Here is a 56,776-nt window from a genome sequence, read left to right as displayed (position 1 = left end):
ACGCCGATGGCGAGGATCAGTGCCGCAGCACCGGCAAAAAGAAGGGAATTGCGGAAGGCGCGAACGGTCGAAGCCTGGCGGACAAGAACCTCGGCATAGTTGGACGCGGTCAACGTTTGCCAGCCAAGCGGGACACCGAAGGACGGCACGAGCGACGTCGCCAGCAGAGCGCAAGCCGGAAGCACGAGGATGAAGCCGATCGCCAGCCAACCGAGACCGGCCAGCAGCAGGCGGTAGCGCCCGAGCTCGAAACGCGCCGGCGTGCCTGAAGTAAAGCGGTGAGCGGCGCCGCGCAGAGCCAGCGACTGGCAAGTGACACCGGCCAGCGCCAGCACGCCGACCAGCACCGACAGCGCGGTGATCTGCGGCAAGACGCCAGGTCCAAAACTCGACAGGTCCTGATAGATCAGCGTCGGCAACGTCAGATAGTTGACCGGCATTCCAAGCAGGGCCGGGATACCGAAATTGCCGACGCCGGAAACGAAGGCGAGTGCCGCCGCAGCCACGATATAAGGACGCACGATTGGCAGGACGATGGTTCGCAGCACGAAGAGCGGCCTGGCGCCGGAGGCCCTGGCTGCTTCGACGAGATCGCGAGGAATCCGCGAAAGCCCCGCCCGCAACGTGATGAAGGCGATCGGCGCGTGCTGGACTGCGTAAAGCAGGATGATGCCATTGCGGCCGAGCATCGGATTGGGTGTGCCCGGTGGCGGCGCCATGCCGACCATGCCGAGAAGCGTGCTGGACGGGCCAAACAGATGCAGCCACGACAAAGCGGTCACCTGCGGCGCGATCATCAGCGGCAGCAAAAGCAGGAAACCCAGGGGCTTTCGCCCGGGCAGGTCGGTCATGGTGACGGCGATGGCGACGGGGCCACCGAGGCAGACCGCCAGCACGGCGCCGAAAAAGGCAGTATCCAGCGTATGCCACGTCGCCCGTAAGGCGGCGGGCTTGGCCAGGCGTTCGGCGAATGCGCCGAAATCGAGCTCACCGCCCGGCGCAACGGCCGCGACGAGGAGCCTGACCATCGGCAGCAGACTGAGCAGGGCGATGACCAGCAGAACGGCGAGCGCCGACGCGCGAAACCCCGATGTGGTCCGCACCCCGGGCCCGCGCCGTGCCGGCACGGACTGCCCGGGGAGGATATACTGCGCGGACGATACCACTGGCGGCTGGACTCGCTACTGGCTCATCACGGCGCCGAACTTTTCCTTGTTGGCGGCGTCGTTGGCGAGCGCGGCGGCCGCATCGTAGCGCAGCACCTTGATCGACGAGCGATCGGGATAGCCGGCCGGCAAGGCAATATCGGCGCGCGCCGGAATGTAGCCCATCTTCGCGGCGGCTTGCTGTCCGTCCTTGGACAGCAGGAAATCGACGAAGGCCTTGGCCGCCTCGGTGTTCTTGGCCGTGGACAGTATGGCGACAGGCTCGGTGACGGCCGAGACGCCTTCCCTCGGGAATACGAACTCGACGGGCGCGCCCTTGGCCCTTTCGCGGATGGGCATGTAGTCGACAATCATGCCGAACAGCTTGTCGCCGCCGCTGACGGCCTTCAGCACGTCGCCATTGCCGCCGCTTGCCTGGGCGCCGTTCTTGGCGAGCGCGTTGTAATAGTCCCAGCCTTCCGGCAGGTTTCCGGTCAGCGTCACGGTGTGGATCATCGCCGCACCCGAGGTCAGCGGGCTGGGCATCGCGACAAGGCCCTTCGCCTCCGGCCTGGTGAGGTCTTCCCAGCTCGCCGGCACGAAGGGCGCCTTGGTGTTGTAGACAATGCCGGTGGTGATCAGCTTGGTCGAGAAATAGGTCTTGTCCTTGTCGTAGAGGGTGGCGTCGATGCCGGAGACATCGGCCTCGGGATAGGCGAGCAGCCTTCCTTCCTTCTTCAGCCCTTCCATGGTCACAACGTCGGCGATCAGAAGCACGTCCGCCTGCGGCTGGCCGGCTTCGATCTCAGCACGCAGCTTGGCCAGGATCTTCGGTGTTCCATCGCGCACCCATTCGACCTTGACTGCGGGGTATTTCGCCATGAAGGCATCGACGGTCTGCTGAGCGTCGGTGTTGGGCTGGCTGGTATAGAGGACCAGCGTGCCGTCGGCAGCTGAAGCGCCTGCGATGGCGGATGCCAAAAACATGGCGGCGAGAATGATCTTGCGCATGGAAAACCCCACTTCGTGTGAAGAGACGGATCCGGCTGAGCGCCGGATGCGAGAACGCTCTCCCTAGCGCCGCAGGATAAACCTATTGTGACAGGCGGGGATCGGCAAGGATGGCAGGTTTTTCGTCGCCTCGGACGATCCGGGGAACTTTTGCTCGGCTGGCGATTTTGGATGTATGGTGAGACGCTGAACGGCCAGAAGGTGATTGCCGATGACGACAAGACGCTTTGCGATCCGCGTGCTCGCTCTCGCGATAGGCTGTAGCCTATCCGCTTCCGCCTTCGCGGGCGACAAGCACCGCGACCACCGGGTTCAATCCGAACGCTACGTTCCCGCCGAAGACGATATCATCGACATCCTGTTTGGCGGCCCGCGCTACTATGACCAGCAGTTGGTCACCACGGCCGCAGGAGCCTGCTCCTACCACCGGATCGGACCCGACGCGAATGCGCTAAACAAGATCAACGATCACCATTGCGGGAAGTAGGCGCGGGCACTCAGCGCCCGCCAGCCTCCTTCATCCGCGCGATGATCTCGGCCATCAGCGCCAGGTCGCGGCGCGAATCCGCCAGGTCCGTCAATGGCCTGGTGCCATCTGAGATGTGGCGGTGGAAAGTCTCCAGCTCGTTGGAGAAGGCGTCGCCATAGAGCGGCCCGAAGGTCCGCGTGACCGGGCCGAGCGGTCCGGCTTCCGTCACTTCGAGCCGTGTCGGCAGGCTGCGGATATAGGGCGTGTCGTAGACGATGCGGATGCGTTTGGTGTTCGAGCGCACCTCGATCATGGCATCGAACAGGCCGAGATCGTCGACCACCGCGTCATACTGGCAGGCGAAATGGCCGTAGTCGAAGGTCACTGAGGTGTTGGCGCCGCCATTGGTCCGGTGCGCGGCGAGCACGCGAACCGGTTCGCCGATGAGCCCGCGCATCGCTGAGATGTGGTGCGACGACAGCGCGGTCAGGCCGCGATAGGCGCGCACGAGATCGGCCGGCGCATCGGCACCTACGACTTCGCGGATCAGCGTGTCGCGCTCCCTGGCGCCGCGTGCCAGTAGCGCCGAGTCGATATCGCTCGGATAGAGGATGTTCTGGCTCTTCTTCAGGAAATGCCGGCCTTCGGAGATCAGGTCGAAGATGCGCACATGAGTGATGTCGGCGAAGGCGGGTAGTTCGTCCCTGGCAGCCAGATAGGCAGGTGCATAGCGGCGCATGTAGCCGACGAAGATCGTCTTGGCGTAATTCGTCGTCAGCACCAGCAGTTCGTCGATCTCGCGCACCGTCAGACAAGCGGGTTTTTCCAGAAGGACGTGCTTGTCGGCTGCTACGGCAGCTCGGACGAAACGGCTGTGGGTGTCATCTGATGACAGAACAAAAACTGCGTCGATGTCGGGCGAATTGATCAGCGCTTCTGCCGTTTCGAAGGCCTTGGCGGTTGGGTATTCGGATGTGCACAGCGCCACCAGGCTCGGCGAGACGTCATAGACGCCCGCTATCACCCAGCGATCGCGCTGGTCGGCCAGCACCGGCAGATGGATCGACTGCGCGACCTCGCCAAGACCCACAAGTCCGACACGGATTATCGCCACTCGCAAACTCCCTTTGTATCATTCAATTCGTAACGAGATGGCCGGATGGGTTGCCTCTACGCCGCGCCGGTGACAAGTGCGACGAGTTCGTTGCCGGTGGTCTCGGACGATCGGACCGTTGCCACCATCCGTCCCGCCCGCATCACCCAGATCTGGTCGGACAGGCGCCGCACCTGATCAAAATTATGGCTGACCAGAATGACGCTGACGGCCTGTTCGCGCAGCCGCCGGATCAGGGCTTCGACATTGGCCGTCTCCTGCACGCCGAGCGCTGCCGTCGGTTCGTCCATCACCACCACCTTGGCGCCTGAACCCGCGGCGCGGCAGATTGAGATCGCCTGTCGCTGTCCGCCCGACAGGCGCCGCACGCGCTGGCTGACCGAAGGCATGTTGATCGACAGGCGTGACAGCATGGCGCGCGCCTGTTGTTTCATGGCTTTGCGGTCGAGCAGGGCAAAGGGGCCGATCCGGCGCACGATCTCGCGGTTGAGGAACAGGTTCTGCGCCACGGTCAATTCGTCGATCAGCGCCAGGTTCTGGTGCACCGTCTCGATGCCGGCCTTGCGCGCCTCGTCGGGGTTGGCGAAGGGACGCGGCTGGCCGTCGAAGAAGATTTCGCCGCCATCCGATACATGCACGCCGACCAGACAGCGTATTAGCGTCGACTTGCCGGCGCCATTGTCGCCGATGACAGCGGTGACCTCGCCGCGGCGGGCCTGGAACGCGACGTCGGTGAAGGCGCGAATGCTGCCGAAATGCTTGCTCAGCCCTTGGCAGGCGAGGATCGCCTCGGATGGCGGGATATGATGGACCGCGCTCATTTCTGGTACCGCATGATCAGAGCGGCCAGCACCACGATGGCGCCCACGGCGAGCGGCTGGTAGAACGCCGAAACGCTGAGCAGGGTCAGTCCGTTGACCAACGCGGTGAGCATCAGCGCGCCGATCGCCGGCCCAAGAATGCTGGCGCGGCCGCCGAACAGGCTGACTCCGCCGAGCACCACCGCCGCCACCGAATTCAGGAGAAGGCTGGTGTTGATCTGCGGTTCGGCCGAGCCGATGCGCGCCACCAGGAGCAGTGCGGCGATGCCGGCGCAGAAGCCTGAAATCGTATAGGCGGCGATCTTGACCCGGTTGGTGCGGATGCCGAGCGCGCCGGCGCTTTCGACCTGGCCGCCGGTCGCCAGCAGATGCACGCCGAAGCGGGTGTGGTAGAGCGCTATATGCGCCACGATGACGGCTGCGATCGCCACCCAGACGGGATAGCCGAACGGCCCTAAGGAACCCGAAGCCAGCCGCAGCAGGAAGGTCGAGCCGACCATTATCGGCTCGCCGCCTGACAGGATTAGGCCGAGGCCGGTGACGCCCGAAAGCGTGCCGAGCGTCACCACGAAGTCGGGTATTTTCCCGGCTGTGATGAGCACGCCGTTCAGGAAACCGACCGCGCTGGTGGCGGCGACAGCCAGCGCGCAGGCGAGGAAGATGCCATAACCCGCGGCGTCGACGAGGCCGAGGATGATGGCGCCCAGCATAACCGCGGCAGCCAGCGAGAGATCGATGCCGGCGGTCGCCACGACGAAGGTCTGGCCGATCGACAGCACGACCAGGATCGCCGCCGCTAGCAGCAGGGCCTGCAGATTGGCGATGCTGAGAAAGACCGGCTGGGCGATGCCGAAGACGATGACGAGGCCGACAAGGCCGACGACCGATGCCCAGTCGGCCCAGAAGGAAGGATCCAGGAGGAGAGCCGACAGGGAGGGGCGGCTCTCCTCCGCCGCGCCCGCGGTATGCACGGGCGCGTTTTGTTCAGGAGTGCTCACTTCAACATCTCGCGGAAGGGATCGGGATAGTCGCCGCCCGGGCGCGGGAAGTTCTTCAGCGAGGCTTCGGCATTGTCTTTGTTGATCAGCAAGACCGGCGCCGGCACGTTGGCGGGCAGTTCCTTGCCCAAGGCCGCCGCCTTACAGGCCTCCACGCCCATGGCGCCGACGACATAGGGATACTGGGCGACGGTGGCGGAGAGTTCGCCGGCCGCGACCGATTTCAGCGCATCGACGATGCCGTCAAGGCCGATCACCTTGACGTCCTTGCCCGAGGTCTGGACGGCTCGCTGGACGCCGAGCGCCATGATGTCGTTGGCGGCGAAGAAGCCGGCGAGATCGGGATGCGCGGCCAGGATATCGGTGGCCGCGGTCAGCGCCTTCTCGCGGTCCCAGTCGGCGCTGACCATCACCACGACTTCGAGCTTGCCTTCGACGGCCTGCTTGAAGCCCTTGATGCGGGCGTTGCTGCCGACATCGCCGACGATGCCGGCCACCAGCGCGACCTTGGAGCCCGCAGGAACCAGCTTCAGCATCTCCTCGCCTGCCAATACGCCGGCGGCAACGTTGTCGGTGCCGATATAGGTTGAGATGGTGAAGCCGGCGGCCTTGGCCTGCTCGGCGTCGATGGTGCTGTCGATGTTGATGATCGGCTTGTTCTTCTGGGCGACAGGGACCAGTGCCTGGACGAGGTTGCTGACACTGATCGGATTGACCAGATAGCAATCGAAATCCTGCATGGCCATGGCGGTCAGCCGATCGGCCTGCCCGGTGGCGTCGCCCATATTGGCGGCTGCCTGGATAGTGACGGCCACGTTGTCGGCCTTGGCCTGCTCTTCGATGCCCCGGTGCATGTACTGGAAGAACGGATTGTCGAGACCCTTGACGATAGCCGCGACCTTCGCCGCGTCTTCGGCGTGGGCCGGCATGGAAATAACGGTTGCAAACAGACCTGCGCCAAGCGTCAGGCAATTGAACATACGCATGCTCTTCCTCCTCCTAATTGTTGGTTGTGTCGCAATCGAACCGTTGTACGGCTAACGGAGTGCCTGTGCCGGCGAAGGCCAGCCCGGCGCTTGCGATGACAAGCTGCCGACCGATCAGCGATTGCCAAACGGTTTGCGGGTTCCGCGCCCGGTCCGGGCCACTTTTCGGCAGGCATTTCTCCTCCCAGAGCGCTGACCGATGCCTGTCAGCATTTCCGCATGTTTTAGAAAAATTTGACACGCGTCAAGATTTAAAATGGTATGCAGCGGCTTTTGATGTGCTGCAGCGCAGCAGGGAAAGGGAGGAAGAACGCGGCGATGAAGGACAGGCGCTGGCGCTGTCCCGCCAAGGTCTCCCGAATGTCGGGGAATTCAACTCAAGACAGCGAGGCCAGCGCCGGGCCATCCATACGAAACAGATGGCAGACCGCGGGAGAAATATCGAGCGCGATGGGGCTGTGCAGCGGCGTGGTGTCGCCACCTTCGGCCTGCACCACCAGGGTGACATCGGGCGCGACCTCGACATGCAGTATTGTCAGGCTGCCCAGCCGCTCCGCCAGCACGGCTTGCCCCTTGAACTGTCCGTTGGCCGAGATGCGGAGATGCTCCGGCCGCATGCCGAGCAGCAACTCGTCGCCGGGTCGGGTTGCGCCCGCCGCAACTGGCACGGACAAGGCCGAGCCGTCCGGCAATGTGACGGAGACGCCTTTGGGACCAGTCGCGGCCACTTTCAGCCTCAGCAGGTTCATCTTCGGCGAGCCGATAAAGCCGGCGACGAAGATGTTTGCCGGCTTGTTATAAAGATCGAGCGGCGAACCAACTTGCTCGATGTTGCCGCCGTTCAGCACGACGATCTTGTCGGCCATGGTCATGGCCTCGGTCTGGTCGTGGGTGACATAGATCATCGTCGCGGCCAGATGTTCATGCAGGCGCATCAGCTCAAGCCGCATGCTGACCCGCAAGGCGGCGTCGAGATTGGACAGCGGCTCGTCGAACAGGAAAACTTTGGGATTGCGCACGATGGCGCGGCCGATGGCGACACGTTGGCGCTGGCCGCCCGACAGCGCCTTCGGCCGCCGGTCGAGAAGATGCGAAAGCTGCAGCACCTCGGCTGCCTCTCGCACCTTGCGTTCCTTTTCCGCGGCGGAAACACCGGCGATCTTCAGTGCAAAGCCCATATTCTCGGCCACCGTCATGTGCGGATAGAGCGCGTAGGACTGGAACACCATGGCGAGCCCCCGCTCGGATGGATCGATGTCGTTGGCCCGCACGCCATCGATCAGCAAATCGCCGGCGGTGATCTTTTCCAGGCCGGCGATCATGCGCAGCAGCGTGGATTTGCCGCAGCCGGACGGGCCAACGAAGACGACGAATTCGCGGTCCTCGACGTCCAGGTCAAGGCCCTTGATGATCTCGACGGATCCGTAGGACTTGCGCGCACCACGCAGCTTGAGCTCAGCCATGGCTTGTCTCCCTGGCATCGGCACGTTCGGTCGCGCCGTGTTCGTTGTCGTCGTCCTGCGCCATCGCCAGTGGGGCGCCCGGTTCGCCCTCCCACAGGATCAGGCTGGCCGCGCCGATCAGTCCTGCGCGGTCGCCGAGCTGTGCCGGCACGATCGGCACATCCCGGTAGGCCGGCATGACCCGCTGCTCGACGGTTGCCCTGATGGTTGGAGCCAACAGGTCGAAACCGTTGGCGAGGCCGCCGCCCATGACGATCAGGTCCGGCGAATAGAGGTGAAGCAGGTTGGTGAAGCCGATGCCGAGCCACTTCGCTTCCGCCTCGATCAATTCGAGCGCACTGATATCGCCGGCACGCGCGGCCTCGACGACGTGCCTGGCCGAAACGTCGCCGTCAGCCGAAAGGCGCCTGAGCAGGGAGCCATCGCCCGGCGCTGTCAGCGCCGTGGCGCGCCGCCCGAGCGCGGTTCCGGAGGCGACCGCCTCGAAACAGCCGACAGCGCCGCAGAAGCAGCGATCGCCCTCGCCGGTGATGGTCATGTGGCCGATCTCGGCCGCCAGACCGCGCCGGCCGTGATAGATATGGCCGTCGGCAACCACGCCGCCGCCAATGCCGGTCGACACGGTGACGAACACCAGCGAGCCGCTGCCACGGCCGGCGCCGAGGCGCCATTCGCCGAGAGCCGCCGCATTGGCGTCGTTCTCCAGCCGCACCGGCAGGCCGAATTGCCGGCCGAGAATGTCGATCAACGGCACGTCGTGCCAGCCGGCCAGGGTCGGCGGGGCGATCACGATGCCGGCCTTGGGATCAAGCGGCCCCGGCGCGCCGATGCCGATGCCGACGACATCCGCCTGTGGGCGCTGTGTCAGAAGAGCCCCGGCCAGTGCAATGATCTGGCCGATCACCGCATCGGATCCCGCGATCGCCATCGTCGGCGCCGAAACTTGCGCGACAACGCGGCCGCCGCTCTCGACCAGCGCGCCGCGCAGCTCCGTTCCGCCGAGATCGAAGGCGAGGGCTAGTCTTGTCATCAGGCGGCGACCTTCAGCCCATGCAGCCAGGCCATGCGTTGCGCGAGGTCGGGGTCGCCGAATGCCAGCGATCCGAGCACCACCGTCTCGGCCCCGGCGGCGCGCAAGCGCGGCACCGTCTCGTGGCGGATGCCGCCGTCGGCAGCCAGGATGATGTCGGTTTCACGGCCGGCTTGCCGCATCAGCGTGCGCGCCTCTAACAGGCGTGGGCAGGCCTGGTCGGAAAGGCTCTGGCCCTTGACCCCGATGGATGTGCCGAGAAGCGTCACGAACGCGACTTGCGACAGGAAAGGCGTGACCGCAGCGACCGGCGTTTCCAGCCTGAGCACCACACCGGCCTCGGCGCCGAGATCATGCGCCAGCCGCACGGCGCGCAGGCCGGCTTCGCCGTTTTCGGCATGGACACTGACCAGGTCGGCGCCGGCCTCGATGAACTGGCGCGTCTGCTCCTCGACGATCTCTGCTTCGACCATCAGGTGCACATGGATCGGCTTTGCCGTCAGCCCGGCGATCCGCGACACCAGATCAGGAAAGAACAGGAAGCCGGGGGTGAAGCGGGCGTCTGCGACGTCGATATGATGCAGGTCGACATGAGGTTCTATGCGCTTCAGGTCGCGCTCCATATTAGCAAGATCGGCCGACCACAGCGAAAACTCGCCGAGCAGCCGGTTGCGTGGCAAGGCGGCGATGGCAGCGGGGCCGGACAGGGATTTGATGGTCATGACGGAACGAGGCTCCGGAAGTTGAAGTGAGCGTGAAGGAAGGTCGTGATCTCAGCCTGCAGCTCGGCGAAATGCCGGACGCTGTCGAGCGCCTTGGGTGAGATTTCCGCAAAGGTTGCACCGGGAATCGCCGCGGCAAGCGTGCGCGCAGCCGGCAGCGGATGCACCGCATCCATGGCGTTGCCGATGACCAGCGTGGGGATGCCAAGGGCAGCGGCGTTGTTCGCCGAAACACCTGGGCCGTCGGCGGCAATGTCGGCGAGGACCTGCGCGAATGGCGCAGCATCCGGCCGGTCGAAATAGCCGAACAGCGAGGCAAGGTTGTCGGGTGCTTCGCGCTTCAGGCGCGCGGCGGTTTTCGATTGCGTGAAGATCGTCCTGGCCTTCTCGGGGCCGAGGTCGAGGATGAGGCCGGCAACCTCGGCGATCGGCCGCAGGTTCGCCGGCGCGCTGTCGAAAATCCAGGCCGGGCGCACGAGCAGCAGGCCGGCGACGCGGTCCGGATGGCGGCAGGCAAGGCGCAAGGCGATCGCGGCGCCCATGGAAATGCCGCCCGCAACGAAACGATCGAGGCCGGCCTGATCGGCGGCGGCAACAACATCGTCCGCGAACATCTCCAGGGAAAACGGACGGCTGGTGCCCAGTCCAGAGGCGCCGTGTCCGCGGCATTCCAGCGTGATGCGCCGCGACCCCGACCCGGAAGGGAAAGCTTGGGCGACCTGCGCCTCGCCACCGCCCAGCCCGTGCTGGAACACGACCGCCAGCCCGTCGCCTGTGTCGGAAACCCGCAGCGCGGCGTCGTCGCGAAGCAAGGTAGTCGGGCGGGTCATCACACCAGCCCCTTGAGGAAACGGGCGACTTCGGGCGCTTCCTCAGCCGAAAGCCCATGTGTCACCAGCGGCCCGTCAAAGCCTGATGCCTTCAGTCGGGCGACAAAATCCGGGAAATTGACGACACCTTGCCCGGCGGTGGCGAAGCGTCCGTCGGCGAAACGGTCCTTGGCATGGGCCATGGCGACATGGCCGGCCGTGGTCTCGACCGCAGCGGCCACGATGGCGCGTGCTTCGGCGGGGCTGGCCTGCTCGAACAGGTTTGCCGGATCGAGCACGATGCGCAGCCGTTTAGAGCCCATCGCTGCAATGAGGCGCATCGCGTCTCCCGCCGAGGTGACGATGTTGGCCTGTTCGGGTTCGATGCCGAGGTCGACACCGTGACGTTCGGCGAGATCAAGCGCCTTTTCCATTTCGCCCGCCATGTCGGCCCATGCCGAGGGATCGGGATTGTCGGGATGGTGCGCCCACTGGTCGTCCGGGTTGCGGGTTCCTGTGCACAGCGTGACCAAGGGAACGGAAAGATCTGCCGCGGCCTCGATGATCACGCCAAGCCGGCGCAGGCTGTCGTCGCGCACAGTCCTGTCCGGATGGGCCATGTTGTAGGTGCCCGAGAGCGCCACCAAGGCGACACCGCAAGCATTCGACGCGGCCGCGATGGCGCTGATGGCGTCGTCAGGGACCGCATCCGGCATCGAGGGCAGGCCGGCGCAGGTCAGGTTGAACTGGGTGACGGCAAATCCCGCGTCGCGCACCGCCGCCAGCACACTGGCCGGCTCACGCCCCGGGAAGGTCTTGGCGAACACCCCGATCTGCATCAGACCGCTCCCGTCACGCTGGCGATCTCGACGCGCTCGCCGCTCTCGACCGAACGGGCGATTGCCACCATGGCGCGGATCGAGGCAAGGCCGTCCTCGACGTTGGCGCCGCGCATCGGCTTGTTGTCAAGGACTGTCTCGGCGAGGCCTTCGAGCTGGCGCCTGAAGAAATGCCCGTCGGCGCCCAGCGGCTTTCGTGATGTCGCATCCTTCTCGTGAAAAATATCAACCTCGCTCGCCCGGAAATACCAGGGATTGAAGGTCTTCGCGATCACTGAGCCGTTCTCGCCATAGAGCTGAAAACCCTCGTGCCAGTCCATGCGGACGGCCACGGTGAGATCGAGATGGCCAAGCGCGCCGTTGGCGAACTCCGTTTCGACGAACCAGCAATAGGCGCCGAAACGCTCGTTGAGGCGGGCACGCACGGCGACGATCTCGCCGCACAGGAAGCTCGCCGTGTCGACGAGGTGCGAGCCGTGCGCGAGCATGAAATACTGCCTGAGATCGGCTTTCGGATTGCCGCCAGGTTTCCTTGCCAGCTTGCTGGTGACGGGAAGCGGCTGGACCGCATCAGTGTTGGTGTAGCGATGGGTGGAATCGCAATACCAGGCCTTCAGCGCCAGGATTTCGCCCATCTCGTCGCGGACGAAATCGCGCGCCGCCTCCAGCGCCGGATCGAAGCGCTTCATATGGCCGACCTGCAGCACCTTGCCGGAGCGCCTGACCGCATCGGCGAGCATCTCGCCTTCCTCGACCGAGACGCCGATCGGCTTCTCGCACAGCACGTGCTTGCCGGCCTCGAGCGCCTTGATCGACATCGGAACATGATAGGCGTCCGAGGTCGCGACGATCACCGCCTCCAGTTGCGGGTCGGCGAGCATCTCATCGTAATCGCCATACATCTTTTCGGGTTCATAGGTCGCGCCCATGCGCGCCAAGAGATCGGGGGCGGCATCGCAGATCGCATAGAGGTCGGCATTACTGGCCTTCACGCAGGATTCGAGATGGGCGAATTGCGCGATCGGCCCGCAGCCGAGCACACCGACACGAAGGCGACGGTCTTGCTTCCGGATCATGGTCTCTTCCTCACGCGCCGTAGCCGCGCATGGTCTGGCGGTTGGTCTTGACAGCGGCCGCTGGATCGGCGGCGGCAGTCTCGGATTCCTCTTCCAGCACCAGCCAACCGTTGAAGCGCGGTGCCGCACTTGCGATGTCGATCACTGCCGCGGTATCGCAGACGCCCTTGCCGAGCATCGCCCATGTGCCGCCGGCATCGACGTCCTTCAGGTGGACGTAGCGGATGCGGTCCCGGTAGGTGGTGAGCGTGTCGATCATGTCTTCATGGCCGCGCAATATGTGGCCGGTGTCGGGCACCCAGCCGACGAGCAACGGATCGACCAGCCCGAAAATCCGGTCATAATCGGCACGGTCAAAGAGCAGCGTGTTGTGATGGGAACTCGGATGGACGGCGACATTGACGCCGGCCCTGCGCCCGAGTTCGCCGGCCTTGTTGTAGAGGTCGGCCGCGATGGCGAATTTGTCGTCGCGCGGGCCGTCGGACACGACGGTGGCCGAGCCCATCGAAACCAGCGCGCCTGGAAAGGCGGCGGCGAAGTCGATCCAGCGCTTGGCGGTCTCGAGGTCGGTGCCGATCTTCTCCTTCAGCGTGAAGCCGCTTTCCGAGCCGAAGGCGAAGGAAACCAGGGTGAGGCCGGCCGACTTCAGTGCCGTGGCGAATTCCGCCGGCCTGTCGACATAGCGGCCGATCATCGTGTCGGTGATCTCGATGCCGGCATAACCGCCATCGGCGATCGCCTTCAAGAGATCGTCGGGGCCACCGGAAAACCGGTCACCGAGCATTTCCCAGGTAAAGGTCTGGCATCCGACTTTCAGGTCTTTCACGTTCATCCTTTCATTCCTTGATGCCGCTCATTCTTTGATGCCACCTTGGGTCAGCCCTTCGATGATGTGCCGCTGGAAGAACAGCACCAGCACGATCAAAGGAACGGTGACAACGGCCGAAGCTGCGGCGATGTCGCCCCAGGGCACGTAATAGAGGTTGGTGAAGTTGGCGATGCCGACGGGGATCGTCTGGCGATCGATGTTGGAGGTGAAGGCGAGGGCGAACAGGAATTCGTTCCAGGCGGTGATGAAGGCAAGCAGGCCCGTGGTCACCAGGCTCGGCAGCGACATCGGCAGGATGATGTGCCAGAGCAGGCCGGGAACGCTGACGCCGTCCATGCGCGCCGCTTCGTCGATCTCGCGCGGCAGCGTCTCGAAATAGCCGAACAGCACCCAGGTGACGAGCGGCAGCCCGAGCGCGAGGTAGGTTATGATCAGCGCAGTATAGGTATCGAGCAGGCCGAGATTGGTAGCCACCAGATAGAGCGGCCCGACCAGCGCGATCTGCGGGAACATCGACACCGAAAGGATGACCATCAGGATGCCGAAGCGGCCCTTGACGTTCAGCCGCGATAGCGCGAAGGCAGCCAGCGATCCGACGAAGAGGCACAGGAATGTCGTGGCCAGCGAGACCACCAGCGAATTCCAGACATAGCGGTGCAGCTGCTTCTCGATGAAGGCGTTGTAGTAGTGCTCAAGCGTGAAGGGCGCGGGGATCAGCGATGGCGAGCCCGAGGTCAGCGCCTTGTCGAGCTGGAACGAGGTCGAGAATTGCCAGATGAACGGGCCGCCGGACCAGACCAGGATCAGCAGAGCGCCAAGATAAATGGCGATGGTCTGCAGCGGCGAGCGTGTGTCGTTCATTGCGCCCTCCTGATCTGCCTGATGAGATAGAGGCAAAACGCCAGTGCGATGATGCCCTCGGTGACGAACATGGCCGTCGAAACGGCTGAGCCATAGCCGAATTGCAGCGTCGAGAAGAGCACCTTGTAGGACAGAGTCGACAGCGTCTCGGTCGAATCGGCCGGACCGCCGCCGGTCAGCACATAAACGAGGTCAAAGACGCGAAAGGCGTCGAGCGCGCGGAACAGGCCGGCGATCAGCAAGGTCGGCATCAAGAGCGGCAGGCGGATGTACCAGAAGGTGATCCAGCCCTTGGCACCATCCATGCGCGCTGCCTCGATCAGCGAATTGGGCACCGTCTGCAGCCCGGTCAAAAGCAGCAGCGCCATGAACGGCGTCGTCTTCCAGACGTCGGCGATGATGATGGTGGTCATCGCGGTGTCGGGAGAGCCGTACCAGTTGACCTTCTGGTCGATCAGCCCGGCATGCAGGAGAATGTAATTGATGATGCCGTTCTGGCCGTCGAACAGCCAGCCGAACATTTTCGAGGTGACGACGGTCGGCATCGCCCAGGGAACCAGCATGGCCGCGCGGACGAGCCCGCGGCCTTTAAAAGCCTCGCACAGGATGAGCGCCATGCCGAGCCCGATGACGGTCTCCAGTATCGTGGATGCCGCGGTAAACCACATCGTGTGCCACCAGGCGTTCCAGAACTGCGCGTCGCCCCAGAGCTGCACATAATTGGCGAAACCGGAGAATTCGTTCTCCTGGGTGATCAGCGAGGTGTTGGTGAGCGAGAGATAGAGCCCGTTGATGATCGGGTAGAAGGAAACCGACGCCAGGGACACGAAGGCCGGCGTCAGCAGGAGCAAGGCCCAGAGCGCGCTGGGAAGCGCCTTGCCAAGCCGCGGCCGGCCAATGCCAGAAACAGTGGCCGCAGCGGTCATGGGTTCAGCCGACGATCTGGTCGATTTGCGCCGCCAGCGCGTCCATCTCGGCCTGGACATTGCCCGACACCAGCGCCTTGGAGATGCCCGACTGCAAGGCCAGCGTCACCTTCGCATATTCGGGTGTGATCGGACGGGCCGTGGCGCCGGTGAATACTTTTTCGAGGCTCGCCATGAACGGCTGTTCGGTCTTGATCTTCTCGTCCTGGAACAGTGCCGGGCGCGTTGGCGCGAGGCCGAAGTTTAGGGCGATGCGATGCTGGGTTTCGGTCGACGACAGCCAGGTCAGCAGCTCGATCGCGGCTTCGCGCTGCTTGGAGTTGGCGTTGACGCCGAGCTGATAGCCGCCGAGACAGGCCGAGCTCTTGCCGCCGGGGAAGGCCGGTAGCGGTGCGACACCGACCTTGTCCACCACCTGGGAGGCCTTGGCGTCCTGGGCGATCGGATAGACATAGGACCAGTTGCGCATGAACATCGCCTTGCCCGAGGTGAAAGGCTGGCGTGACGGCTCCTCGTCCCAGGACAGGACGTCCTGCGGGCTGATCTTGGTCCCGTTGACGGTGTCGTGCAGGAACTGGATCGCGTCGACCGCCGCCTTCTGGTTGATCAGCGACGACTTGCCGTCGGGCGCCAGGATCGCGCCGTTGTTGGAGGTGATGATCTCGACGGCGTCGCAGACCAGAACCTCGGCCTGCTTGCCTTGCCAGAGATAGCCGAAATCGACGTCGCCGGCCTTCTGCGCGGCGGCGGCGATGGTCGCCATGTCGGCCCAGTTTTCCGGCACCTTGCCGCCATGCTTTTCCAGCACGTCCTTGCGGTAATAGAACATGCCCGAATCCATGAACCAGGGAAGGGCGGTCAGCTTGCCGTCATAGGTACAGGCGTTGAGGGTTCCGGAGAAGTAGGCGCTGCGCTTGTCCGCGGGAAAATACTCGTCGAGCGGCAGCGCCCAGCCGGCGGCGGCGAAGCCGGCGATCCAGATCACGTCCTGGCTGAAGACGTCGGGCGTGCCAGTGCGCCGGGCGAGCTGCTGGACAAGGCCCTGGTAGACTTCCGTCGATGAGCTCGGCGGCGGCAGCTCGATGTTCTTGACCAGAATGCGGTCCTGCGATTCGTTGAAGGCCTTGATCAGGTCGCCGAAAGTCTCCTTGCCGAAGAAGGCGGCACTGGCGAAACTGATTTCGGCGCGCGACTGTGCGCGAGCCCGGCGAACGCCCAGCCCGGTGCTCAGCCCAAGTGTTGCCGCGCCCAGCAGTCCGGCGCTGCCAATGAGAAACTGCCGGCGGTCGGCGATCGTCACATGCGCAACCGGCTTCGAGCCGGAGACCGGCCCTTTTTTGATGTCAGTCATTTTCTCTCCTCCTTGCGCTGGCAGCCTCCCCAGCCAGCATTTGCGCATGTTCCAGAAAAATTTTACGCGCGTCAAGATTTAAAATGCTGTAAAGCGGCTTTCGAATGTGATCCGTTGCCGGTGCAATGATTCACGGCGTTGGGAGGTGGAAAAAAATGCGAGGACAATCAGGCGCTAAGCTCGGCATCGGCGTAGTCGGGTGCGGCAACATCTCGATGACTTATTTGCGCAATGCGGCTCTGTTCGGTGAGGTGGAACTGCGCGCCTGCGCCGATATATCGCCCGATATGGTGGCCCTGCGTGCCAGCGAATATGGCATCCGGGCAGTCAGCGTCGATGCGCTTCTGGCCGATCCCGAAATCGATCTCGTCCTCAATCTGACCATCCCGGCGGCGCATTTCGACATCTCGTTTTCGGCGCTTTCGGCGGGAAAGCACGTCTTCACCGAAAAACCGCTGGCGACCTCGGCTAGAGACGGCCGCCGCCTTGTCACCGAGGCGACGGAGCGCGGGCTGCTGCTGGGCTCGGCTCCGGACACCTTCCTCGGCGCCGCCGGACGGCGGGCACGCCGCCTCATGGACGACGGCGCGATCGGCCGCGCGGTGACCGGCACTGCCTTCATGATGGGGCGTGGCATGGAGCACTGGCATCCCAATCCGCAATTCTACTACCAGCCCGGCGGCGGACCGGTCTTCGACATGGGCCCCTATTACCTGACGATGCTGGTCAATTTGCTCGGGCCGGTGGCCCGCGTGATGGCGATGGCAACGCGGGGCCAGGAAGAGCGGTTGATCACCGCCGAAGGCCCCTACAGGAACACCAACTTCAAGGTCGGCACGCCGACCAACGTCCTGTCGCTGCTGGAGTTTCGCTCGGGCGCCACCGTCACCTTCGGTGCCTCGTGGGACGTCTTCAGGCACTCCAATCATCCGATCGAGTTGCACGGGACCGAAGGCTCGCTCAGGCTGCCCGATCCGGATACGTTCGGCGGCACCGTCTCGCTGTCGGAACGTGGGGCCGACTGGGCCGATTTTCCCAGTGACAGCGAACTCTACGGCGCGCGCAATTGGCCCTTCGCCGCGCCCGACCGCGCGAATTACCGCATGCTCGGCGTTGCCGATCTTTCGCGCGCGCTGATATCAGGAAGAAGGCCGCGGGCGTCCGGCGACCTTGCGCTGCATGTGCTGGAGATCATGGAGGCGATCCTCGCTTCGGGAGAGAGCCGCGAGTCCGTCGCCGTCAACGCAACGGTCGATCAGCCACCGCTCCTCCAGGAGGACGAAGCGGCCAGCCTGCTTGCCTGATATCGGAGGGCACTTACGATGACGACCTCGCTTTCGCCCCTGCTCGATCCAGAGGCCCAGCATGTGCTCGACCTTGGGCGAGAAGCGGCAGCCCCGCCGTTCGAAAGCGGCACGCCTGAAGAGGCGCGCCGCGCCTATGAGCAGGACTTTCCGGCACTCCAGGGCGAGCGCGAGCCGGTCGGCTCACTGACCGAGCGCACCATCGCCGGCCCTTGCGGCTCGTTGACGCTCAGGATCTATCGCGGACAGGGCGCGGTCGGGGCCGCTGCCCCGGCGCTGCTCTATCTGCATGGCGGCGGCTGGGTGATCGGCAATCTCGAGTCGCATGACGAGATCTGCCGGTGGTTTGCCAATATGGCGGCGTGCGCCGTCGTCTCGCCCGACTACCGGCTGGCGCCGGAGCACAAATTCCCGGCGGCGATCGACGACTGCCGCGCTGCACTTTCTTTCATGCAGAACGGCGCGGGCGATCTCGGCATCGATGCAGGAAGGATCGCTGTCGCCGGCGACAGCGCCGGCGGCAATCTCGCCACCGTGCTTTGCCTGCTTGCGCGCGGCGACAAGAACCCGCCGACCGCGCAACTGCTGTTCTATCCGAACACGGACGCCTCGCAGGCGGCAGACAGCTATCGCCGCTTTGCCGAGGGCTACGGTCTGACATCGGCGACCATGGCCTGGTTCCGCGAACACTATATCAGGGATGCCGGCGATATCGACGACTGGCGCGTGTCGCCGCTCAAGGCCGCAAGCCTTGCCGGCATAGCGCCGGCTTTTGTCGCAATCGCCGGTCATGACATCCTCGCCGACGAAGGCGAGGCTTATGCCAAGCGTCTGGTGGATGACGGCGTGCGGGTCGTGCTGCGGCGCTGGCCCGGCCAGATACACGGCTTCGTCTCGATGGGCCGCCACGGCCCGGCGGCGAGGCAAGCGGTTGGCGCAGCGGTTGCCGCATGGCGCGGCTTCGATCCTGCCTTTGGAACGCTCAGGCCGACTGACGCATGACCAGAGTCGCGTCGAGACTGACCTTGGGGGCAACTGCCGCGTCGTCCTCGTCCAGCAAGGTCAGCAGCGTCTCGACGCTGCGTCCCGCCATGGACGCGAAATCCTGCGCCATGGTGGTGAGGGCAGGACAGGTATAGCGGCTTAGCGGATGATCATCATGGGCCGCGACCCGCAGGTCGCAATCGCCTCTGCGACCAACTTTGCGGCCTTGCGAATAGGCGGCAGCCATCACGCCGAAGGCGAGACGGTCGTTGGCGCACAGGATGGTCTTTCCCGGCAGGCCACCATTGCCGAGCATCTTTTCCATCTGCTCGTAGCCGATCCGCTCGAAATCCCAAGTATAGTCTTCGGTGTTGCCGATGATGACTGGCTCATGGCCGAGCCGCTGCATGGTGGCGACATAGCTGTTCACTCGTTCTGGCGAGTTGTGGTTGACATGCGGGATGTCGAAATAGACCGGCGCGTCGCCGGAGCGGGTGAGATACTCGACGATCGTCGAGACGCTCTGGGCATTGTTGTTGCCGACGAACGGCGTGCTGCCTTCGAGATAGGTATCGAAATAGACGATTGGGATCGCCTGTGTAAGCTTCTCCAGCGTGCGGTGGTCCGAACGCAGCCCAAGCGGCGCAATCAACGCGCCGGAAACTTTCAGCGAAAGAATGGTTCGTGTCGCTTCCACTTCGAGCTCGCGCGAGCCATGCGAGGAGATCACGATCGGCCAGTAGCCCTCATCGCGCAGCCTGAGTTCGATGCGGCTGACCATCTCGGAATAGAAGGGATCGGCGACCGTCGGCACCACGATGCCGATGCTGCGGGTCCGCTTTCGGTTCAGATTGCGCGCAAAGAGATTGGGCTGGTAGTCGGACGCGCGCAGCGCAACCTCGATCCGCTGCCGTGTCGCCGGCTTGACACTGGTCGGATCATCGAAATATTTCGACAGCGTTGGCCTGGAGACGCCGCAAGAGCGAGCAAAATCCTCCATCGTCTTGTGCGTCATCGGCATTATTCCCTCGCGCCGTTCCTCAGCGCTGCCCGGTTCCCTACATACGGTGCGCTGGCGTGCAACCGCAAGTCGAAACTTTACAGACAATTCCAGCAGTTTCCATGCGTAAATTTATTAATTGACGCGAAAAAGCACAAGCCGTATTCACTTCCAGTGGGCGAATTCGAAATTCGTATCACCCGGAAAGAGCTCGCGCGGTTCATCCGAAGCGAGGCCGGGCGAAATGCCGGGAGGGATTCCGCGAGATGAAGAAGCTGGTCAGTGCCGGCGAGATACTCGTCGAGATCATGGCCGAGCGGATCGGCCAGAGCTTTCTCGAGCCTGGTCCGCTGCTTGGGCCCTACCCGTCCGGAGCGCCCGCCATCTTCATCGGCCAGGCGGCGGCGCTCGGCCAGCCGGCCGGCCTCATCGGCGCCGTCGGCGACGACGATTTCGGCAGGCTGAACATCGAGCGGCTGCGGACGCTTGGCGCCGACGTGTCGGCGATCGCGGTTCACACGGGCCAGGCGACGGGCACGGCCTTCGTCACCTACCGGGCCGACGCCAGCCGGCATTTCGTCTTCAACATCGCCAACAGCGCCTCCGGCCTGATCGAGACCGACACGGCGGCAACGAAGCTGCTCGCCAGTGCCGATCACGTCCATGTCATGGGCTCGTCGCTGTTTTCCGACCGCGCCATCGCGGTGGCGCTATCGGCGATCGAGACTGTCAAGACCAACGGTGGAACCGTGTCCTTCGATCCGAACATCCGCCGCGAGATCATGCAGGCTTCAGGCATGCGCACGGCGCTCGACCATGTGCTGGCGCGAGCCGATATCTTCCTGCCGAGCGGTGAGGAGCTCTTCCTGTTTTCATCCGCCAAGGACGAGAAGGGCGCGGTCGACGAATTGCTGAACCGTGGCCTGTCCTGCATCGTCCTGAAGAAAGGCGCCGCGGGCGCCACCTATCATGATCGCCACGGCACGGTCGCCTCACCCGGCTTTGCCGTCGACGAGGTCGATCCGACCGGCGCGGGCGATTGCTTCGGTGCTGCTTTCGTCTCGTTCTGGTTGCGCGGGGCGGCTCCCGCAGACGCAATGCGGATTGCCAATGCCTGCGGTGCGCTCGCTGTCACCCGCAAGGGACCGATGGAGGGCATTTTCCCGCTTGAAGCGGTCGAAGCCTTCATCGCCACAGGGAAGAACATGCAGTGAGTGCCGCGACGCAGAGGTTTGCAAACATTGCGGCGAGGCGCGCTGCAGGCGAGAAAAGCGGCATCGCCTCGGTCTGCTCGGCGCATCCGCTGGTGATCGAGGCCGCCTTGCGTCATGGCGCGGCGCGGCATGCGGATGTTCTGATCGAGGCCACCTGCAACCAGGTCAACCACGAGGGTGGCTACACCGGGATGACGCCGCCCGACTTCCGCAGCTTCGTCGAGGCGCATGCGAAGAAAGCGGATTTCCCGGTCGATCGCCTGATCCTTGGCGGCGATCATCTTGGACCCAATCCGTGGAAACACATGGCTGCTGCCGCCGCCATGAAGAACGCCGCGGCGATGATCGATGCCTATGCGAGCGCCGGCTTCACCAAGATGCATCTGGATACGAGCATGGCCTGCGCCGACGATCCTGCCGTGCTTGCCGACGAGACCATCGCCGCGCGGGCGGCCGAACTTGCCGCAATCGCCGAGGCGGCGGTCGAGCGGGCAGGCGGCGAAAGACCGGTCTACGTCATCGGCACCGAAGTGCCGGTGCCGGGCGGTGCGCTGGAGGCGCTCGACCACCTGCATGTGACGGCGCCCGACGATGCTTTGCGCACCGTAGAGGTACACGCCCGAGCGTTTTCCCGCGCCGGCCTTGACGACGCTTTTGGCCGTGCGATCGGGGTCGTCGTCCAGCCTGGTGTCGAGTTCGGCAACGCCGAGATCGTGCCCTATGCGCCGGCCAAGGCGACTGAATTGGTGGCGGTGCTCGACCGCATGCCGCAATTCGTTTTTGAGGCGCATTCGACCGACTACCAGCCGGCCGAAGCGCTCAACGCTCTCGTGCGCGATGGTTTTGCCATCCTCAAGGTCGGCCCCTGGCTGACCTTCGCGCTTCGCGAGGCGCTGTACGGGCTCAGCCACATCGCCGATGTGCTCGCGCCTGACCCTTCGCGTGAAAGCCTGCCTGTCGCGATGGAGCGCATCATGCTGGCGTCGCCGGACAATTGGCAGAAATACTATCCGGCCACGCCGGAAGAGCAGCGCGTGCAGCGGCATTTTTCGTTCAGCGACCGCATCCGCTACTACTGGCCGACGCCGGACGCGCAGCGCGCCACGCAAAAGCTATTGGATGTGCTGGGCGAAAAGGACATTCCCCGGCCTCTGATCAGCCAGCATCTGGGGCAGCTCGACGCCGAGGTTGCGGCAGGCCGGATCAAACCTTTCGCGCACGACCTTCTGATCGGCAGCATCACCCGTGTCCTCGACATCTACGCAGGCGCGACGGGACAGTAGGGCGGATCGGCCCTGGGCGGTGTGCTGGTCGCACCGCCGAAAAGCGTCACGCGCGAAACCTCTCTGTTCATGTCCGACTCTCGATATCGCCAGCGTTTCGAAAAAGACACTGCTGCAATTTACAACTAACATGTTAGCGTGTTAGCAGTGCTTGCAGATCGACATCTGGAGAAAATAGCAGTGGCTTCGCGCTTTGGTCTTTCGGTTGCCCTCACCACGCCTTTTGATGCGTCCGGGCAAATCGCCATCTCTCCAATGGTCGCGCAAGCCCAGGCTTGCCTTAGCGCCGGCTGCAGCAGCGCAACGCTCTTCGGCACCACGGGGGAAGGCGCCTCGGTGGGGACTGGAGAGCGGCGGATTGTCACCGAAGCCATGCTTGCCGCCGGCATTGCGGCGCATCAGCTCGTCGCCGGCGTGCTGGTCGATGCGGCCGAAGACGCCGCCGAACAGGCGCGGCACGCCTTGCAGCTCGGCGTCCGCAACATACTGCTGGCCCCGCCAAGCTACTTCAAGAATGTCGGCGAGGACGGGCTGTTCGGATGGTTTTCCGCCGTCTTCGCCGCGCTCGGCCCGCTGGCTCGCGGTGTCCTGCTTTACAACATCCCTTCTGTCACCATGGTGCCGCTCCCGCTTAGCCTGATCGGTCGGCTGCGTGCGGCCTTCCTCGGCGTGATCGCCGGTGTAAAGGATTCGGGTGGCGACTGGAGCTATAGCGAGGCGTTGCTAAAGGCCCATGGCGACCTGGTGATTCTAATCGGCGACGAGCGGCATTTGGCGAGAAGTGTGCGCCAGGGCGGGCAAGGCGCCATTTCCGGCATGGCCAATTTCGTCACCGGTGAAATCCGCGCCATGGCCGAGGACGGGCGCGACGACGCCCGCGTCGAGAGCTTCGTGCTCGAATTGCTCAAATATCCGGTCACCCCGGCGGTGAAGGTCATGGTGGCGCGCAAGACCGGCGACGAGCGCTGGCTGGCGGTCCGTCCGCCGCTCGAGCCGATCGCTGCGCAGGGGCGGCAACAGCTTACTGCTGCCTATGACAGGCTGTTTGCGACAGAGCCGGCCTGACCGGCAAGGAAGAAACCGCTGAAATGGACGACAGCAGCGAACCGGCCACCCTCAGGGAAAAAGCCTATGCCAGCTTCACGCGGCATTTGCTGGCTCGTGATCTGCGGCCGGGACAGTTCGTGTCGCAGCGCGAACTGGTTGCCTTTACCGGGCTGCCGCTTGGCGCCATCCGCGAGATCGTGCCGCGGCTCGAAGCCGAGGGACTTCTGATGACCATCCCGCAGCGCGGCATGCAGATCGCCCATATTGATATCAGCCTGATCCGCGAGGCTTTTCAGTTCCGCCTGTTCATGGAGCGCGAAGCGGTGGCGCTATTCACCGTCAACGCCTCCGACGCCGAACTCGCCCGCCTGCGGCGCGAACATGAGGACATGCTGGCTCAAGCGTTGTCGCAGCCGCCGACGGCGGAAATGGAAGCCAAGGCCCAGAACATCGATTGGGCGATGCACGACACCTTCATCGATGCGCTAGGCAACGAGATCATCGCCAAGGCGTATCTGGTCAATTCGGTAAAGATCCGCCTGATCCACCAAGAGCGCTTCCGTATCGATGGGCGCGTCGTGCCGGTGATGCATGAGCACCTGACAGTGATCGAAGCGCTCGAGAGCCGCGACCCACAAAAGGCTGTCGAGGCGATCAGCCGGCATATCGACAATGCGCGCCGGTTGGCGCTCCAGATCTGAGGACGTATGGTTCGCGGCTGCCGCGACGCAATCCACAACGACAGCAACCCAAGGGAGGAAGAAATGTCGTCCAATCCGTTCAAGCCAACAAGAAGGCAAGTCCTTGCAGGAACCACGGCGCTCGCCGCCGCGGGCCTGGCGGGCCTTCGCCCGAGCTTTTCCGCCAGCGTCGACTGGAAGCGTTTTGCCGGCACGACGCTCGACGTCAATCTGGTCAAAAGCCCGCGCAGCGACACCATCCTGAAATATATCGCCGAATTCGAGGAGCTGACCGGCATCAAGGTCAATGCCGAGGCGACGCCGGAACAGCAGCAGCGGCAGAAGACCGTGATCGAGCTCAGCTCCGGCAAACCGAGCTTCGATGTCGTGCATCTGAGCTATCACGTGCAGAAGCGCCAGTTCGAAAAGGGTGGCTGGCTGGCCGATATCGCCGGCTATCTCGCCGACCCGACCTTGACCGATCCTGGGCTGGTCGAAGGCGATTTCGCCGAAGCCGGCATGCTTTTCGCCAAGGACAGTCAGGGCGTGCTGCGTTCGCTGCCCTTCTCGGTGGACTACTGGATCGTCTACTGGAACAAGGAGCTGTTCGAGGCCAAGGGCCTAAAATATCCTGAAACGTTCGACCAGCTGGTGGCCGCCGCCGAAGCGCTGACCGATCCATCGACCAACACGTTCGGTTTCGTTGCCCGCGGCCTCAAGAATGCAAACACGCCGGTGTGGACGTCGCTGATGCTCGGCTACGACATGACGCCGCTCGACGACAAGGGGAAGCTACGCACCGAGGCTCCCGAGGCGATCGAGGCCGCCGCCCTCTACCAGAGGCTGATGACCAAATCCGCTCCTCCGGGCGTCACCGGCTTCAATTGGGCTGAAGCGCAGTCCGCCTTCCTGCAGGGCAAGATCGGCATGTGGTTCGACGGCGTGGGTTTTGCTCCGCCGATGGAAAATCCCGAAAAGTCGCGCGTGGTCGGCAAGGTCGGCTATGGCGTGATGCCCAAGGGTCCCAAAGCGCATGCCTCCGGGACGTTTGGTGACGGCCTCGGCGTGACCGCCTCCAGCGAACAGAAGGAAGCTGCCTATCTGTTCTGTCAGTGGGCGGTTTCGCCGGCCATGGGCGCGCGCCTGCTTCAGGCCGGCGCCGGCGTGCCTTTCCGCAAGTCGATACTGGAAGACCCCAAGGTGCGCGAAGGCGTCACCATGCCGGCAAGCTGGCTCGATGCCGTCGTCGGCTCGGGCAATATCAGCCGGCTGGCGCTGCCGGTGATCATCCCGGTCACCGAGTTTCGCGACATCTACGGCGTGGCGTTGACCAACATGATTGCTGGTGCTGATCCTGCCGAAGAGCTGAAGAAGGCCACCGAACAGTTCCAGCCGGTGCTCGACAGGAGCGAGCAGGGCTGATGTCCGCCATCGCCCCTGAACGCACCGGGGTAGCGACGCAAGCCATTGAAGGGAGCCAGACGATCCGGCTGGCTCCCAACTACTGGCCCTTCGTCGTTCCGGCGCTCGTCGTCGTTGGCGCCGTGATAGTCTTTCCCTGGGCTTTCACGCTCTGGATGAGCGTCAACCGCTGGACGCTCGGCCAGTCGCGGAGCTTTGCCGGGATGGAAAACTATCTCCGTCTGGCCAGCGATCCGCGATTCTGGGAATCCCTGGTTCATACGTTGACCTACACCTCCTTGTCGGTGGCAGCGCCGATGTTCCTGGGCACTGTCGCCGCCCTGATCTTCGACGCCAGGTTTCCGCTGCGCGGCCTGCTGCGCGGCGTCTTCGTGATGCCGATGATGGCAACGCCCGTTGCCGTGGCGCTGGTCTGGACCATGATGTTCCATCCCCAGCTCGGCGTGCTCAACTACCTGCTATCGCTGGTCGGCATCCCGGCGCAGGAATGGATATTTAATGCCAAAACAGTCATCCCTTCGCTGGTTGCGGTCGAGACCTGGCAGTGGACGCCGCTGGTGATGCTGATCGTGCTGGGCGGGCTGGCCTCGGTACCGCGCGAGCCCTTCGAGAGCGCCGAGATCGATGGTGCCAATGCCTGGCAGCAGTTCCGCTACCTCACTCTGCCGATGATCGCGCCGTTCCTGATGATCGCGTTGATCATTCGCACCATCGATGCGCTGAAGAGCTTCGACATCATCTTTGCAATGACTCAGGGCGGGCCGGGCACGGCGTCGGAAACCATCAACATCTACCTCTACAACACCGCCTTCTCCTACTACGACATTGGCTATGGCTCGGCGATGGCCGTGGTGTTCTTCATCGTCATCGTGGCGCTGTCCTTCATCCTCCTGATGCTGCGCCAGCGCTCGCAGTGGATCGACGCGGAGGGCAAATAGATGAGCTCACGTCTGCTCAACCAGATCGGGCTGTTTTTCGCGGCTCTGGTCATTGTCTCGCCGGCGATCCTGTTCTTCCTCTGGATGATCTCGCTTTCGCTGAAATTCGAGATCGACAACGGCGCCTATCCGCCGATCCTGATCCCCGAACGTTTCGCCTGGTCGAACTATGTAAAGGTGTTCGAGGAGAACAATTTCCTGCTCTATCTCTGGAATTCGGTTCTGGTGACCGGCACGGCGACACTTCTGGCGCTGCTGATCGGCGTACCGGCCGGCTATGGCATAGCGCGGCTCAAGGCCGAAAAATCGGCGGTCGTCATCATGATCGCCCGCATGACGCCCGGGCTATCCTATCTCATCCCGTTGTTTCTGCTGTTCCAGTGGATTGGGATCCTCGGCACGCTCTGGCCGCAGATCATCATCCACCTGGTGGTGACGGTGCCGATCGTGGTCTGGGTGATGATCGGCTATTTCGAGACCACGCCGATGGAGCTGGAAGAGGCGGCTAACATCGACGGCGCCAGCTCCTGGCAAGTGTTCCGGCTGGTCGCTCTTCCCATCGCCAAACCGGGCATCGTTGTCGCCTTCATCCTGTCCGTCATCTTTTCGTGGAACAATTTCGTTTTCGGCGTGGTGCTCGCCAGCCGTGAGACCCGCACGCTGCCGGTCGCCGTCTACAACATGCTCTCCTATGAGCAGGTGAGCTGGGGGCCGCTCGCCGCCGCCGCACTGGTGGTGACGCTGCCGGTCCTGGTCCTGACCATGTTCGCGCAAAAGCAAATCGTCGCCGGGCTGACCGCCGGCGCGGTCAAGGGCGGCTGAAGCCGCATAGCTCGACATCACTCTTTTCCCGGAGAAATCCAATGGCATCGGTAACAATCAACAACGTGCAGAAGGCTTTCGGAGCCACCAAGATCATTCACGACGTCAGCGTCGACATCGCCGACGGCGAATTCGTCATCCTGGTCGGCCCGTCGGGATGCGGAAAGTCGACGCTGCTGCGCATGATCGCCGGACTTGAAACGATCTCGGGCGGGAAGATCGCCATCGGCGAACGTATGGTCAACAACCTGCGGGCGCGGGACCGGAACATCGCCATGGTGTTCCAGAACTATGCGCTCTATCCACATATGACGGTGGCCGACAATATGGGCTTTGCCCTGAAGATCAAGAAAGCCGATCCGGCCGATACCGCCGGCCGCGTCAGGAATGCGGCCAACATCCTTGGGCTGGAAAAGCTGCTTGAGCGCTATCCGCGTCAGCTCTCCGGCGGCCAGCGCCAGCGCGTCGCCATGGGCCGCGCCATCGTGCGCGACCCCCAGGTCTTCCTGTTCGATGAGCCGCTTTCCAATCTCGACGCCAAGCTGCGCGTCCAGATGCGCGGCGAGATCAAGGCGCTGCACCAGCGGCTGGGCACCACCACCATCTATGTCACGCATGACCAGATCGAAGCGATGACCATGGCCGACAAGATCGTCGTGCTGCATGACGGCCTGGTCGAGCAGATCGGCGCGCCGCTCGACCTCTACGACCAGCCGGCCAATCTCTTCGTTGCCGGCTTTATCGGCTCGCCCGCCATGAACTTCATTGCCGGCCGCATCGAGGAAGGCGTGTTCCGCAGCGCCGGTGGGCTGATCCTGCCGCTGCCGGAAGGCGCCCACCCGGCCGATGCTGCAGGACGCGAACTTGTCTACGGCATCCGCCCCGAACATATCCGCGCAACCGCCGGGGGAATGCCAGGCACGGTCACGCTTCTGGAAGCCACGGGTTCGGAAATCTTCGCCAAGGTCGACTGCGCCGGTGAGGAAATTTCCTGCCTGTTCCGCGAGCGGCTTCCGCTCAAGCACGGCGCGCAGGTGCGGATCGAGATCGATCGCGCCTGCGCCCACCTGTTCGACGCGAAAACCGGCCGGCGTATGTGATTGGCGTGGGTTGCGCGACGGGCTCGCTCACGGCTGAGGTTCACCAAGACTTTGAAACTATGGTGATCCCGACAACGTCATTGAGGAACTGGGGCGACAGCTACCGCTCTTACAGCATGCCAGCGGGGCATCACAGTTCAATGGCCATGCAAGTCCGAAGCCACTAACCCCTCGCCTATCCTCCTGCACGCAACGGCGCTGCGGCACTTTGATCTGCCGCATCACCCGGCCTTGGGCCCTGGCAAAAAACCACTCCGATTTTCGGCGACGCCGACCTTCGGTTCGTGGATCATGCGCTAGAGCCAGATACCATCTTTGCGGTCGAGCGGGCCAACGCTCTCGGGTCCCGGATCAGTTTCTGCGGCTTCTGCGCCGTAGACCGTCCAGAGCATGTAGACAAAATACCCGACCTGCAAAACTATCGGGCTAATGATCGCCCAGCCGATTGAACCCGTTGCCCAATACGTCGAGATCGAAACAAGGCACGACGTAGTGAGTATCCCCACCAGGACCTGCAGAACGTTCATCTGTTTTTTCAAAGCGTCCCGGAACTGACAACAGCCGAGAGGCTCCCCCAACCCAATACTCGATACTCAATACCCCGAGCCAACATCTCATTATTTTAGGGGTGGCGCAAGTACCATGTCGGGTAGCGGCTGAGGCATGCAACCTTCAGTTTTAAGTTGTTTAATTCCGGCGGTCTGTCGGCTGCCAACTAAGGGTGTAAAAGCTGGTGGAGGCGACTCTCGCGGATGGCTGCGCCTGGGGCGATCGGGGTGTGTCCTCGTCGTCGTTCGCCTTGGCCTGTCCTGCAGGCCATTCACACCGCAGCCGGAGCAAGTTGCCGCCCTGCAAGCGATCGTCAACTGGGCAGACGAGACAGTTCGAAGTCAGTTCCATTTCTGGATAGCAGCTGCTCGGCGGACCGGAACATGTCGTCAAACGCGAGTTCATTCTCGAAGACTACCCCTCCGACGCCTATGCTCAGGACATCCTCCGCCCCTTTTGGCGCAAAATAGACTTGTGCGACGCGCGCCCGGATACGCTCACCGACCTCCTTGGCGTCTTCTTCGGTGGCACCAGGTAGAAATACCCCAAAGATGGATATCCCTATGCGGCCGATCAGATCCTCCTCGCGCACTGATGACTTTATGGTCGAGGCTATGAGCCGCAAGGCCTCGTCGCCCCATTCAATACCAAATCGCAGGTTGATGGATCGAAGGTGTTCGGGATGGATGACCAGGAAGGCGCCCGAACGAGAGCCACGCTCAGATGGCTTCTTTACTCTGCGTTCGATGATCGAAGTAAAAACCGTTCCGTTCAAGCAGCCCGTCAGGCCATCGTAGGTCGCTGACTTGTTTAGCTCTTGCCGATAGCGGCGGATCTCAACCCGACCCCAGCCGATCAACAGGAAAAGCGGTAGCCCAATGACGAGGGGGACGAGCGTTGCCGTGACAACGCCGCGTCCGAACGGCGTGAGCCCATCGGCGAACAGGAGCAGATAGTTGAGGCCTAGCGAAAAGCCCAAACTCCCGGCGGTCCCCAGAAGCGTCAGCCACGCGATACTCTTCCACGCTTGGGCAGAGCTGTTCGCCATCGATTTTGTCACTACCCGATCTCCTGTCAGATAGGCTGGCATAAGGCCGGCAAGTTACAAATTCGGTCTCAAAAGCCAATACAATTTGATCGATCGGACTGAACGAGCTCTGGCTGACCCACATGTGAAGCTGGAGTTGCCCGCGAGGAAGATGGAAGACAACAGTTAACGAACCAGGTGTCGGCGCAGGCTGAACAACCAGCAGCGCAGGCAACCGCCTGATCAGCATGCTGCTCTAGAGCCTGCCCCGATAAAATCGGGATGGGGCTCTATCTTTTTGTTTGAGCATGATCGTTTCCGAAGCCGGATTCCACTTTCGGGATCATGCTCCAGTTTCGGCAAATACGGTTCCCTGAGGGCTCAAAAGGCGAGCTGACTATCGAGGCGGGCCGAATATACCCATCTCCGTATCCATCGCTGTCACCTCCGCCTTGCCGTAGATACCGCTCGGCAATGACAGGGCCCAGCCATTGGAGACCAGCCAGGCGCCGACATCCTGCCTGCCGAGCATGATCGATGACTGTCCCCCCAACGATGGAACCGCGCCCAACGAAGCCGGCAACCGTGGCATTGGCCGGGGCGCGATAGACCTCCTGCGGCGCCGCCGCCTGCAGCACCTTGCCTCGGCTCATAATGGCAACGCGGTCGGCCAGCGCCAGGGCCTCGGCCTGGTCGTGGGTGACATAGACGATGGTGGCGCCGGTGCGGCGATGGATGTCGCGAAAGGCGTCGACCATCGACGAGCGCAAATGCATATCGAGATTGGCGAGCGGTTCGTCGAACAAGATAATTTTGGCGTCGGCAACGAGGCAGCGCGCCAGCGCCACGCGCTGGCGCTGGCCGCCGGACAGTTCCTCGATGCGGCGGCTTTCAAACCCATTGAGTCCCACGATATCGAGAACCGCGCCGACACGGCCAGCGATCTCGCCCCGTTTGACGTGCCGGGCTTTCAGCGGATAGGCGACGTTTTCGGCGACATCCATATGCGGCCAAAGCGCATAGGACTGGAAGACGACACCAACGCCGCGCGCTTCCGGCGGCACCTGCCGCTGCGGATCGGCCATCAATTCGTCGCCAAACAGCACGCGGCCTTGGCTGGGCGCCTCGAAGCCGGCGATCAGTCTCAGCATCGTGGTCTTGCCGCACCCGGACGGGCCGAGCAGCGCCGTAAATGAGCCCGCCGCAAAGTCGAGCGAAACGGCGTCAAGCGCGGCGGTTTCATTGAACCGCTTGGTGAGACGCTCCACCTTGATTTCGCTCATGCTTCACCAATCGGCATATCATTGCGTCCCGCCGATTGTTCACGCAACCGGTGCGGCATGGCGTCGGCATACGTTGGAAATCCGGCCGTGACAATGATGGCTGCGGCAATGGCGCCGGTGCTTACTGCGCCGTCCGGCCGCCATCAATCGGCAAGGTTGTGCCGGTGATCTGCTTTGCCGCATCCGAGCATAGGAACAACGCCAGTGCGGAAAGCTCGTCCACGGTGACGAACTCCTTGGTCGGCTGGGCAGCGAGGAGCACGTCGCGCTTAACCTCTTCCTCGGTCATGCCGCGCGCCTTCATCGTGTCCGGAATCTGCTTTTCGACCAGCGGCGTCCAGACGTAGCCGGGCGCGATCGCATCGACGGTGACGCCGTCAAGTGCCGCCTCCAGCGCCACTGTCTTGGTCAGGCCCGCTATGCCGTGCTTGGCCGACACATAGGCGGACTTGAACGGCGAGGCGACCAACGCGTGCGCCGACGCAGTGTTGATGATGCGGCCCCATTTGCGCGCCTTCATACCGGGCAGCACCGCCTTGATTGCATAGAAGGCGGCGAGCAAATTGATGCGGATGATGGCTTCCCATTTGTCGTCCTGGAATTCCTCGATCGGCGCGACATGCTGGATGCCGGCATTGTTGACCAGGATGCCGAGACTGCCGAAGATCTCTTCGGCCTCGCGCACCATGGCGCTCACTGCTGCCCCATCCATCATGTTGGCGCCGGAGTAACGGCATTTGACGCCGAATCCGCTTCGATGCCGGCGCGCTCCCGCTCCATGGCGGCTGCTTCGGCCCAGGCCGTTGATGGTGACGTTGGCGCGCTCAAAAGCGCTGCTATCGACCTGACCCGAGGGTGCGCACCGGTTTTGGATAGGACGGAAAGGCTGCGCTGGGCCGCATCGGACGAGAAACCGTTGGCCGGACGGCTTCTGATGGCATCCTCGATCTATCCCGCAATCTCCAGCAAGGACGATACCAGCAATCGACGTTCGTCCCGTGAAAGGACGTCCGAATCGAAGAGGTTCATGCTGCGAAGCCCTTCGATGGCGAGATAGCAGACCAGCAGCGCCTTGAGGTCCGGCGTCTCTCCCTTGAGCCGCTCGAAGACCTGCCGCCTGAACGATTTTATCGGTGTCAGGAAATCGGGATCCTCGGCGATCGCCGAAAATATCCAGGAAGCCGACGGTTTCGACTCCTCGGCATGTTCGGCTGAAAGCTTGATGTAAGTCGCAAGCGGGCTTTCGCCGATGACGCCGGCCGTGCGGGCGGACTCCAGCGCCTGCTCGAAGGCGCGCAGGTAATCCTCCACCAGCGCCTGCATCAGTTTCGCCTTGGTCGGGAAATTGTACAGCAAGCCGCCTTTCGACACGCCGGCACGGCTGGCGACGGCGTCCAGCGACAGGCTGCCGGGCCCTGTCTCGCGTGCCACATCGGCGGCGGCGGCGAGAATCTTCTCACGCGAATTTGCTCTGCGGGCTTTCATCAATCGCCTCCCCATACATTAGCCTATGCGGAATTGACAAGACCGTCCAGACGGTACAGTAAGATCGCCGTCATTTGAAATCGGGACCAGTCACAGGTATGTGTTTCGGTCATCCGACCGTTATGCCGGGCCATGGCCAAGGGGACTGTTCGTGATCAAGCGCTTCATCATCGCCTTCATTCTGCTCGTGCTGGTGTGCGGCGGCATCGTCGGCTTCAATTTGTTCCGCGACAATGCGATCCAGCAATTCTTCGCCACGATGAAGCCGCCGGCCGCGACGGTGTCGACGACAATCGTCAAGCCGACCAGCTGGACGCCGGGCGTCGAAGCGATCGGCACGGTAAGCGCGGTACGCGGCGTCGACCTGACCGTCGAAACCGCCGGCATCGTCAAGGACATCCTATTTCACGCCAATCAGAAGGTTGAAGCCAACGCGGTTCTCCTTCAGCTCGACGATGCCGCCGAGCGCGCCGATCTCGATGCGACGAAGGCGCAAGCAGCGCTCGACCAGACGGCGTTGACACGCGCCCTTGAATTGCAGAAACGCGGTGTCGGCTCGGAATCGACGCTCGACACGGCGCGGGCAACTGCATCGGCTTCCGCTTCGCAGGTCAACAGGCTGCAGGCGGTGCTCGATCAGAAGCTGCTGACAGCGCCCTTCGGCGGCACGGTCGGTATTCCCAGGATCGATCTCGGCCAGTATCTCTCACCCGGCACTTCCGTAGTGACACTGCAGGACCTGGAGACGATGCGGGCCGATTTCTCGATTCCCGAACAGCAGCTCCCGCTACTGAAGATCGACCAGAAGCTGCGGCTGGGCATTGGCGACGGCGAGCTGCCGTTCGCCGGCACCATCCGCGGTATCGACCCGAAGATCGACCCGACCAGCCGGCTGGTGACGGTCAGGGCCGAGGTCGCTAACCCCGAAGGCAAGCTGACCCCTGGCCAGTTCGTGCAGGTGCGCGTCGAATTGCCCGAGGAAAACAACGTGCTGACGGTGCCGCAGACCGCGCTGACGTCCAGCCTGTACGGTGACTTTGTCTTTGTGGTGCGTCCGGCGAAGCCGGCCGCAGCCAGTGGCGCGGCCCCTGCTGCTGCGAAGCCGGAAGAAAAGCCCGCCACGGACACCGCGAAGCCCGCGGCCGAAGCACCCGCGGCAAAACCGGAGGAAAAACCGGCTGCTACCCCGGCCGAACCGAAAGCGGAAGAACAGAAGCCGCAGCTCGTGCTTGCCCAGGTGTTCGTTAAGCCCGGCCGCCGCAACGCCGGCCTAGTTGAGATCCTGGAAGGCATCCAGCCCGGCGACGAAGTCGTTACCGCCGGCCAGAACCGGCTCTCCAACGGCATGTCCGTTGCCGTCGACAACACGATCGACCCGACCAAGCCGGCAAACCAGCAGGCAACCCAGTAATGAGCTTTTCCGACCTCTTCATCCGCCGTCCGGTCCTTTCGACCGTGCTCGCCTTGATGATCCTGCTTCTGGGTTTCCAGGGCATCTTCAACCTTTCGATCCGGCAGTATCCGGAAGTTGAAGAAACGGCCATCACCATCACCACGGCCTATCCCGGCGCCAGCGCCGACTTGATCCAAGGGTTCATTTCCGCGCCGATCGCCCGTGCCGTCGCTTCGACCGAAAACATCGATTATGTCACGTCGGCGAGCCGGCCGTCCTCCAGCACCGTGACGGTGCAGATGAAACTCGGCTCCAACCCCGACATCGCGCTGAATGAAGTCTTGTCGAAGGTACAAGGCGTGCGCGGCGAGCTGCCGGACGAGGCCGAAGACCCGGTGATCGTCAAGGGCACCGGCGAGCAGTTCGCGATGATGTATATCTCGATGCAGAATCCGAACATGACGCCGGAACAGCTCACCGAATATATCGAACGAGTCGTGCGGCCGCGCATGTCGACGGTCGAGGGCGTTGCCGACGTGCAGATCTTCGGGGCCGCCGAATATTCGATGCGCGTCTGGATCGACCCGATCAAACTGGCGGCGCGCGGCGTGACGGCGGCGGAAGTGCTGACCGCCATCAACGAATCGAATTTCCTCTCCGCGCCCGGCAATACCGAAAACGAGTACGTGGCTTCCTCGATCACCGTCCGCTCGACGCTGCAGACGCCGGAGGCTTTCGCCGCCCTTCCGCTCCGCTCCAACAACGGCAATGTGGTGAGGCTGCGTGACGTCGCGCGCGTCGAGCTCGCCGCGGCGAACACCGACACCAGGGTCAGCTTCAACGGCAAGCCCGGCATCTTCCTCGCCATCTTCCCGACGCCGGCCGCCAATCCGCTGACGACAGCGGAGGCGATCCACGAAATTGTGCCGACCATCCAGGAGACGCTGCCGCTCGGCATGACGATCGAGATCGTCTACGATTCGACCGAGCAGATCAGCGCTTCGATCGAGGAGGTGTTCAAGACCATCGGCGAGGCGGTCATCATCGTCATCGTCGTCATCCTGCTCTTCCTCGGCTCATTCCGCTCGGTGTTGATGCCTATCGTGACCATTCCGCTGTCGCTGATCGGCGTCTGCTTCCTGCTGTTTTCGTTGGGCTATTCGATCAACCTTTTGTCGTTGCTGGCTATGGTGCTGGCGATCGGCCTCGTCGTCGACGATGCCATCGTGGTGGTGGAAAACATTCACCGCCACATGGAAGAAGACAACATGTCGCCGATGCAGGCGGCCTTCAACGGCATGCGGGAGATCTCCTCCGCCGTCGTCGCCATGACGATAACGCTGGCCGCCGTGTTCGCGCCGCTGGCCTTCACCGGCGGCCTGACCGGCGCACTGTTTCGCGAATTCGCGGTGACGCTTGCCGGCTCGGTGGTGCTTTCGGGTGTCGTCGCCCTCACCATCACACCGATGATGTCGGCACGCATCCTGAGGGCCGGCTCGCACAGCCGCTTCCAGCGCATTGTCGACAACACGTTCGGGCGCGTCGAAAACCTCTACGAGCGGCTGGTCAGCGGCTCGCTGAAATATCGCCCGGTGACGCTGATGATCGTCATCGCATTGGTCGCCACGACCGGCGTCATGTTCACCAGGACCGCGAGCGAACTGGCGCCGGAAGAAGACCAGGGCTTCCTGCTTTCGCTGGTGACCGCGCCGCGCTACGCGACGTCGGACTATACCGAGAGCTACGTCAATCAGATACTTGGCCTGGTCGATGACCTGCCTGAGACGCGGGCACGGTTCTCGGCGGTCGCCTTCGGCGGCGGCCAGACGAACACCGCTTTCGTCGGCTTTGCGTTCAAGGACTGGGCCGACCGCACGCGCAGCTCGAAGGAACTCCAGGAAGACATCACGGGTCGCCTCAGCAAGGTGGCGGGCGTCGAAGCTTTCGTCTTCGCACCGCCGACGCTGCCAGGCTCGGGCGGCGGCCTGCCGATCACAATGGTGGTGCGTTCGACCGGCGAGGCCTCCCAGGTCTACGAGGCGGCAGAGGACATCAAGAACAAGGCGCAGGCCTCCGGCCGCTTCATGGTCGTGCAGAACTCGATGACCTTCGACGCGCCGCAAGTGACGGTGACGATCGACCGCGACCGCGCTGCGGCGCTCAACCTGCCGATCGCCGACATCGGCCGGACACTGACCCTCTTGGTCGGTGGCGCCGAAGTGGCGCAATTCGACCGCGAATCCAACAGCTACGACATCATCCCGCAGGTGCCGCAGAAATTCCGCGACAACCCTGAAAAGCTGGCCGAGTATTTCGTGCGCAGCGCGTCGGGCGAGATGGTGCCGCTCTCGGCGGTGGTGAAGATCTCGACCAATGCCTCGCCGGCCGTGATCGAGCAGTTCAACCAGTTGAACTCCGCCACGATTTCCGCTCTGCCATTGCCCACCGTCACCACCGGCGACGGGTTGAAGACCATCGAGGATATCGCCAGGGAAAGCCTGCCCGACACGTTCTTCATCGACTATACCGGCCAGTCGCGGCAGGAGAAGGAACAGGGCTACACGATCATCATCGCCTTCGCGGCAGCCGTTCTCGTCATCTATCTGGTGCTGGCGGCGCAGTTCGAAAGCTTCCGCGATCCGTTGATCATCATGATGTCCGTGCCGCTGTCGATCTTCGGCGCGATCGTGCCGCTCAATCTGGGGCTGGGAACGCTCAACATCTATACGCAGGTCGGCCTGATCACGCTGATCGGTCTGATCACCAAGCACGGCATTCTTCTGGTCGAGTTCGCCAACCAGCAGCGCGAGCACCACGGGATGCGGCGCCGCGATGCCATCATCGCCTCGGCCAAGGTGCGGCTGCGGCCGATCCTGATGACGACGGCGGCGATGGCGCTCGGCGTGGTGCCGCTGATCATCTCCAGCGGCGCGGGTGCTGCGGCACGCTACTCGATGGGCCTGGTGATCTTCACCGGCATTCTGGTGGGAACCATGTTCACCCTGTTCGTGGTGCCGATGTTCTACACCTTCATCGCCAGCAAGGACCTGCCGCATCATGCCGAGAAGCCGGACCCGAAGCTGATGCCGGTGCCGATTGATTGAATGACGAAAAAAGGCCGGAACTTCCGGCCTTTTTCTTGGGCAGTCAGTCATACTCGTCAGGCCGATCGTCTCGGCTAGCTATTTGACGATAACGATCCGGGTATTGGCCGGGCCAAAAATCTCGACAAGCTGGTAGAAATCGGCGGCGTTGGCCGGATGCAGCCGCACGCAGCCATGCGAGGCCGGCTGTCCCAGGCGCTTGACGAAATTAGTCGCATGGACGGCGTAGCCACCCTTGAAGAAGACCGAATGCGGCATCGGCGCGTTGTCGTATTTCCTCGAATACCACATTTGGTGCATGCGGGTCGGCTTGAACGAGCCGGTCGGGGTGACATGCCCCTTGGCGCCGGTCGAGACCTTCCACGCGAAGGTCGGCCGCCCGTCGACCAGGACTTCCATCGTCTGTTGCGAAATCGAAATCCGCGCCACGATCTGATTGGCGGCCCGATTGGCGGCATGGGCGACGCCATTACCGGCGCCGAACAGAAGAGCTGCACCCGTCAGGGCGGCGGCAGCGACGTTGATGAGCTTGGCAGAAATGGCAGTGTACATGAGATCCCCCTGTCTGCCGGACATGGCCGGCTCCAATTCGATGACCGGCTTATCGTCGTGCGATGTTTCGAATTGATTTCGTGTGGCAGGCATTTCTGTTTCGAATCTGTTTCCTCTGGTTAACGACCGGAAGCCTATCCGTGGACATCCGAAAGGCGGAACCCGGAGGACATGACGCCCTCGTTTGACCGGCGGAAGCAGAAGGCGCAGTCATTGCTAAACGAAAGTAATATTGCCTCATATGAAAGAAATTTGACTTGCATCGAAACCAATTTGCAACAAAGCGCGCGCGCTAGCGGCATGATCTGGATACAGGCTACCCGCAGAGTTGACCCAACGAAAACAGCCGGCACAAACGAAGATGAACCTGCAATCGAACGCGATGTCCTGGGTTTTCAGGATAAGCATAGCCGCAGCGGTCCTTGGCGGCGTCGGCACCTTCGCTGGCGGCCCGACGACGAAGCTTGCGGGGATGACTTCAAGCGAAGTTTCGACGCTACATGCCGCACTGTTTTTCGCCACGGTCTGGATTGTGTCCAGCCTGCGCATCAACCGGCTCAAGGCCCTCTGGCGGGTCGGTTTTGGGCTGAAGAAGATGCGCGGCCCCTCCGGCAACTTGCAGCCGAGAGGACCGAAGGCCCGCGCCGCGACGGGGGGCTCCGCTGGCGGCGCGGGCGCTTCGGGGGTTTCCCTGAAGCGAACCTGAAACCGAATTTGGGGAACAAAACCGATGAACACGAAATTTGCTGCTTCGGTGCTTTCCGCACTGCTCTACGCGCAGGGCCTGCTCGGCTTTGCCGGCCTCGCCACCGTGCTCCTGAAAGATCGGGCCCATGCCAGCGAACTCGGCACGGCCTACGAAAGGCCGTCAGGGCCGTCGCTCCTCGTGGTGCGCTGAGTTGCAAGCGCATGCCCCCGAAATCGGAGACGATTTTCGCTGGGGATCATGCGCAAAATTGAAGTGCTACAGTATCCTTTGCGAAGTGGGCCAGCCGTCAGTCGGCGAACTGCGTCGGCGGATCGAACCGGTAACCCGCCCCCCTTATGGTGGTGATGGTTTCGGTGTCGAGCTTGCGGCGCAGCCGCACGATGCGCGAATCGATCGAGCGATCGAAGGCATCGGCATTTTCGGCGGGCGCGGCGGCAATGATGTCGTCGCGCGTCAAAACCTTGCGCGGGCTGGCCAGAAACAGTCTGAGCAGCGCCACCTGACCCGGCGACAATTGTTCTTCAGTGCCGGAGCGATGCATCACCATGGCCGACCGGAGGTCGACCGTCGCGTTCTCCAGCACGACCAATTCCCCGGCGTTCCTGCCGCGCCGTGCCAGCAAGCCGCCGATACGGGCGGCGAGTTCCCTGACGTTGAGCGGGCTTTCGACGACATCGGCGGCACCGAGTTCGAGCGCCAGCACCTTGTCGACGAGATCGGCCGGCCGGCAGATCAGGATGAAATCCGGCCCGCCCTCGCCGCCATGGCGCCTGAGCAGATCACGCCCTTCCGCCTGGCTGAGGCTGTCGCCGACGACGACGACATCGATGCCCTTTCCGGAAAGCAGGGATTCGGCCTCCCACGGCTGCCGCACCGCGCGCACGTCATGACCGCGCCGTTCAAGATGGTCAGCGAGATTGGTCGCGACCACTTCGGCGACGGAAACAAGCGCGATAATGGATCGTGCAGCCATTTTTTTCCCACCCTGCAACCGGCAACCCAAGATGAGCGCTGGACATGATGTTTATACCCAATCTACTTTCCACTGAAAGCGGGAGCGAGAGCATAGTGCGGGCACGAATTGTCATCGTCGAGGACGAGCCCGATCTGAGGGACGCGGTCGCCGAGTATCTCGGCGCCAGTGGCTATGATGTCGCCACGGCCGAGAGTGCCAGCGCCGCGCGAACCTTGCTGGAAACGCAGTCGTTTCACCTGGCCATCCTCGACATCGCCATGCCAGGCGAAGACGGCCTGTCGCTCGGCCGCTGGCTGCGCTCGAAAATGCCGATCGGCATCATCTATGCCACCGCCGCCGGCACCGCGCTCGACCGCATCGTCGGGCTGGAACTTGGGGCCGACGACTACATCGTCAAGCCTTATGAATTGCGCGAGGTGCTGGCGAGGGTCCGCAGCGTGCTGCGCCGCGTTCCGCAGCCGACCGAGCCGCAGAGCGCCAAGGCCGAAGCAACAGCCAATCGCCGTTACATGAGCTTTGGCCCCTTCCATGCCGATCTCGACGGCAGGTTTGTCACCGGCACCAATGGGACGGTCATCGACATGGCCAAGAGCGAGTTCGACGTTCTGGAGGTCTTCCTGACACGCGCCAACCGATTGTTGACGCGTGCGGCGATCTCCGAGGCGATCGGCTTCGTGGAAGATCCTGAATCGTCGCGCGCGGTCGACATCCGCATCATGCGGCTGAGAAAGAAGATCGAGGCGGACCCGGCCAATCCGAAATTCCTGCGCACCGTGCGCGGCGAAGGCTATATCTTCTCGCTGCCGACCGGCGAAAGCAACTGAGCGGAGCGACCGCCTGGTATCATCTAGCCCGGCGTCACTCTGGCTTGGTACGATTCTGAAATGATGGCTGACCATGACGGTTGAAGCAGCACCCAGCGATATGCACGGCGTCAGGCAGGGCGCGGCGATGGCCGCTGTCCATGTCGTTCGCCGGCTTCGCGAAGCTGGCGACTGGCAGCGCGAGATGGACAGCATTCTTGAAACGCTCTGCGGGGCCATGGATTGCCAGCGCGGCATCCTGTTCCGGTTGCGCGAGCTGCCCGGCCAAGGGTTTGCCCAGTCGGTTGCGGCCTACTGGATCGATCCCCGATTTGGCGGCGAGCTGGCGTCGCCGACGATCATCATGCAGTCGGTCGTCAATTCGGACCCGCTGCTGGAACGGTTGGCGGAGGACGAGCGGCAAGGCAAGATCTTCGCCGGACACACGCGCGACCTCGAAGGCTTTCTGAGGACCGACTTCGAAAAGCAGCACATCAAGTCATTCCTGTCGGTGTCGGTCTTTGCGCATGGCCATTTGTGGGGCACGCTGGCGGTCAACGCCTGCGTGAACGAGCGTGAATGGACCGACGAGGAAGAGGCGACGCTGCACATCGTGGCACTGGCCATCGGCGACGCCATCGAACGATCGCTTTCCGATGCCCATGCCAGCGAAGTGATCCGCCGCACGATGCTGCAGGCTTCTCTCGACGCCATCATCGTCATCGACGAGACCGGTTCTATCATCGAATTCAATCCGGCCGCCGAAAAGATGTTCGGCTACCAGCGCAGCGGCATCCTCGGCAAGGACCTGCTCGACACCGTCGTTCCGGAATATTATCGCAAGGGCTATGTGTCGGGCGCCGAATACATGTCGGGCCGCGGCGCGCCGATGGTCGGCCAGCGGATCGAGACCGTCACCCAGAATGCGGCCGGCGAGGTCTTTCCGATCGAACTGACAGCGACCGAGATGCGGGTCGCCGACCGCCGCCTGATCTTCGGCTCGATCCGCGACCTGCGCGACAAATTGCGTGCCGAGGAAGAGATCGGCCGCCAGCGTGAAAAGCTGCACCAGAACGAGAAGATGGCGGCGATGGGCTCGCTGCTGGCCGGCGTGTCACACGAGCTCAACAACCCGCTTGCCGTGGTCGTCGCCCAGTCGACGCTGTTGCATGAATTCGCGTCTGACCCGCAGACCAAGGTGCGCGCCGAAAAGGTGCGCGCTGCCGCCGAGCGCTGCGGCCGCATCGTCAAGAGCTTCCTCTCGATGGTCCGCCTGCATCCCGCTTCGCAAGCCGAGACCGACCTCAACCAGGTGGTCCGCGCGGCACTCGAAGTGACCGCCTACGGCGCCAGGTCGAGCGGCATCATCATCGACACCGATTTCGCCAGCGGTCCGCTGCTGGCCATGGCCGATGCCGACCATGTGACGCAAGTGGCGGCCAATTTCCTCATCAACAGCCAGCACGCCTTGGCCGGCATTGCCGGCGACCGGCTGATCAAGGTCCGTACGTTTCGCGGCGACCGCGGCAATCCCGGATTTTCGGTCGAGGACAACGGGCTGGGCGTGCCGGAAGCGATACGCTCCCGCATCTTCGAATCCTACTTCACCACCAAGCCGGTCGGCGTCGGCACCGGCATCGGCCTGTCGATCTCGAAATCGATCATCGAACGCCATAATGGCAATGTCTGGTTCGAAGAAGTTCTGCCGAGGGGCGCCCGTTTCGTCGTCCAGTTGCCGGCGATCTCCGCCGGCGCGGCCATCGCCGGCGAAAGCCCGGCGCGCTCGAGCGGATTGCGTCATGCCCTGATCATCGACGACGAGCCGGATGTCGCGGCGTCGCTGTCCGACATTCTGGAGTTGATGGGAATCAAGTCGCGGATCGTGCCGGCCTGGGCATCGGCCGCCGCGACCTTGAACGGCCATATGCCGCCGGACATCGTTTTTTCCGATCTGCGCATGCCCGGCATCAGCGGCATCGCCATCTATCGCGAGCTGCTCGCCGAAAAACCTGATCTGGCGCGGCGTTTCGTGCTGGTCACCGGCGATCTGATCGGTGCGAAAGCCGAAATCGAGGCGTTGCCTGCGCCGCAGCGGCCGCAGATCCTGGAAAAGCCGTTCAGCACACTGGACGTGCGCGGCGTGCTCTCGGCCATTGCCGAGCAGGCCGCCTTGGGCAGCTAGAACTTCGGACCGGTGGAAACCGGTTTTTGGAAAAATCCGATTCTCAACAAAGAGCTAGCGCCCGGAGAAAAAAGACTCCCGACCGACGATGCGGTGGGAGCCTGCCTGGAGCGCTGGAGGGTCGCTCGGGGGGCATCAAAAAACGTTCGGCGTATCGGTGGCTGGCGCGGCATTGGCGATCACGCGGGCCGTGCGAGCCTTGTGGATGCCGGACTGCTCGGCGATGACGCGCAGGCAGTCCGCACTCTCGGCGCCCCAGGCCTGCCCTTTGCAGACAAAATCGATCTCCGGCATCGGCAGGCGCGCGGTCTTGGTCGTGGTCGGCGCGCCGTCGACGATGTTTGCCGGTGGATTGAGTGAGGCGAAGGCTGGACCAACAGTCGGCGCGAACGCCATGCCGACGAATGCGGCGGCAGCCAGCACCGCGAACAGCGCCATCGGATGGTCGTTGGCGCGTTGGCGCAGCGCCAGCTTTGGCCGGCGGTCGTTGCGCTCCGGCGCCTGCACACGGCGGTCATTGTAGGCAGTCTGGATTTTCGTATACATCGCCGTTCCCTTCGTTGATTTTCTTTTTCTGTTGAAACGAACGTACTCGCACTTTGTAACAAGCCAACGATGACGCGCATCCGGCAATGTAACGGGCAAGAAACCGGTTTTTCGGCATCTTGGACAAAACCGGTTCGAGCATCGGCGGACATCGGAATTGCCCTGAAAACAGGCGAGCCCTGGGCTGTTTTTTTCCATCTTCGGGAGCCATGTTTCCCACGCGGCTCTCATGGCTCAAGCCGAGATAAGACGTCTATGCGAACCTTGGCTAACACCCGAATTTTCGAGATTTCTCAAGCCTTGAGCGTTTGGCTTCCGACAAACAACGTCGGAAGATTTCGCGGCAAGAACTGGACCAATTTCGACAAGCCATTGCAATTCAATGAAAAATATGCTTTTATTGAATGAGCATTCAACAAATGAGAGTTTTTATGAACCCGCACCTCCGCGACGTGGCGATCCCCAACAATTGGGACCGGCGGGGCCTGCCGGGGTGGAGTTATCATTCCGACGCCCTGCTCGAACTCGAGAAGGAATACGTCTTCCGCAACCATTGGCAGATCGCCGGCCACATCTCCGACCTGCCGAACGCCGGCAACTATCTGACCATGGACGTGGTCGGCGAGCGGGCGCTGATCGTGCGCGGCAAGGACGGCGTCGTCCGCGCCTTCAACAACATGTGCCGCCATCGCGGCAGCCGCGTCGTCGCCGATAGCCAAGGCACCTGCAAGAATGCTCTGGTCTGCCCTTTCCACGGCTGGGTCTATAATCTCGACGGCACACTGCGGGGCGCCGCCCGTCCGCGTTCTTTCCCCGATCTCGACAAGACTGAATTCGGCCTGATGCCGCTCGACCTCGAGATCTGGATGGGTCTCATCTTCATCCGCTTCCGCAAGGGTGGCCCGCAGCCGTCGGTGGCCGAGCTCCTGAAGCCGATCGAGGCCGAGATCGCCCACTATGGCGTCGCCGAGATGGTGCCGTCCTGGGGCATCTGGACCCAGAAGAGCCCGGTCAACTGGAAGTCGGTGCGCGACGTCGACAATGAAGGCTACCACGTTGCCATGGCGCATCCCGCATTGCAGGACCTTTACGGCGCGACCTATTTCGACGAGCCGTTCATCAATGGCGTGTCGCGTTCCTTCGCCACTTACAATCCGCATGCCGGACGGCGCTGGAGCGTCGGGCAATACATCAAGATCGCGCCCGTGGCGACGCGTCTGCCGGAACACCTGCGCAAGGCCTGGATCTATTACGGCATCTTCCCTAACAACGCGCTGTCGATCATGCCGGAATCCGTGCAGTTCTATCAGGAGTTTCCGCTATCGACCGGCGAGACGCTGCTGCGCGGCGCCATCTACCGCTACCCCGACGAGACCAGGGAGCAGGCAGCGGCACGCTATCTCGCCTACCGCATCGATCGGGACACCATGAACGAGGACGTGCAGCTTTCCGTGTGGTCCAATGAATCCATGCTGTCGGAAGCCTTCGGCGGCTTCTATCTCTCCGACCTCGAATATGGCGTGCGCACCCACCACGACCATCTGCGCAAGCAGATCCCCGTGCTCGGGCTAGAAACGGCGCCGGAGGAAAAGGACATGTGGGCGCTGAATGACGCGCTGCGGTCGAAGTCGTAAAGGCGAGACGGAGAAGCTGCCGATCTCCCCCCTTGCGGGGGAGATGGCCGGCAGGCCAGAGGGGGTCGCCCCACATAGAGCGCCAACCTCCATCTACCGCAGTAGGTCGCGTCCGGTCGAACCGACCCCCTCTGTCGCCTTCGGCGACATCTCCCCCTCAAGGGGGGAGATCGGCTGTCACCCTTGCCACACCCCTTCCTTCCGCAAATCGTCCATCGTGCGCGAAATGCCTTCGCGCAGGATCGACACCATGTCATCGATCTGCTCTCGCGTAATGATCAGCGGCGGCGACATCACGCACATGTTGATCAGCGGCCGGACCAGCAGGCCAAGTTCATGGCAATGCGCATCGATCCGCTTGCCGACATCCTTGTCGAGCTGCAGCGGATCGTTGCTTTCGCGATCGGCGACGCATTCGACGCAAGCCATCAGCCCCAGGCCGCGCACTTCGCCGACCAGCGGCAACTCCTCCAGCGTCTTCAGTTGCGCCTGGAAGTAGGGCGCAACCTCACGCGCGTGCGTCAGCACGCTTTCTTCCAGGATATCGAGGTTCTTCAGCGCCACTGCACAACCGACCGGATGGCTGGTGTAGGTCAATCCATGGCCGAACATGGCGTCCGGATGGTTTGAGCGGCGCAGCTGCTCGAGAAGCCGTTCCGAGATGATGACGCCGCCAAGCGGGAAATAGCCTGACGTGACGCCCTTGGCAAAGGTGATCATATCAGGATCGATGCCGAACATATCGCCGGTAGCAAAGACATGGCCAAGCCGGCCGAAGGCGGTGACCACCTCGTCGGAAACATAGAGAATGTCGTTGTCGCGGCAGATTTGGCGGATGCGCTTGAGATACCCGTCAGGCGGCACGATGACGCCGCCGGACGCCTGCACCGGTTCGCCGACGAACGCGCCTATCCTGTCGGCGCCAACACGGCCGACAGTATCGCGGAATTCGTCGACCAGGACATCGGTGAAGGCTGAAATACTCATGCCGCGCGGACGGCGGAACGGATCGGGCGACGACAGCTTGACGACCAGATCGTCGGCGCCGTCCATCCAGTCGCGATCGCGCGGGCGCCCATTGAGCGAGGCCGACAGATAGGTCGAGCCATGATAGGCGCCGCCCCGGCTCAGGATCAGCTTCTTTTCCGGGCGGCCGCGGACATTGTTGTAGAACTGCATGAAGCGCAGCGCCGTCTCCACGGCCGAGGAGCCGCCGGTGGTGAAGAAGACATGGTTGAGATCGCCCGGCGCATGACCGGCGATGCGCGTGGCGAGTTCCGCTGACGGCGCGTTCATCGTGTACCACGGCGTGTTGTAGGACAGCGCCATCGCCTGATCGTACATCACCCGCGCCAATTCCTCGCGGCGGTGGCCGATATTGACACACCACATGCCGGCCGGCCCGTCGATCAGCTTTTTGCCGGTGCCGTCGGTGATGTAGATGCCGTCACCCTCACCGATCAGGGCGCGCGCCTCTGCGCCGACCGAGCCGGCGAACGGCCAGGGCTGGACGAGGTGGCGCTTGGCCAGCTCGACGGCATCGCTAGGCCCAGCCGTTTCAGTCGCCCTCAAATCTCTTGCAGCCGCCATCGTTGCCTCGCATCGTTTCATCGCAAATTTCATCGGACTGAATTTCGGCGCCAAGCACCGGAAAACCCGGCTTTCTTGGCACAATTTTGAATGTCCGTTCAATCAACATTGCAGAAATAGCGCTTGATTTCAATCCACGGATGCGCGCATGATGAAAGAAAGCCGGCAAGCTCGGAGCGCGATCCGCGATGGCGCCCTGGGTACAAAATTGGGAACAAACAGCCGGTGCGCTAGCAATGGGACGCCGCATGGCAGGACAATCCGCGCCAGCAACCGAGATCACGCCCAGGGCCCTGCCCGAGGGCCCGCAATGACGGCGGCTGCAGAAGGATCGCCCACGTTTGGCATGACGCGGGCCAGGCGAAACGCCCTTCTGCAGTCCGAACCCGTCCAGGGCTTTGCCCTGATCAGCCCGACCTTTCTCTATGCGCTCGTGCTTCTGGTGCTGCCGATATTGGTCGTCGTCGCGCACTCCTTCTGGACGCAGAACTACCTCACCATCGATCGCACCTTCACGCTGGAAAACTACCGCGTGGCGCTGACCGAGCCGATCTATCGCGACCTGCTCTGGCGCTCGCTCTACATCTCGCTGATGGTGAGCTTCTTCACGGTGGTCCTCGCCTATCCGATCGCCTACTTCATCTCGTTCCATGGCGGCCGCCACAAGAGCCTGTGGCTGTTCCTGATCACGATACCGTTCTGGACCAGCTATCTGCTGCGCGTGATGTCGTGGAAGGTCATCCTCGGCTACAATGGCGTGCTCAATTCCGGCCTGATGGGTCTTGGCGTCATCGATGAGCCGTCGACCGCGCTGCTTTACAATTCGAGCGCCGTCATCATCACGCTGACCCATGCCTGGGCGGCCTTCGCAATACTGCCGATCTTCGTCTCGCTGGAAAAAATCGACCGCACGCTGGTCGAAGCGGCCAAGGATCTCGGCGACGGTCCCATTCGCTCCTTTCTGCGCGTGACGCTGCCGCTGTCGACGCCCGGCATCATCTCGGCGGCGCTGATCGTCATGATCCCGACCGTCGGCGACTATGTCACGCCGAAGCTTGTCGGCGGCAAGGACGGCGTCATGATCGCCAACGCCATCCAGGCGCAGTTCGGCAAGGCCTCCAACTGGCCGCTTGGCGCCGCGCTTTCGGTCACCACCATGCTGATCGTGACGCTGATGGCCGGCGCCACCGTGCTGGTCATCCGCGCCGCCCAGAGGCTAGCACGATGACGGCTGGCACGATGAGGCTGGCGCGATGACGGCGATGCGGCGCTTCCTGGCCAGCGGCTGGCTGTCGACCTATGCGTTCCTCTATGTCGTTTTCCTCTACCTGCCGGTCATCTTCCTGCCGATCTTTTCGGTCAACAGCGCCGCGACGCCGAAATTCCCGCTCTCCGGCTTCACGCTCAAATGGTATGAGGACCTGCCACGCACGCCGGCGCTGCTTGACGCTGCCTGGAACAGCCTGGTCGTCGGCGTATCGGCTTCCATCCTCTCCACCGTGCTTGGCATTCTCGCCGCCCGCTCGATCACCCGTTATCGCTACCCCGGCCGCCGCGCCATCAACGGCCTGATCATGGCGCCGCTGGTGCTGCCCGAAATCATTGTCGCCATATCCATGCTCCTGGTGATACTGCAACTGGGTTTGAGCCTGTCGCTGTTCACCATCGTGCTCGGCCACGTCCTGATCTGCATTCCCTATTCGATGACCGTGCTGACCGCCGGCTTCGAGGGTTTCGACCGCAGCCTGGAGGAAGCCTCCGCCGATCTCGGCGAGAGCGCCTTCGGCACCTTTAGACGGGTGACGCTGCCGATGGTGGCGCCGGCCATCATTTCCAGCCTGCTCGTCTGCTTCACCATCTCGCTCGATGAGTTCATCATCGCCTTCTTCCTGACCGGCACCGAGGCGACGCTGCCGATCTATATCTGGGGCCAGTTGCGCTTCGCCTCGAAGCTGCCCGGCGTGCTGGCCCTGGGCACGCTCTTGCTGGCTGCCTCGTTCCTGCTGATGACCATCGCTGAAATCCTGCGTCGCCGCGCGGCAAGGCGCACTCAGAACGAGGGAGGCCTCCATGCCTAAGCCGCCTCAAGCCGAACGATCCCACCAAACCGAACGACCGATGATCGAGATTCGCAACGTCACCCGCAACTATGGGTCGTTCAAGGCGCTGGACGACGCCTCGCTGACCATCAAGGAGGGCGAATTCTTCTCGCTGCTCGGCCCGTCAGGCTGCGGCAAGACCACGTTGTTGCGCATGATCGCCGGCTTCGACAATCCGACCAGCGGCTTGATCTCGGTCGACGGCCAGTCGATGGAGGGCATCCCGGCCAATCGCCGGCCAACCAACATGGTTTTCCAGAGCTATGCGATCTTCCCGCATCTCAATGTCGAGCAGAACGTGGCCTATGGGCTGAAGCGGTTGAGGCTCGAACGGTCGGAAGAAAAGCGCCGCGTCGAAGAGGCGCTGGCCCAGGTGTCGCTGACCGGCCTCGGCAAACGCCTCGCCACCGAGCTTTCCGGCGGCCAGCGCCAGCGCGTCGCATTAGCCCGGGCGCTGGTCATGCGGCCCAAGGTGCTGCTGCTCGACGAGCCGCTGTCGGCACTGGACAAGAAGCTGCGTGAGCAGATGCAGGTCGAGCTGCGCCGCCTGCAGCAGGCGGTCGGCATCACCTTCGTCCTGGTCACGCACGACCAGTATGAGGCGCTGGCGATGTCGGACCGCATCGCCGTGATGTTCGGCGGCAGGATCGCGCAGGTCGCTTCGCCCAAGGAGATCTACCAGCGGCCGGTCAACCGTCAGGTCGCCGACTTCCTCGGCGGCATGAATTTCGTCAAGGCCGAGATCGTCGAGGAGAACGGCGCTTCGCTGGTCCTCGACACGCTGGGCTTCGGCCGCGTCAAAACCGACAAGCCTAGGGCTTTCGTCCGCAATGGCGGCGCTGCGACGCTCGGCATCCGGCCGGAGCGTCTGCGCGTGTTGTGGGACAACGCCACGGCGAAGTTCGAGGTGGCCGGCAAGGTGGTGGAGCGCCATTACTTCGGCGAGATCACCCATCTGATCGTCGAGATCCCGGGATTGGAAAAGCCGCTTTCGGTGACCGAAACCAACGATTTCGGCGCCGACGACATACCGGTCGGCACCTCGATCCGCCTCGCCTACGATCCCGAGGCGCTGGTGGCGATGGCAGACTGAAGGCCCGAGATGATCTTTCGTGCAGCGATGCGCCCAGCCATAACAGCGCCCTCAATGTAGCCCGGGAATGACGGCGACAGTTCGGACGCGGCGAAATGCAGTGGCTGCGCGCCGGCAAGGATGATGCGTTCGGCATCGGTCGCCGTCGCATCGACGATAAGATCGCTGTAGCCGCCGCCGCTCCAGCGATCATGCGTCCAGTCGCGATAGCTGAAATCGAGCATGTCGGCGGCCTCCGTGCCGAGCGCATCCTTCAGCCTCGTCGTCACCTCGGCGCGCAATGCCGTGTCGCCGAGCTCACGCCAGCGCAGGGCCAGCGGCCCGCCGACGAAGACGACCAGCGCGGCATGGTCGTTGTCCTTGCTCACGTCGCAGGCAAACAGCCCTGGCAGGTCGCGCCACATCACCACGCCGCTCAGACCTCTTGCACGCCAGAAGGCGCTGGGATAGCGCACCAGCACTTTGATCACCGCGCCGCTTTGCCAGACACCGAGCGCCCTTCTCAGGCCAGCCGGCAGCGGCGGTGCAAAGTCCAGCTTCAAGGCCGTCATCGGCGGCACCGCGACCAGGGCCGACCGCGCTTCGACCACACCCATCGCCGAGGCGAGACGAACCCCTTCCGGCCCGTGCTCGATGGTTCCGACCGGCGTGTTCAGCCGCACGCGATCACCGAGGTCGCCGGCCAGATCGTCCGCCAGCGACTGCATGGTTTCACGCACGAAATATTGCAGCTCCGAAACCTCGTTGGTGATGCGACGGTCATTGTCGATCAGGTGCCACAGCGGCAGCTTTTCGAGCGCCTGGCACCACAAGCCCTCGATCATCGAACGGAAGGCCGCCTTGGCCTGGTCGGGATCAGGCTGACGGTCGAGCCATTCCGCGACGGTCAATCCGGCAATATCAGGCTCGTCCGGCGCGATCGCATTCATCCGGTCGCGAATCGCCATCGAGCCCAGGTAAGCTCGGTCGGCTTGCTGAGCGCTCATCCGCGGTTGCGTGATGAATTCCCCCTTTACATAGGTCTCAACCAGCGTCTTGCCGCGGGCCTCGACCAGCGCCATCAGTTCCGGCATGTCCTCGCACAGGAATTGGCCACCGCTGTCAACGCGCTCGCCGAGGCCGATCTCCATTGACTCGACCCGCCCGCCGACACGGTCGCGCGCTTCGAGCAGCAGGAAATCGACGCCGGCCTTCTTTAGTTCCAGCGCCGCCGACAGGCCGGTGAAACCGGCGCCGACGATGACGACATCGGTTCGTTCGATCCCGCTCTTCAATAGCCGGCCTTGATCTTTTCGAACTCCTCGATCATCCGCTGCTTGAGCTCCGGCGCCACCGGCTGCTGGAACAAGGTCTTGTCGAGGAATTTGTCGAGATCGTCGAAGCCCCGCTCGGCCAGCAGCTTGGGCTCGATCGCTGCCATGCCGGCGCCGTTGCCATGACCATAGCCGAATGTCGTGACCATGTAGCCTGACACATCAGGCGCATTGACGGCGTTCAGGAAATCATAGGCGTGGTCGAGATTACCGGGCGCGTCCTTCATCAGCACATAGCCGCACACCCAGGTCGACAGGCCTTCCCTGGTGCCGCGGTTCATGGCGATTGGCACACCCTGGCCTTTGAGCGTGACGAAGGTCTCGTTCCAGCCCCAGGCCAGATCGACCTCGTTGCCGGAGAAGGCCTGATTGATGTCGGTATCGTCGGTCCAGTAGAAGCGGATGTTCTTGTGCACTTGGCGCAGGAAATCGGACGCCTCCTTGAACTGCGCATCGGTCATCTTGGTCCAGTCCTTCAACCCGATGACCAGGCTTGCCAGTGCATAGGCGTCGTCGACATTGTCGCCGATGGTAACGCGTCCCCTGAATTTCGGATCGGCGAAGATCCGCAGTGACTGCGCTTGTTCCGCCGTCACATTGTCGGTGCGATAAAGCAGCGATGTGTTGCCCCAGTCGAAAGGCATGAACCAGGCCTTGCCGTCGGCGGCAGTAGTGAGATCCTTCATCGCCATGATGCCGGGATTGAGGTCTTTCCAGCCGGCGATGCGGCTGGTGTCGAGCGGCTGCAGCATGCCGGCCTCGCGCCACTTCACCACGCTTTGCGAGCAGGGGTGCGCAATGTCGGCCTTGAAGCCGGCCCGCATCTTCTGGAAGGCCTCGTCCTCGTCACCAAAGAAAGCGAAGCTCGGTTCAGTGCCGTATTTGACGGCGTAGGCCGGATGAAGCAGCGGATCCTCGTAGCCCGACCAGTCGAACACGACGAGGTCGCCCCCGTCCGCCGCAACGGCGAGGGCAGCTGGGCCGATCGTGCATGCGGCAGCAACGGCAAGGCGGCGAAGCATGGAACCCATGGCGCGAAACTCCTCATCGTGGGAAGTGGCGCAGCGACGTTACGGAATTTCAGCGACCTTGGCGAGCCCGCCTGCCCGCCAGTTTGGTGGGCAGGCGAGATAGGTGAAACAAGCTCAATAGCCGGCCTTGATCTTCTCGAACTCAGCGATCATCTTGAGCTTGAGATCGGATGGAACCGGCGCCTGGAACAGCGTCTTGTCGATGAATTTCTGCACGTCGTCGTAGCCCTTTTCCTTCAGCACGGCCTGATCGACAGCGGCCATGCCCTTGGCGTTGGCCTGGCCATAGCCCCAGTCCTTGACCAGGATGTTGGCGACTTCCGGATCGTTGACGGCATTGAGATAATCATAGGCCTTGTCGGTATTCCCCGGCGCATCCTTGAACAGCACATAGCCGCAGACCCAGGTCGAGATCCCCTCGTCGGTATCCTTCTTGGCCTTGATCGGCACGCCGGCGGCTACCGACTGCACCGTCGCGTCGTTCCACGCCCAGGCAAGGTCGACCTCGCCGCCGCTCAACAGCTGGACGATATCGGTGGAATCGGTCCAATAGGAGCGAACATTCTTGTGCACCTGGCGCAGAAAATCCGACGCCTGCTTGAACTGGTCGTCGGTCATCTTGGTCCAGTCCTTGAGCCCAATCGCCAGCGAGGCCAGCGCATAGGCGTCGTCGACATTGTCGCCAATGGAAACCCGGCCCTTGAACTTGGGATCGGCCAAGGCCTTCAGCGACTGGACATCCTTCTCATCGACCTTGTCGGAATTGTAGGTCAGCTGCGAGTTGCCCCAGTCCCAGGGCATGAACCAGGCCTTGCCGTCGGCGGTGGTAGCGAGATCCTTCATCGCCATGATGCCGGGATTGAGGTCTTTCCAGGCCGATATCTTCGAGGTGTCGAGCGGCTGCAGCAGGCCCGCGTCGCGCCATTTCACCACGCTCTGCGAGCAGGGATGGCCGAGATCGGCCTTGAAGCCGGAGCGGGCTTTTTCGAACGCCTCGTCCTCGTCGCCGAAGAAGGTGAAGGTCGGCGAGTCGCCGTTCTTGTCGACATATTTCTGGTGGAAACCGGGATCCTCGTAGCCGGACCAGTCGAACACGACCAGGTCCTTGTCGGCAGCGATCGCAAGCCCTGCGACTGAGGCCGCCAAGGTTCCGGCTAGTGCCAATGTCAGTGTCAGCCGTCGGGTCATGGTCTTCATTGCTGTTCCATCCTCTTTTTGATTGTTTCATGCAGTCTTGTCGCTGCAGGCTGTTGGCCACGGATAATGCTTTGGAAATGCAGCCGACAGGAACTCGTTCGCCGCCTGCAGCGCGGTTTCGCGGGTGACGTCCTCGGTGCCCATCATCAGCCGCAGCCACAGACCCTCCAGCATGGCACTGAGCGCCAGCGCCATGACTTGCGGCTCGAAGGCATAGCCGCCGCTTTGCTTGAGCGTCGCGCAAAGATCGATGAAGACTTTCTGATAGGCCGCGTCGCGCGCGCCGCACAGCGCTTGATAAGTCGGGCGCGACTTTGCCTCGCCCCAGAAGGCGCACCAGGCGGCCAGCTTGCGCTTGTTGCAGATCGAGCGGTCGAAATCGGCGGCAACCAGAGCCTGCAACTGGCGGGCAGGATCGTCGCCAGCCTTGGTGAGGGCAGCGCGCCAGTGCGCGGCATATTCGTCGGCCATGTATGCTAACGTGGCGACGAGCAGCCTCTCCTTGCTCTCGAAGTGAAAGTTGACGATCCCGCGCGACAGGCCGGCGCCATCGGCGACATCGGCCATCGTCGTCTCCGAATAGCCGCGCTTGGCCAGCGAATCGATTGTCGCCTCGATCAGCTGCAGCTGCCTGACCTCCTTCGACGCCTTGCGACCGCGCTTTTCGGGCTCGTGTTTGCGCGCTGATTCGAGGAGGGCCTCCCTGGCCTCGGCTGTCTTCATGGGCGTGATGGTCTCCAGCATCGCCAGCTATCCAACCGGCTTTCGACCGCGAAGATGAGTGGGACGGTGCTCGCCGCTGTCAAGAACCTTCTGCATGGCTTCCCAGGTTCGTATGTTCTTGTCGACATAGGCCGCACCGACCGCAGCCACAACCGCCGGGTAGAGCGGGCCCTTGAGGCGTTTCAATTCCTCCCGCGCGACGTCGCGATACCAGGGATTGCGGTCACGCACCGTGACGTCTGCAAAGCCTGCCCGGCGCATCGCCGCGGCATAGCGGGCCGGCGATGCCATAGCGAAGGACAGGCCTTCCGCGGCGACATAGGCCTTCATCTCAGGCGATGGTTCACCGTCGTGCGAGATCATCCAGTTCGATGCCGCGAAGACACCGCCCGGCTTCAGCACGCGAAAGATTTCGGCAAACAAGGTTTCCTTGTCAGACACGTGCAGCAGCGCATCCTTCGAGAAGATGACGTCGAAGGAACTGTCGGCGAAGGGCAACTGCCCGGGCGGCGTCTGGACGAAATTGGCGCGACCGGAAAGCCCGCGTGCGGCCGCTCTTTGCCTGGCCATCTCGATCACCGGCGGCTCGACATCGAAGCCTGTAACGTGGGCAGCGCCATGGCGCTCGAGCAAATGCAGCGTGATACCGCCGCACCCGCAGCCTATGTCGAGGATCGACTTGCCCTTGAGCGCAAGGCCCTCGACAACCCGGTCGACCTCATCCGGCCCGCCAGGCGACAGATAGCCGTCGCCCCACAGCGCCTCGAGGAAGCGGATGGCGGTGTCGTCATATTCCGGCTCGGCATCTACCGTTTCGATCATCAGACCTCAGTCCAAAGCCCATACCGAATGTTGGCAAAGCCTAGCGGATTAACGCGAAAACGCAACATCATTTGTTGAACATTCATTCAAAATGGCTGGACAATATGGCGACAGCCATGCCAGATTTCGCGTATTCGGGATCGATCACACGAAGCGGTCGGGCAGAAATGAAGGCTGAGCCAAGATGAAATCCTGGGATGCGATCGTCATCGGTGGCGGCCACAACGGTCTGGTCAATGCCTGCTATCTGCAGCGCGCCGGGCTCGACGTGCTGGTCGTCGAGAAGAACGGCTGGGTCGGCGGCGCCGCCACCAGCAGGGAATTGACGCCTGGCTTCCTCTATTCCAACTGCTCCTATGTCTGCTCGCTGTTTCGCCCCGAGATCATGCGCGACCTCGAACTGCCGCGCTTCGGCCTGCAGGTGATTTCCTACGAGGGCGGCGCGGTGTTCACCAGGGATGGCGACTATCTCGCCAATTACCGCGATCACGATGCTCACCGGCGCGAGTTCGCCCGCTTTTCCAAGCGCGACGCCGAAGCCTATGACCGCTATTCCCGTGACGTGACGCGGCAGTGCCGCTTCATCCAGCCATTGCTGATGCGCACTGCACCCGACCCGACCAGTTTCCGGCCACGCGACCTCGGCGAACTTCTGTATCTGGGCAGAAAGTTCGCCGGGCTCACGCCTGAGGAAATGGCGCTGACGCTGCGCTTCTGGACCATGTCGATCTCGGATTTCCTCGACGAATATTTCGAGACCGATGTCATCAAAGCGAATTTCGCGCTGTCCGGCATCATCGGCACTGCGCTCGGCCCGATGTCGCCCGGCACGGCCTATGTGCTGCTGCACCACTATATGGGAGAGGTCGACGGCTCCGTCGGCGCCTGGGGCTATGCGCGCGGCGGCATGGGCGCTGTCACCAAGGCGCTCGCCGCCTCCTTCCAGGCCTCCGGCGGCGCCATCCGCACCGGCGCCGAGGTCGACCATGTGCTGATCCAGCGCGGCAGGGCCAAAGGCGTCATGCTGGCCGGCGGCGAGGAGATTTATGGCAAGCTCATCGTCTCCAACGCCGATGTGAAACGCACCTTCCTCAAGCTGGTCGAGGAAAAGGAACTGCCCGACGTCTTCCTGCGCCGAGTCAGGAATTTTAGGATTCGCGGCTCGTCGGGCAAGGTCAATATCGCGCTGGATTCGCTGCCCGAATTCCCGGCGCTGCCGAAGGATTCGCCGGTCTATCGCGGCGATATGCATTTCACCGATTCGATGGAGCGCATGGAGCGCGCCTATGACGACTGGAAGGCCGGACGCTGGTCGGCCGACCCTTTCCTCGACATGGTGATCCCGACGACGCTCGACCCGACCATGGCGCCGCCTGGCAAGCACTTCATGAGCTGCTTCGTGCAGTACGCGCCACCGAAGGTGAACGGCCGCGACTGGACCGACGCCGACCGCGATGGTTTTGCCGAAAGCGTGATTTCGCAGATCGCCGAGTATTCGCCGGGCTTCCGCGACCGCATCGTCCATATGGAGGTGCGCACGCCGCGTGAGATCGAGGCCGAGGTCGGCCTCACCGAAGGCAATATCTTCCAGGGCGAACTGACCTTCGACCAGCTGCTGTTCAACCGCCCGGTGCCGGGCTACGCGCAATACCGCTCGCCGGTCACGGGGCTCTATATGTGCGGGTCCTCGACCCATCCCGGCGGCGGCGTCATGGGCGCGCCCGGTCGCAATGCAGCGGCCGAAATCCTGCGCGACCTTGCCAAGCCGACTAAGCATATGAGCCCGGCCCATGACGTTATTTGATGTTGTTGTCATCGGCGGCGGCCACAACGGCCTCGTCGCTGCCGCCACGCTGGCGAAAGCCGGCCGCAAGGTGCTGGTGTTGGAAGCCGCCCGAGACGTCGGCGGCGCGGCGCGCACCGAGGAGTTCGCGCCGGGTTTTCGCGTCTCCTCAATCGCTCACCTGCTGAACCGTCTTCACCCCGAAGTGGTGAAGACGCTGGAGTTGGAGAAGCACGGCCTGCAATTCGCGCGCGACGACTTCGTGCCGTCCGTGGCGCTGTCGAAAGACGGCCCGTCGCTTGTCCTGCACGGCGCCTATGGCGAGGTGCTGACCGGCGCCAGTTCCCCCGAGCAGACCGCCTGGAAGGAGCTGCGTGCGCAACTGCTGCGCTACGCCGGCATCCTGAAGCCGTTCCTTGCACGCCGGCCGCCCGCCCTCGGCAGCATGTCGCTGCTTGAGACGGCATCGCTCGGTCAGACCGCGCTGGCATTGAAGAAGCTTGGTAAGGAGGATATGCGCGATTTCCTGCGCGTGCTGCTGATGAACGTTGCCGACCTGCTCGATGAGCAGCTTGCCGATATCAGGCTGAAGGGGCTGCTCGCCTTCGATGCCACGCTCGGCAGCCATCTCGGCCCGC

General features: G+C 63.0%; 56 protein-coding genes (2 of these 56 running past the window's edge). 23 read left to right on the top strand and 33 right to left on the bottom strand.

Annotated features, from left to right (window positions below; genetic code table 11):
* Together EN885_RS18375 and EN885_RS18370 are read right to left on the bottom strand one after the other, a co-directional pair.
* Window positions 1–1,103, bottom strand: partial view of an iron ABC transporter permease gene (locus EN885_RS18375; RefSeq protein WP_128242972.1) — the 5' portion only. It extends 574 nt beyond the left edge of the window; the window shows 1,103 of its 1,677 coding nt (coding positions 1–1,103); it begins with the start codon at window positions 1,101–1,103; its stop codon lies off the left edge, out of view.
* 78 nt (window positions 1,104–1,181) lie between these two features.
* Entirely contained in the window at window positions 1,182–2,156 is a 975-nt protein-coding gene (locus tag EN885_RS18370; protein WP_095487092.1) for an ABC transporter substrate-binding protein, read from the bottom strand.
* 211 nt (window positions 2,157–2,367) lie between these two features.
* Here EN885_RS18370 and EN885_RS18365 point away from each other — a divergent pair, with 211 nt between their 5' ends.
* Window positions 2,368–2,643 carry a hypothetical protein gene (locus EN885_RS18365; RefSeq protein ID WP_095487090.1) on the top strand — a complete coding sequence of 92 codons (276 nt, stop codon included), beginning with the start codon at window positions 2,368–2,370 and terminating at the stop codon, window positions 2,641–2,643.
* A gap of 10 nt (window positions 2,644–2,653) precedes the next feature.
* Here EN885_RS18365 and EN885_RS18360 read toward each other — a convergent pair whose 3' ends face one another.
* From EN885_RS18360 to EN885_RS18295, 14 genes are all read right to left on the bottom strand, one after another.
* A complete protein-coding gene (locus EN885_RS18360) occupies window positions 2,654–3,739 on the bottom strand; it encodes a Gfo/Idh/MocA family oxidoreductase (RefSeq protein WP_128242973.1) in 1,086 nt (361 codons plus the stop codon).
* 56 nt (window positions 3,740–3,795) lie between these two features.
* Window positions 3,796–4,560, bottom strand: coding sequence for an ATP-binding cassette domain-containing protein (locus tag EN885_RS18355; protein ID WP_128242974.1), 765 nt, complete (start codon window positions 4,558–4,560; stop codon window positions 3,796–3,798).
* Window positions 4,557–5,558 (bottom strand): ABC transporter permease, encoded by a 1,002-nt coding sequence (locus EN885_RS18350; RefSeq protein ID WP_095487084.1) that lies wholly within the window; start codon window positions 5,556–5,558, stop codon window positions 4,557–4,559. The genes EN885_RS18355 and EN885_RS18350 overlap by 4 nt, the downstream gene beginning before the upstream one ends.
* Window positions 5,555–6,544: a substrate-binding domain-containing protein gene (locus EN885_RS18345; RefSeq protein ID WP_095487082.1), complete on the bottom strand. Its 990-nt coding sequence runs from the start codon at window positions 6,542–6,544 to the stop codon at window positions 5,555–5,557. Before EN885_RS18345 ends, EN885_RS18350 begins: the two co-directional genes overlap by 4 nt.
* Before the next feature lie 377 nt (window positions 6,545–6,921).
* Window positions 6,922–8,007 (bottom strand): sn-glycerol-3-phosphate ABC transporter ATP-binding protein UgpC, encoded by a 1,086-nt coding sequence (gene ugpC, locus EN885_RS18340; RefSeq protein ID WP_127206522.1) that lies wholly within the window; start codon window positions 8,005–8,007, stop codon window positions 6,922–6,924.
* Window positions 8,000–9,037 carry an ROK family protein gene (locus EN885_RS18335; RefSeq protein ID WP_128242975.1) on the bottom strand — a complete coding sequence of 346 codons (1,038 nt, stop codon included), beginning with the start codon at window positions 9,035–9,037 and terminating at the stop codon, window positions 8,000–8,002. The genes ugpC (EN885_RS18340) and EN885_RS18335 overlap by 8 nt, the downstream gene beginning before the upstream one ends.
* Entirely contained in the window at window positions 9,037–9,759 is a 723-nt protein-coding gene (locus tag EN885_RS18330; protein ID WP_127288461.1) for a ribulose-phosphate 3-epimerase, read from the bottom strand. The genes EN885_RS18335 and EN885_RS18330 overlap by 1 nt, the downstream gene beginning before the upstream one ends.
* On the bottom strand, window positions 9,756–10,589 hold the full coding sequence (locus EN885_RS18325) for an alpha/beta hydrolase (RefSeq protein ID WP_127288462.1): 834 nt from the start codon (window positions 10,587–10,589) through the stop codon (window positions 9,756–9,758). Before EN885_RS18325 ends, EN885_RS18330 begins: the two co-directional genes overlap by 4 nt.
* Window positions 10,589–11,407 carry a sugar phosphate isomerase/epimerase gene (locus tag EN885_RS18320; RefSeq protein WP_128242976.1) on the bottom strand — a complete coding sequence of 273 codons (819 nt, stop codon included), beginning with the start codon at window positions 11,405–11,407 and terminating at the stop codon, window positions 10,589–10,591. Before EN885_RS18320 ends, EN885_RS18325 begins: the two co-directional genes overlap by 1 nt.
* Window positions 11,407–12,483 carry a Gfo/Idh/MocA family oxidoreductase gene (locus tag EN885_RS18315; protein ID WP_095487070.1) on the bottom strand — a complete coding sequence of 359 codons (1,077 nt, stop codon included), beginning with the start codon at window positions 12,481–12,483 and terminating at the stop codon, window positions 11,407–11,409. The genes EN885_RS18320 and EN885_RS18315 overlap by 1 nt, the downstream gene beginning before the upstream one ends.
* 10 nt (window positions 12,484–12,493) lie before the next feature.
* The gene (locus tag EN885_RS18310; RefSeq protein WP_128242977.1) at window positions 12,494–13,315 is read right to left on the bottom strand and encodes a sugar phosphate isomerase/epimerase; all 822 of its coding nucleotides are present in this window, start codon (window positions 13,313–13,315) and stop codon (window positions 12,494–12,496) included.
* A gap of 21 nt (window positions 13,316–13,336) precedes the next feature.
* Entirely contained in the window at window positions 13,337–14,173 is an 837-nt protein-coding gene (locus tag EN885_RS18305; RefSeq protein WP_095487066.1) for a carbohydrate ABC transporter permease, read from the bottom strand.
* A complete protein-coding gene (locus EN885_RS18300) occupies window positions 14,170–15,099 on the bottom strand; it encodes a sugar ABC transporter permease (RefSeq protein WP_095487064.1) in 930 nt (309 codons plus the stop codon). The genes EN885_RS18305 and EN885_RS18300 overlap by 4 nt, the downstream gene beginning before the upstream one ends.
* A gap of 4 nt (window positions 15,100–15,103) precedes the next feature.
* Complete coding sequence (locus EN885_RS18295; RefSeq protein ID WP_128242978.1) at window positions 15,104–16,450, bottom strand: ABC transporter substrate-binding protein; 1,347 nt, start codon at window positions 16,448–16,450, stop codon at window positions 15,104–15,106.
* 155 nt (window positions 16,451–16,605) lie between these two features.
* Between EN885_RS18295 and EN885_RS18290 the strand changes: the two genes are divergently transcribed.
* A complete protein-coding gene (locus tag EN885_RS18290) occupies window positions 16,606–17,754 on the top strand; it encodes a Gfo/Idh/MocA family oxidoreductase (protein WP_128242979.1) in 1,149 nt (382 codons plus the stop codon).
* Between the two features lie 18 nt (window positions 17,755–17,772).
* On the top strand, window positions 17,773–18,756 hold the full coding sequence (locus EN885_RS18285) for an alpha/beta hydrolase (RefSeq protein WP_128242980.1): 984 nt from the start codon (window positions 17,773–17,775) through the stop codon (window positions 18,754–18,756).
* Here the strand turns inward: EN885_RS18285 and EN885_RS18280 are convergent.
* Window positions 18,737–19,762, bottom strand: coding sequence for a LacI family DNA-binding transcriptional regulator (locus EN885_RS18280; RefSeq protein WP_095487647.1), 1,026 nt, complete (start codon window positions 19,760–19,762; stop codon window positions 18,737–18,739). The genes EN885_RS18285 and EN885_RS18280 overlap by 20 nt on opposite strands.
* 242 nt (window positions 19,763–20,004) lie before the next feature.
* On the opposite strand from EN885_RS18280, the gene EN885_RS18275 reads away from it, so the two are divergent.
* The 8 genes from EN885_RS18275 (at window position 20,005) to ugpC (EN885_RS18240) (ending at window position 28,244) form a co-directional block, all read left to right on the top strand.
* Window positions 20,005–20,952 (top strand): sugar kinase, encoded by a 948-nt coding sequence (locus EN885_RS18275; RefSeq protein ID WP_127206100.1) that lies wholly within the window; start codon window positions 20,005–20,007, stop codon window positions 20,950–20,952.
* Window positions 20,949–22,235 carry a D-tagatose-bisphosphate aldolase, class II, non-catalytic subunit gene (locus tag EN885_RS18270; protein ID WP_127206099.1) on the top strand — a complete coding sequence of 429 codons (1,287 nt, stop codon included), beginning with the start codon at window positions 20,949–20,951 and terminating at the stop codon, window positions 22,233–22,235. Before EN885_RS18275 ends, EN885_RS18270 begins: the two co-directional genes overlap by 4 nt.
* Window positions 22,236–22,415: 180 nt before the next feature.
* The gene (locus EN885_RS18265) at window positions 22,416–23,300 is read left to right on the top strand and encodes a dihydrodipicolinate synthase family protein (protein ID WP_128242981.1); all 885 of its coding nucleotides are present in this window, start codon (window positions 22,416–22,418) and stop codon (window positions 23,298–23,300) included.
* A 23-nt stretch (window positions 23,301–23,323) separates the two neighbouring features.
* Entirely contained in the window at window positions 23,324–23,983 is a 660-nt protein-coding gene (locus tag EN885_RS18260; protein ID WP_095487053.1) for a GntR family transcriptional regulator, read from the top strand.
* A gap of 63 nt (window positions 23,984–24,046) precedes the next feature.
* Window positions 24,047–25,384: an extracellular solute-binding protein gene (locus tag EN885_RS18255; protein ID WP_127206097.1), complete on the top strand. Its 1,338-nt coding sequence runs from the start codon at window positions 24,047–24,049 to the stop codon at window positions 25,382–25,384.
* Entirely contained in the window at window positions 25,384–26,322 is a 939-nt protein-coding gene (locus EN885_RS18250; protein WP_095487051.1) for a sugar ABC transporter permease, read from the top strand. The genes EN885_RS18255 and EN885_RS18250 overlap by 1 nt, the downstream gene beginning before the upstream one ends.
* Window positions 26,323–27,144: a carbohydrate ABC transporter permease gene (locus EN885_RS18245; protein WP_023797160.1), complete on the top strand. Its 822-nt coding sequence runs from the start codon at window positions 26,323–26,325 to the stop codon at window positions 27,142–27,144. It begins immediately after the preceding gene.
* 41 nt (window positions 27,145–27,185) lie between these two features.
* Window positions 27,186–28,244 (top strand): sn-glycerol-3-phosphate ABC transporter ATP-binding protein UgpC, encoded by a 1,059-nt coding sequence (gene ugpC, locus EN885_RS18240; RefSeq protein ID WP_095487049.1) that lies wholly within the window; start codon window positions 27,186–27,188, stop codon window positions 28,242–28,244.
* A 296-nt stretch (window positions 28,245–28,540) separates the two neighbouring features.
* Here the strand turns inward: ugpC (EN885_RS18240) and EN885_RS18235 are convergent, their stop codons facing one another.
* The 5 genes from EN885_RS18235 to EN885_RS18210 form a co-directional block, all read right to left on the bottom strand.
* The gene (locus EN885_RS18235) at window positions 28,541–28,771 is read right to left on the bottom strand and encodes a hypothetical protein (protein ID WP_128242982.1); all 231 of its coding nucleotides are present in this window, start codon (window positions 28,769–28,771) and stop codon (window positions 28,541–28,543) included.
* Between the two features lie 335 nt (window positions 28,772–29,106).
* Window positions 29,107–29,853, bottom strand: coding sequence for a GGDEF domain-containing protein (locus EN885_RS18230; RefSeq protein ID WP_245329974.1), 747 nt, complete (start codon window positions 29,851–29,853; stop codon window positions 29,107–29,109).
* Between the two features lie 257 nt (window positions 29,854–30,110).
* Window positions 30,111–31,103, bottom strand: coding sequence for an ABC transporter ATP-binding protein (locus tag EN885_RS18220; protein ID WP_245493094.1), 993 nt, complete (start codon window positions 31,101–31,103; stop codon window positions 30,111–30,113).
* A 121-nt stretch (window positions 31,104–31,224) separates the two neighbouring features.
* Complete coding sequence (locus EN885_RS18215) at window positions 31,225–31,977, bottom strand: 3-hydroxybutyrate dehydrogenase (RefSeq protein ID WP_127206379.1); 753 nt, start codon at window positions 31,975–31,977, stop codon at window positions 31,225–31,227.
* Window positions 31,978–32,051: 74 nt separating this feature from the next.
* The gene (locus EN885_RS18210) at window positions 32,052–32,588 is read right to left on the bottom strand and encodes a TetR/AcrR family transcriptional regulator (protein WP_095487096.1); all 537 of its coding nucleotides are present in this window, start codon (window positions 32,586–32,588) and stop codon (window positions 32,052–32,054) included.
* 145 nt (window positions 32,589–32,733) lie between these two features.
* Between EN885_RS18210 and EN885_RS18205 the strand changes: the two genes are divergently transcribed.
* Window positions 32,734–33,999, top strand: coding sequence for an efflux RND transporter periplasmic adaptor subunit (locus EN885_RS18205; protein ID WP_126107330.1), 1,266 nt, complete (start codon window positions 32,734–32,736; stop codon window positions 33,997–33,999).
* On the top strand, window positions 33,999–37,085 hold the full coding sequence (locus tag EN885_RS18200; RefSeq protein WP_128335200.1) for an efflux RND transporter permease subunit: 3,087 nt from the start codon (window positions 33,999–34,001) through the stop codon (window positions 37,083–37,085). The genes EN885_RS18205 and EN885_RS18200 overlap by 1 nt, the downstream gene beginning before the upstream one ends.
* 78 nt (window positions 37,086–37,163) lie before the next feature.
* Here EN885_RS18200 and EN885_RS18195 read toward each other — a convergent pair whose 3' ends face one another.
* Window positions 37,164–37,637 carry a L,D-transpeptidase gene (locus tag EN885_RS18195; protein ID WP_095487655.1) on the bottom strand — a complete coding sequence of 158 codons (474 nt, stop codon included), beginning with the start codon at window positions 37,635–37,637 and terminating at the stop codon, window positions 37,164–37,166.
* Window positions 37,638–37,874: 237 nt separating this feature from the next.
* Complete coding sequence (locus EN885_RS33635) at window positions 37,875–38,375, bottom strand: hypothetical protein (RefSeq protein WP_164547095.1); 501 nt, start codon at window positions 38,373–38,375, stop codon at window positions 37,875–37,877.
* Between EN885_RS33635 and EN885_RS18185 the strand changes: the two genes are divergently transcribed.
* Window positions 38,368–38,535 (top strand): hypothetical protein, encoded by a 168-nt coding sequence (locus EN885_RS18185; RefSeq protein ID WP_126104649.1) that lies wholly within the window; start codon window positions 38,368–38,370, stop codon window positions 38,533–38,535. The genes EN885_RS33635 and EN885_RS18185 overlap by 8 nt on opposite strands.
* Before the next feature lie 97 nt (window positions 38,536–38,632).
* On the opposite strand, the gene EN885_RS18180 is transcribed toward EN885_RS18185, so the two are convergent.
* Window positions 38,633–39,319 (bottom strand): response regulator transcription factor, encoded by a 687-nt coding sequence (locus EN885_RS18180; protein WP_095487104.1) that lies wholly within the window; start codon window positions 39,317–39,319, stop codon window positions 38,633–38,635.
* 47 nt (window positions 39,320–39,366) lie between these two features.
* Here EN885_RS18180 and EN885_RS18175 point away from each other — a divergent pair, with 47 nt between their 5' ends.
* The gene (locus tag EN885_RS18175; protein ID WP_185928140.1) at window positions 39,367–40,146 is read left to right on the top strand and encodes a response regulator transcription factor; all 780 of its coding nucleotides are present in this window, start codon (window positions 39,367–39,369) and stop codon (window positions 40,144–40,146) included.
* 73 nt (window positions 40,147–40,219) lie between these two features.
* The gene (locus EN885_RS18170; RefSeq protein WP_164897866.1) at window positions 40,220–42,307 is read left to right on the top strand and encodes a PAS domain S-box protein; all 2,088 of its coding nucleotides are present in this window, start codon (window positions 40,220–40,222) and stop codon (window positions 42,305–42,307) included.
* Window positions 42,308–42,442: 135 nt separating this feature from the next.
* On the opposite strand, the gene EN885_RS18165 is transcribed toward EN885_RS18170, so the two are convergent.
* Window positions 42,443–42,853 carry a hypothetical protein gene (locus EN885_RS18165; protein ID WP_128242983.1) on the bottom strand — a complete coding sequence of 137 codons (411 nt, stop codon included), beginning with the start codon at window positions 42,851–42,853 and terminating at the stop codon, window positions 42,443–42,445.
* A 69-nt stretch (window positions 42,854–42,922) separates the two neighbouring features.
* Between EN885_RS18165 and EN885_RS18160 the strand changes: the two genes are divergently transcribed.
* Window positions 42,923–43,261: a hypothetical protein gene (locus tag EN885_RS18160; RefSeq protein WP_128242984.1), complete on the top strand. Its 339-nt coding sequence runs from the start codon at window positions 42,923–42,925 to the stop codon at window positions 43,259–43,261.
* A gap of 23 nt (window positions 43,262–43,284) precedes the next feature.
* Window positions 43,285–44,487, top strand: coding sequence for an aromatic ring-hydroxylating dioxygenase subunit alpha (locus EN885_RS18155; protein WP_128242985.1), 1,203 nt, complete (start codon window positions 43,285–43,287; stop codon window positions 44,485–44,487).
* A 177-nt stretch (window positions 44,488–44,664) separates the two neighbouring features.
* Here EN885_RS18155 and EN885_RS18150 read toward each other — a convergent pair whose 3' ends face one another.
* Window positions 44,665–46,077, bottom strand: a complete 1,413-nt coding sequence (locus EN885_RS18150) for an aminotransferase (protein WP_128242986.1) — start codon at window positions 46,075–46,077, stop codon at window positions 44,665–44,667.
* Window positions 46,046–46,327, bottom strand: a complete 282-nt coding sequence (locus tag EN885_RS18145) for a hypothetical protein (RefSeq protein WP_128242987.1) — start codon at window positions 46,325–46,327, stop codon at window positions 46,046–46,048. Before EN885_RS18145 ends, EN885_RS18150 begins: the two co-directional genes overlap by 32 nt.
* Window positions 46,328–46,387: 60 nt before the next feature.
* Between EN885_RS18145 and EN885_RS18140 the strand changes: the two genes are divergently transcribed.
* From EN885_RS18140 to EN885_RS18130, 3 genes are read left to right on the top strand one after another with little or no spacing between them, the layout of a single operon-like run.
* Complete coding sequence (locus EN885_RS18140; RefSeq protein WP_126104646.1) at window positions 46,388–47,305, top strand: ABC transporter permease; 918 nt, start codon at window positions 46,388–46,390, stop codon at window positions 47,303–47,305.
* A 25-nt stretch (window positions 47,306–47,330) separates the two neighbouring features.
* On the top strand, window positions 47,331–48,155 hold the full coding sequence (locus EN885_RS18135) for an ABC transporter permease (RefSeq protein WP_095487113.1): 825 nt from the start codon (window positions 47,331–47,333) through the stop codon (window positions 48,153–48,155).
* Window positions 48,156–48,195: 40 nt separating this feature from the next.
* Window positions 48,196–49,269, top strand: a complete 1,074-nt coding sequence (locus EN885_RS18130; RefSeq protein ID WP_095487114.1) for an ABC transporter ATP-binding protein — start codon at window positions 48,196–48,198, stop codon at window positions 49,267–49,269.
* Here the strand turns inward: EN885_RS18130 and EN885_RS18125 are convergent.
* The 5 genes from EN885_RS18125 to EN885_RS18105 form a co-directional block, all read right to left on the bottom strand.
* On the bottom strand, window positions 49,233–50,543 hold the full coding sequence (locus EN885_RS18125; RefSeq protein WP_128242988.1) for a flavin monoamine oxidase family protein: 1,311 nt from the start codon (window positions 50,541–50,543) through the stop codon (window positions 49,233–49,235). The genes EN885_RS18130 and EN885_RS18125 overlap by 37 nt on opposite strands.
* Entirely contained in the window at window positions 50,540–51,613 is a 1,074-nt protein-coding gene (locus EN885_RS18120; protein WP_128242989.1) for an extracellular solute-binding protein, read from the bottom strand. Before EN885_RS18120 ends, EN885_RS18125 begins: the two co-directional genes overlap by 4 nt.
* 114 nt (window positions 51,614–51,727) lie before the next feature.
* Entirely contained in the window at window positions 51,728–52,810 is a 1,083-nt protein-coding gene (locus tag EN885_RS18115) for an ABC transporter substrate-binding protein (RefSeq protein ID WP_128242990.1), read from the bottom strand.
* A gap of 27 nt (window positions 52,811–52,837) precedes the next feature.
* On the bottom strand, window positions 52,838–53,554 hold the full coding sequence (gene betI / locus EN885_RS18110) for a transcriptional regulator BetI (RefSeq protein WP_128242991.1): 717 nt from the start codon (window positions 53,552–53,554) through the stop codon (window positions 52,838–52,840).
* A 6-nt stretch (window positions 53,555–53,560) separates the two neighbouring features.
* On the bottom strand, window positions 53,561–54,355 hold the full coding sequence (locus EN885_RS18105) for a class I SAM-dependent methyltransferase (protein WP_128242992.1): 795 nt from the start codon (window positions 54,353–54,355) through the stop codon (window positions 53,561–53,563).
* A gap of 184 nt (window positions 54,356–54,539) precedes the next feature.
* On the opposite strand from EN885_RS18105, the gene EN885_RS18100 reads away from it, so the two are divergent.
* Together EN885_RS18100 and EN885_RS18095 are read left to right on the top strand one after the other, a co-directional pair.
* Window positions 54,540–56,159, top strand: coding sequence for an NAD(P)/FAD-dependent oxidoreductase (locus tag EN885_RS18100; protein WP_128242993.1), 1,620 nt, complete (start codon window positions 54,540–54,542; stop codon window positions 56,157–56,159).
* Window positions 56,146–56,776, top strand: partial view of an NAD(P)/FAD-dependent oxidoreductase gene (locus EN885_RS18095; protein ID WP_128242994.1) — the beginning only. The gene runs 935 nt beyond the window's last position; 631 of the gene's 1,566 nt are visible here — the first part of the coding sequence; the start codon lies at window positions 56,146–56,148; its stop codon lies off the right edge, out of view. Before EN885_RS18100 ends, EN885_RS18095 begins: the two co-directional genes overlap by 14 nt.

Origin of the sequence: Mesorhizobium sp. M6A.T.Cr.TU.014.01.1.1 (assembly GCF_004022765.1) — a bacterium.
In the GTDB taxonomy this organism is placed as follows: Bacteria; Pseudomonadota; Alphaproteobacteria; order Rhizobiales; family Rhizobiaceae; genus Mesorhizobium; species Mesorhizobium mediterraneum.
This window is presented reverse-complemented; position numbering and strand designations above follow the sequence as displayed.

Coding starts and splice junctions, on each gene's coding strand:
- EN885_RS18370 (WP_095487092.1), bottom strand. CDS start 2,156: ATGCGCAAGATCATTCTCGCCGCCATGTTTTTGGCATCCGCCATCGCA.
- EN885_RS18365 (WP_095487090.1), top strand. CDS start 2,368: ATGACGACAAGACGCTTTGCGATCCGCGTGCTCGCTCTCGCGATAGGC.
- EN885_RS18355 (WP_128242974.1), bottom strand. CDS start 4,560: ATGAGCGCGGTCCATCATATCCCGCCATCCGAGGCGATCCTCGCCTGC.
- EN885_RS18345 (WP_095487082.1), bottom strand. CDS start 6,544: ATGCGTATGTTCAATTGCCTGACGCTTGGCGCAGGTCTGTTTGCAACC.
- ugpC (WP_127206522.1), bottom strand. CDS start 8,007: ATGGCTGAGCTCAAGCTGCGTGGTGCGCGCAAGTCCTACGGATCCGTC.
- EN885_RS18335 (WP_128242975.1), bottom strand. CDS start 9,037: ATGACAAGACTAGCCCTCGCCTTCGATCTCGGCGGAACGGAGCTGCGC.
- EN885_RS18330 (WP_127288461.1), bottom strand. CDS start 9,759: ATGACCATCAAATCCCTGTCCGGCCCCGCTGCCATCGCCGCCTTGCCA.
- EN885_RS18325 (WP_127288462.1), bottom strand. CDS start 10,589: ATGACCCGCCCGACTACCTTGCTTCGCGACGACGCCGCGCTGCGGGTT.
- EN885_RS18320 (WP_128242976.1), bottom strand. CDS start 11,407: ATGCAGATCGGGGTGTTCGCCAAGACCTTCCCGGGGCGTGAGCCGGCC.
- EN885_RS18315 (WP_095487070.1), bottom strand. CDS start 12,483: ATGATCCGGAAGCAAGACCGTCGCCTTCGTGTCGGTGTGCTCGGCTGC.
- EN885_RS18310 (WP_128242977.1), bottom strand. CDS start 13,315: ATGAACGTGAAAGACCTGAAAGTCGGATGCCAGACCTTTACCTGGGAA.
- EN885_RS18305 (WP_095487066.1), bottom strand. CDS start 14,173: ATGAACGACACACGCTCGCCGCTGCAGACCATCGCCATTTATCTTGGC.
- EN885_RS18300 (WP_095487064.1), bottom strand. CDS start 15,099: ATGACCGCTGCGGCCACTGTTTCTGGCATTGGCCGGCCGCGGCTTGGC.
- EN885_RS18295 (WP_128242978.1), bottom strand. CDS start 16,450: ATGACTGACATCAAAAAAGGGCCGGTCTCCGGCTCGAAGCCGGTTGCG.
- EN885_RS18290 (WP_128242979.1), top strand. CDS start 16,606: ATGCGAGGACAATCAGGCGCTAAGCTCGGCATCGGCGTAGTCGGGTGC.
- EN885_RS18285 (WP_128242980.1), top strand. CDS start 17,773: ATGACGACCTCGCTTTCGCCCCTGCTCGATCCAGAGGCCCAGCATGTG.
- EN885_RS18275 (WP_127206100.1), top strand. CDS start 20,005: ATGAAGAAGCTGGTCAGTGCCGGCGAGATACTCGTCGAGATCATGGCC.
- EN885_RS18260 (WP_095487053.1), top strand. CDS start 23,324: ATGGACGACAGCAGCGAACCGGCCACCCTCAGGGAAAAAGCCTATGCC.
- EN885_RS18255 (WP_127206097.1), top strand. CDS start 24,047: ATGTCGTCCAATCCGTTCAAGCCAACAAGAAGGCAAGTCCTTGCAGGA.
- EN885_RS18250 (WP_095487051.1), top strand. CDS start 25,384: ATGTCCGCCATCGCCCCTGAACGCACCGGGGTAGCGACGCAAGCCATT.
- EN885_RS18245 (WP_023797160.1), top strand. CDS start 26,323: ATGAGCTCACGTCTGCTCAACCAGATCGGGCTGTTTTTCGCGGCTCTG.
- ugpC (WP_095487049.1), top strand. CDS start 27,186: ATGGCATCGGTAACAATCAACAACGTGCAGAAGGCTTTCGGAGCCACC.
- EN885_RS18235 (WP_128242982.1), bottom strand. CDS start 28,771: ATGAACGTTCTGCAGGTCCTGGTGGGGATACTCACTACGTCGTGCCTT.
- EN885_RS18220 (WP_245493094.1), bottom strand. CDS start 31,103: ATGAGCGAAATCAAGGTGGAGCGTCTCACCAAGCGGTTCAATGAAACC.
- EN885_RS18210 (WP_095487096.1), bottom strand. CDS start 32,588: ATGAAAGCCCGCAGAGCAAATTCGCGTGAGAAGATTCTCGCCGCCGCC.
- EN885_RS18200 (WP_128335200.1), top strand. CDS start 33,999: ATGAGCTTTTCCGACCTCTTCATCCGCCGTCCGGTCCTTTCGACCGTG.
- EN885_RS18195 (WP_095487655.1), bottom strand. CDS start 37,637: ATGTACACTGCCATTTCTGCCAAGCTCATCAACGTCGCTGCCGCCGCC.
- EN885_RS18185 (WP_126104649.1), top strand. CDS start 38,368: ATGAACACGAAATTTGCTGCTTCGGTGCTTTCCGCACTGCTCTACGCG.
- EN885_RS18180 (WP_095487104.1), bottom strand. CDS start 39,319: ATGGCTGCACGATCCATTATCGCGCTTGTTTCCGTCGCCGAAGTGGTC.
- EN885_RS18175 (WP_185928140.1), top strand. CDS start 39,367: ATGTTTATACCCAATCTACTTTCCACTGAAAGCGGGAGCGAGAGCATA.
- EN885_RS18170 (WP_164897866.1), top strand. CDS start 40,220: ATGACGGTTGAAGCAGCACCCAGCGATATGCACGGCGTCAGGCAGGGC.
- EN885_RS18165 (WP_128242983.1), bottom strand. CDS start 42,853: ATGTATACGAAAATCCAGACTGCCTACAATGACCGCCGTGTGCAGGCG.
- EN885_RS18160 (WP_128242984.1), top strand. CDS start 42,923: ATGACGCGCATCCGGCAATGTAACGGGCAAGAAACCGGTTTTTCGGCA.
- EN885_RS18155 (WP_128242985.1), top strand. CDS start 43,285: ATGAACCCGCACCTCCGCGACGTGGCGATCCCCAACAATTGGGACCGG.
- EN885_RS18150 (WP_128242986.1), bottom strand. CDS start 46,077: ATGGCGGCTGCAAGAGATTTGAGGGCGACTGAAACGGCTGGGCCTAGC.
- EN885_RS18145 (WP_128242987.1), bottom strand. CDS start 46,327: ATGCGGCGTCCCATTGCTAGCGCACCGGCTGTTTGTTCCCAATTTTGT.
- EN885_RS18140 (WP_126104646.1), top strand. CDS start 46,388: ATGACGGCGGCTGCAGAAGGATCGCCCACGTTTGGCATGACGCGGGCC.
- EN885_RS18135 (WP_095487113.1), top strand. CDS start 47,331: ATGACGGCGATGCGGCGCTTCCTGGCCAGCGGCTGGCTGTCGACCTAT.
- EN885_RS18130 (WP_095487114.1), top strand. CDS start 48,196: ATGATCGAGATTCGCAACGTCACCCGCAACTATGGGTCGTTCAAGGCG.
- EN885_RS18120 (WP_128242989.1), bottom strand. CDS start 51,613: ATGGGTTCCATGCTTCGCCGCCTTGCCGTTGCTGCCGCATGCACGATC.
- EN885_RS18115 (WP_128242990.1), bottom strand. CDS start 52,810: ATGAAGACCATGACCCGACGGCTGACACTGACATTGGCACTAGCCGGA.
- betI (WP_128242991.1), bottom strand. CDS start 53,554: ATGCTGGAGACCATCACGCCCATGAAGACAGCCGAGGCCAGGGAGGCC.
- EN885_RS18105 (WP_128242992.1), bottom strand. CDS start 54,355: ATGATCGAAACGGTAGATGCCGAGCCGGAATATGACGACACCGCCATC.
- EN885_RS18100 (WP_128242993.1), top strand. CDS start 54,540: ATGAAATCCTGGGATGCGATCGTCATCGGTGGCGGCCACAACGGTCTG.